Genomic DNA, 57671 nt, shown 5'->3' on the forward strand with positions numbered 1-57671 from the left:
GATGATTTTGCCCATTTGTCCTAATTCGTCATTGCTATGGATTTCTATAGTTTGAACATCTTTAGTTTCATGATTTAAGAAGCGGAAGAAATTTTGTAAATAATGCAAAGTCATACTGATTTTACTGCTTATTATTTTTCTAACGCAAATATAAATAACGCCTAAAACTATCACTAAAAAGATAATAGCAATTATAATAATAGAAAATTGTAATTTATATACGGGAGCTAAAACCGATGAACGCGGTGTCGTTACTAATATACTCCAGTGACTTGAATCATTAAGTGTGCTAAAGGATACCACAGAAGCATAGCTTAAAAATCCTGTGGAAGTAAGAAAATCATTCATAAGTAAATCTTTATGCCCCTTAATCGCTTCTACGATAGGTTTAACAGAAGGAGAATGATTATAATCACTTATTTTTTCTAAAAGTGCTTTAGGATTTTCATGTATAATAAATCTTGCATCATCCGAGAAAAGGATTCTTTGATCGCCTTCATGAAAATTTAATTTTGGATCCAATAAAGTTTTAGACATTTCTGAAAATTCTAGAGAAAAACCTAAAGATCCGATATATTTTCCACTTTTATTGAAAAGCGGTACAGCAAAATTTATTCCTAGGAATTCGCCATGCCCATAGTTTAATTTCATAGGTTTTCCGAATTCAACATGAGGATTATTAAAATCGGCATTTTTTTCAAGTTTTTGCAAAACAAGAGCACTTTGATAAAGATTTTCATAAGGAGTTATTTTTATTCCACCGGCACTTCCTAGAGTTGAATCGTAAAAAATCATTGATAAGGTGCCGTCTTTATTTAAGAATTTGTCTTTATCGCCGCCAACAAGTATTGAAGGATCTTTTAAATATAAAAAAGCATAAGTGGTATGAATGCTACCATCTAAAGTATTTTTAATTAAATTCTGTACTATGTTAGTATTAACTTGTCCATCATCTTTTATTATATCTTGAATCGCCATATCTGTAGTATTTGAAAGCACTATAGGCTCGTTAAGTGCAGATTGCATATAGTTTATATATCTTTTTGAAGCTATTGTAATGGCTTCTTCAGCTTGTTTTTCCATATTTGAAGAGACTTGTAAAGATATGAAAAAAATCATTATTGCTAATCCTATGATGATGCTTATGGCAGCACATAAAATCAGTTTTGTGCCAATATTTAAAGATTTAAACATCTTTTAATCCTTTCGTAAAAATAATTTAAATTTTGCAAATGGATATAATATCTATATTTATTTTAAAAAAAAATAATTAAAAGGTAATAATAAATACTTAATAGTAAATTTTATTTTAAAAACATTTAAAAGTATGATAAAATTCTACATCATTAAAGCTTGGTGGAAATGGCACTGAAGCTGAAAAATTTTTGTAAGTATTTCCAGGAAGATTATCTATAATTTCTATAGTGTAAGAAACACTCATATTTTTCATTTTAGCATTTCGGATATTTTTATCGTCAAAAATATCTCCACTTACATGTTGTTTATTGAATATATTAAGCATTAAATAGCATTTTTTAATATTGAATCGAGTTAAATTTTCTACTTTTCCATTAATGATAACGCTTTCATTTCTTAAATCTCTAGTATAGGATAAATTATCAAGTTTAGCTTGAACGGTAAATTGATTGATGGTTAAAAAAATAGAGTAAATTAATAATGCGGAAAAAATAGTATTGATAGTATAAGCCATTAAAGCTATTTCTTTTTGTTTTATCTTTAAAAAAATTAAAACACAAATTAAAACAAAACAAACAATTATAACAATAAAAGCGAATAAGTGATAAATTGTAAGTTGCATTAAAAACACTCTGAAGCTAGATGTATGGTGAAGTTATTTTCATATTGAAAATTCTCAAAGGCAACTCTTTGAAATTGAGTTGTATTTTTCTTTAAGTTTTTTACTTCAGCACTTTTTTGTCTATAAGGTATAAATTTATTTTTATATCGATTGATAAAATTATCTTTTGGCGAGACATTTTTAAAAATTTTTGTTGTAATTTTACATTCTTTAAAATCATGTTTTGAGGTATTGCTTATATTAAAATCAACAATTAAATCTCCAGAGGTATGTAGCATTCTTTGAGATATAATTTCAAGAGTTCTACTTCTTGCCTCGTGATCTATTATTTTAAATCCAAAAATAAAGACTATGAAGCAAAAAATTAAATTTAAAGCAATGATAAAAAGCGCTATAACTGGTCTATGGCGTAAAAAAACACATAAAAGCGAAACTCCGGTGAAAAGAAAAAAAATAAACAAAATGAGCATATAATCTACCAAATATAAATGAGTGGTATAAAAAAGCACTATTTCTCTTATTTTTTCTATCACCGTTTTTTCCTAAAAATTATTGAAAGGAGCTTTGTTTTTTAGCATCTTTGGTATCAACCCAAATATTAGGCACAGCTCCGCCAGGTGTTAAGAAAATTTTAGCATCATTATTGATTTTTAAAGCCTCGTTAAATTCCTTTTGTGTTTCTATTTGTTTTAAAGTCAATAAAGAATTATTTAAACTATTGGCGATTTCTTTATTAGAATAAGCTTGTGCATCGGCTTGAATTTTAACAGCTGTGGCCTTACCCTTAGCACTGATAATAGTTGCATTTGCTTCACCCTCTGCTAAAGCCGCTTTTTTCAATGCTTCTTGATTAGCTCTTTCAACTTCATATTTTGCTCTTTCTGCTTCTTGCTTGGCAATTTGAACACGTTCTATTTGTTCTTTTACTTTAGAAGGCAAGATGATTTCTCTTAATTGAACTGCACGAAGTTCAACAGGTTTGTTTGGTTGAGCAGATATGGTTTTTCCTATTCCTTCTTCAATTTGTGCTGCTATGGTATTACGATTAGTAGGCAATTCTTCGGCTGTATATTTTCCTACGACACTTCTTACAACATCACGCACTACAGGATCAATAATTTTATTTTCCCAGTTTAATCCCCAAGTGGCAATGGTTTGTGGTACTTGAGAAGGGTTTAAGCGGTATTGCACTGTTACATCTATAAATACAGGAAGTCCTCTTGAGTCTAAAACAGAAATACTGTTTTTATTGATAACGCCTGATCCAGAACTTAAATTTTCATTAGCACCTTCAAAAGATGCATAATTGATTTGTCGTATTCTTGTATCAATAATAGTGATTTTTTGAATAAAAGGTAAGAAAAAATGAAGTCCTGGAGCGATAGGTTCGGGATCGTATTTACCTGTATTTGATTTGATTCCCATTTCTCCAGAGTTAATCACCACAAAAGGTTTGATGAGTATAATAAATATGATTAGTATTGCTATTGTATAGACAAAGGGTGAAATTTTTCCAAAAAATTTAAAATCAGACATTTTGAAATTAAAGTTTTTTTGATTATTTTCATTGGAATTTTTATTTTTCTTATTAAAATAATCATTTAAATCAGCTGGCATTTTTTTCCTTAATTTTGATTTTTAAAAATTTAGGACTCAATTCTATCAAAAATAAACTAACAATAAACTTTTAATAATATTTTAAATTCGGTTGCATTAAATGCAAATAATTAAGAATTAAGCTTGATTTAATTTAGTAAAGCTTGAAATTTTTATAAAAATAACTACAGATTTTACAATGATTAGTATTGTTTTATTTTATTAAATTTGAAATAATTACAAAAATTAAAAGGAGAAAAAATGCCAATTGTAAATATAAAATTAGCTAAACCCGCATTAAGCAAGGAGAAAAAAGCTGAACTTATAGCTGATATTACTCATCTTTTAAGCACAAAATATAATAAAAATAAAGAAAGAGTAGTTGTAATGATAGAAGATGTAGAAAATTATGATATAGGATTTGGTGGAGAGAGTGTAGAGCAAATTAAAGCAAAGGCTGCAAAATGAGTGATTTAAAAATAGGAGACAAAGCTCCCGAATTTGAGCTTTTAAATCAAGATGGAATTAAAATAGCACTCAAAGATTTTATCGGAAAAAAAGTGATTTTGTATTTTTATCCAAAAGATAATACCCCAGGTTGCACAACAGAAGCGTGTGATTTTAGTCAAAATTATGATCGTTTTGGCGATAAAAATGCTGTGATTTTAGGAGTAAGTCCAGATAGCACCTCTACTCATGAAAAATTTATCTCTAAATTTGATTTAAAACATATTTTATTGAGTGATAGTGAAAAAGAAGTGGCAAAACTTTATGGAGTTTGGGGGCTTAAAAAAAATTACGGCAAAGAATACGAAGGCATTATACGTTCGACTTTTGTGATTGATGAAAATGGAAAAATTATGCAAATTTATAGCAATGTTCGCGTAAAAGATCATGCTTTAAAAGTGCTTGAAAGTCTTTAATGCTTGTACATATTTGTTGTAGCGTAGATAGTCACTATTTTATAGAAGAGCTAAGAAAGGCTTATCCTAAGGAAGAAATTATAGGTTATTTTTATGATCCTAATATCCATCCTTTAAGTGAATATGAATTGCGATTTTTAGATGTTAAAAGAAGTTGCGAGAAGCTAAAAATCAAGCTTTATAAAGGTGAATATGAGTATGAGAAATGGCTCAATGCTGTGCGTGGATTTGAAGATGAGCCAGAGAAGGGTGCAAGATGTAAGATTTGTTTTGATTTAAGAATGAGGTCTTGTGTAGAATTTGCCGCTAAATTAGGACAAAAAAAACTTACCACTACGCTTTTAACAAGCCCAAAAAAAGATTTAGAACAATTAAAAAACGCTTTACAAAAAGAATGTGAACCTTACGGTATAGAATTTTTAGCTCCAGATTTTCGTAAAAATGGAGGAACACAAAGACAATTTGCTTTAGCTAAAGAACAAAAACTTTATCATCAAAATTATTGCGGGTGTATTTATGGACTGAAAAAACAAAAGCAGGATAAAAGTTTTATTGATGAATTGATGTCTCCGATTAATGGACAAATTTTGCCCGCAAGTATAGAATCTAGAATAGCTTTTTATAAAAAAATTAAAACTCTTGAAAAAAAAGGAAAAAAATTTGAAATCAAAAGAGATAAATTTTTAAATTACCGACTTTTAAACGCTTTAGTAAAATTGGATAAAAAACCAATTAAATCATATATTTTATTTTATTCTCATTTTAAAAATTCTTATACAAAATTGAGCGTAGAAAAAGATAAAGTCGATTTTTATGTCAGTTTTAAAGATGAAATTAATTTTTGGAGTTTTAAATATTTTAATTCTTTATTAAAAAATAAATTTAAGACTTTTGAAGAGTTTTTAAATAAGCCTTTAAAAATCAATCAAGAAATCAATTTACGCCACAAATTATTTAATTCTTATAATCTCTCTCCCGTGATTATCTTAGATCAAATTCATCAAGGTCGTTATGAAATTTGTGCCAAAAGTGAAATTTATTTTGATACAGAGGAAAAAATTCTTTTAATTTAAAAATAATTTTTATGCTTTTGTTAGTATTTTTTTTGTAAAATTTTAATTTTCATAGAAGAAAACACATGAGGGCTTTAAATGATAAATGTATCGCAAATTCAAGAAATTTTACCACACCGATATCCTTTTTTATTGGTCGATAGAATTGTTGATTTAAAGAAAAATGAGATAGTTAAAGGATACAAAAATATCAGCATTAGTGATCCTGTTTTTTTAGGTCATTTTCCAGATCATCCTATTTATCCAGGTGTTTTAATCTTAGAAGGAATGGCACAAACGGGTGGAGTGTTGGCTTTTGAAAGTATGGATGATAAGGTAGATCCTAAAAGTAAAGTTGTATATTTTACCGGCATTGATGGAGCAAAATTTAGAAATCCAGTGCGTCCAGGAGATCGACTTGATTATGAAATGAAAGTAGTGAAAAATCGTGGTAATATGTGGGTTTTTAAAGGTCAAGCTTTTGTGGATGAAAATTTAGTTGCAGAAGCTGAACTTAAAGCGATGATTGTGGATAAGTAATGACAAAAATTCATCCTAGTGCAGTGGTAGAAGAAGGTGCAATTCTTGGTGAAGATGTTACAATTGAAGCCTATGCATATGTAAGTAAAGAAGCAAAAATAGGAAATAATGTTACCATAAAACAGGGAGCTAGAATTCTTTCGGATACAACAATAGGAGATCATTCTAGAATTTTTTCTTATGCTATTGTGGGCGATATTCCTCAAGATATTTCTTATAAAGATGAGCAAAAAAGTGGTGTTATTATAGGTAAAAATGCAACCATAAGAGAATTTGTAACTATTAATTCGGGCACAATAAAAGGAGATGGCTTTACACGTATAGGCGATAATGCTTTTATCATGGCTTATTGTCATATTGCACATGATTGCATTTTGGGCCATAATATAATTTTAGCCAATAACGCAACTCTAGCAGGTCATGTGGAACTTGGAGATTTTTGCGTCGTTGGAGGTTTAACACCTATTCATCAATTTGTAAAAGTAGGAGAAAGTTGTATGATCGCAGGTGCGAGTGCTTTATCTCAAGATATCGTTCCTTTTTGTTTGGCTGAAGGAAATCGTGCTAGCATTAGAAGTTTAAATTTAGTAGGCATACGCCGCCGTTTTGATAAAGATGAAGTGGATGTTTTAAATAAAGCTTTTAAATCTCTATTTAGAAAAGGGAATTTAAAAGATAATGCCCAAGAGCTTCTTGAAAACACACAAAGTGAGAATGTTAAAAAAATGTGTGATTTTATTTTGACAACAAAGCGTGGAATTCCAGTATATAAAGGTAAAAAATAATGCCTAGAAAATGTAGTTTTTGTAATGAATTTGAAAATTCTCAAAGAAGAATTTTGGAAAATGGTGATCATAATTCTTTTATTTGCGAGTGTTGTGTTGAGGCAGCTTATAATATTATTTTTGGAGAAGAAAAAGAGACTAAAGAAAGTGAGCAAGGGCACAATATTAATTTTAATGATATGACGCCAAAAATTTTAAAAGAGTATCTTGATCGTTATGTGATCGGGCAAGAAAGAGCTAAAAAAGTTTTTAGCGTGGGTGTTTATAATCACTATAAAAGATTATTTAGATCAAAACTCGACGGAGATGATACAGAGCTTTTTAAATCAAATATTTTACTGGTCGGTCCAACTGGAAGCGGTAAAACTTTGCTTGCACAAACTTTGGCCAAATTTTTAGATGTGCCTATAGCAATTTGTGATGCAACGTCTTTAACTGAAGCGGGTTATGTTGGTGAAGATGTTGAAAATATACTTACACGTCTTTTACAGGCTGCTGATGGAGATGTTGAACGTGCTCAAAAAGGTATTGTTTTTATTGATGAGATTGATAAAATTGCAAGAATGAGTGAGAATCGATCTATAACTAGAGATGTAAGCGGAGAAGGGGTGCAACAAGCCTTACTTAAAATCATAGAAGGTAGCCTTGTAAATATTCCTCCAAAAGGTGGGAGAAAGCATCCTAATCAAGATTTTATCCAAATAGATACATCAAATATTTTATTTGTTTGCGGTGGAGCTTTTGATGGCTTAGATCTTATATTAAAACGCAAGTTAGGTGATAAAGTTGTAGGTTTTTTTGATGATAATACTCAAGAAAATAAAGCCTTACTTGATAAAATCGAACCGGATGATTTAGTTCATTTTGGCCTTATACCTGAATTAATCGGGCGTTTGCATGTTATAGCATCTTTAAATGAACTTGATGAAGATGATATGGTAAGAATTTTAACAGAGCCAAAAAATGCTATTGTTAAGCAATATCAAAAACTTTTTGCAATTGACAATGTGAATTTAAAATTTGAAGATGAAGCCTTAAAAGAAATTGCTAAGTTGGCTTTAGAAAGAAAAACTGGTGCTAGAGGACTTAGGAGTATTATAGAGGAAATGATGGTGGATTTAATGTTTGAATTACCAGAATATAAAAACTATGATATTATTATTACAAAAGAAGTTGTAAGAGATAATGCTAAAGCATTATTGATTAAAAAGAAAATAAGCTAAAATAAAGGAATATAATGATTTTAGATCAACTTATAGGATTTTTTTCGAGCGATATGGGTATAGATCTTGGAACGGCTAATACTCTTATTTTGGTTAAAGATAAAGGCATTGTTATCAATGAGCCTTCTGTTGTTGCGGTTGAGCGTGAAAAATACAGCGCTAAAGCCAAAATTTTAGCCGTAGGAAAAGAAGCTAAAGATATGGTGGGCAAAACTCCTGGCAATATAGAAGCAATTCGTCCAATGAAGGATGGAGTGATTGCTGATTTTGACATTACTGAAAAGATGATCCGATATTTTATTGAAAAAACACACAGAAGAAAGTCTTTTTTACGCCCTAGAATTATTATTTCAGTTCCTTATGGTTTAACTCAAGTTGAAAGAAAAGCGGTTAGAGAAAGTGCTTTAAGTGCTGGAGCTAGAGAGGTATTTTTAATAGAAGAACCTATGGCAGCAGCTATAGGAGCGAATTTACCCATTGATGAACCTAAGGGAAGTTTGGTTGTAGATATTGGTGGTGGAACGACAGAAATAGGGGTCATTTCTTTAGGCGGACTTGTGATTTCAAAGTCAATCAGAACAGCCGGTGATAAATTGGATATGAGTATTGTAAATTATGTTAAAGAAAAATATAATTTAATTATTGGAGAAAGAACAGGTGAAGAGATAAAAATCACAATAGGTTCAGCTATTCAACTTCCAAAAGAGCTTTCTATGGTAGTTAAAGGTCGAGATCAAGTGAGTGGGCTTTTAAGTCGTATAGAGCTTACTAGTGAAGATATAAGAGAGGCAATGAGAGAGCAGCTTAAAGAAATAGCAGATGCCTTAAAAATGGTTCTTGAAATGATGCCACCTGATTTAGCAAGTGATATTGTAGAAAATGGAGTTGTTTTAACTGGCGGCGGAGCCTTAATCCGTGGTCTTGATAAATATCTTTCAGAAATTGTTCGTTTGCCAGTATATATTGCCGATGAACCACTTTTAGCTGTTGCTAAGGGAACAGGTAAAGCATTAGAAGAAATTTCAATTTTGCAACAGCTAACTAATGAAGAATAAACTTATTTTTATTCTTATTTTATTTTTTTTAATCTTTATATCTTTTTATTATGGAGGGTTAATTAAAAAAAATGTTCTTTTTGTAAATGATGTAGTTATAGAAAAATTTTATGGAATTAAGGATTTTATTTCCGAAGAGTTTTCTAAGCATTTTAATCAAGCAGAACAAATCGAAAAACTAAAAGCTAGAAATCAAGAGTTAGAGTATATGGCAGTTTTAACTACAAGCTTTGCCAATCAACTCAACCGAATTTTAGAAGATAAAAATTCAACCAAATATTTACCTCAAGTTTCTTTAACAAGAGCTATTTCTTATGTAAGCTTAAATGATTATAAGAGATTATGGCTTGATTTTGCTAGAGTTCCACCTGATAAAAATAAAGGTTTAATCTATCAAGGATATACAGCGGGTATTGCTATCAATAAAAATGATAGAGCTATGGCAATTTTGCAAGGTGATGAAAAATGTGTTTTTGCAGTTTATATAGGAAAAGATAAAATTCCAGGACTTCTTCAAGGTGAAAATGGTAAGGTTGTGGTTAATTTTATTGCAAAATCTGCCAAAATACATATAGGAGATGAAATTTTAACCAGTGGGCTTGATAATATATTTTTTTCAGATGTTCCAGTGGGCAAAGTAGTGGCAATTAGCAATGGAGAAATTTATAAAAGCGTTGTGGTAAAACCTTATGTTAAAATCAATATCCCTGCTTATCTTTATATTGTCGATAGTGTATGATTAAAGATATTTTTTCTTCTAGAAATTTAAAAAAAATATATTAAAACTCAATGTAAAATTTGTTATAATTAGGGCTAAATTACGCTACTTAGGAAGGATTTATGCCAAAAAGAACCGATATAAAAAATATTTTACTTATAGGAAGTGGTCCTATTGTGATAGGTCAAGCTTGCGAGTTTGATTATTCTGGGACTCAAGCAGCTAAAACCTTGAAAGAATTAGGTTACCGTATAGTGCTTATTAATTCTAATCCTGCGACGATTATGACAGATCCAGAATTTGCAGATGCAACTTATATAGAACCTATTACAAAAGAAAATATTTTAAATATTATTAAAAAAGAAAAAATTGATGCTATTTTACCTACTATGGGTGGGCAAGTAGCACTTAACGTCGCTATGGAAGTTTATGAAAGCGGACTTTTAGGAGATGTGAAATTTTTAGGGGCAAATCCTGAAGCGATTAAAAAAGGCGAAGATCGTCAAGTTTTCAAAGAGTGCATGAAAAAAATTGGTATGGATTTGCCAAAATCGATGTATGCGTATAATTATGATGAGGCCTTAAAAGCTGTTGATGAAATTGGTTTTCCTTTAATGATCCGCGCTTCTTATACTTTAGGTGGTGCTGGAAGTGGCGTTGTTTATAATATGGATGAATTTAAAGAACTTGCTAATATGGCCTTAGCTTTATCTCCTATACATGAAATTCTTATAGAAGAAAGTTTGCTTGGATGGAAAGAATATGAGATGGAGGTTATACGCGATAAAAATGATAATTGTATTATTGTTTGCAGTATAGAAAATGTCGATCCTATGGGGGTGCATACGGGCGATAGTATTACCGTGGCACCTGCTCTTACTTTAACTGATAAAGAATATCAAGTTATGCGAAATGCTTCCTTTGCTATTTTACGTGAAATCGGAGTGGATACTGGCGGTTCAAATGTGCAATTTGCTGTCAATCCAAAAAATGGCAGAATGATAGTGATAGAAATGAATCCAAGAGTTTCAAGATCGAGTGCTTTAGCAAGTAAGGCAACGGGATATCCTATAGCAAAAGTAGCGACTCTTTTAGCGGTTGGTTTTACCTTAGATGAAATAAAAAATGATATCACAGGAACTCCGGCTAGTTTTGAACCTGTGCTTGATTATATTGTTACAAAAATTCCTCGTTTTACTTTTGAAAAATTTCCAAACGCAGATACAACTTTAGGCACAGCAATGAAGAGTGTAGGTGAGGTGATGGCCATAGGTCGCACTTTTAAAGAGAGTATTCAAAAAGCACTTTGTTCTTTAGAGCGATCTTTAAGTGGATTTGATGAGATTAAATTTGAAGATAAGAATGATCTTATATTTAAAATTCGCAATCCTAATGAAAAAAGATTGCTTTATGTTGCACAAGCTTTTAGAGAAGGATTTGATATAGAAGAGCTTTATGAGTTAAGCAGTATAGATCCTTGGTTTTTAGCTCAAATTAAAGAAATTGTAGATTTTGAAAAACAAATCGATATGGATATTTTAAATGATAAATTTCTTTTAAGAAAAGCAAAAACTATGGGCTTTTCTGATAAGATGATCGCCTTGCAAGTTAATTTAAAAGATAATTTAGAACTCAGTCAAAATGATATTTATTATGCAAGAATGAAACATAAAATCATAGCAGAATTTAGCGAAGTGGATACTTGTGCAGGTGAATTTAAAGCCTTAACTCCTTATTTTTATTCTAGTATCAATGTGAGTGAATTAACTCAAAGTAAGCAAGAATCAAGAGATAAAAAAGAAAAAAAAGTTATGATTATAGGGGGTGGGCCAAATCGTATAGGACAAGGGATAGAATTTGATTATGCTTGTGTGCACGCTTCTTTTGCCTTAAAAGATATGGGCATAAAAACCATTATGTATAATTGTAATCCAGAAACTGTTTCAACTGATTATGATACGAGTGATATTTTATATTTTGAACCTATTGATTTTGAACATTTAAGAGCTGTGATTGAGCGAGAAAAACCTGATGGAATTATTGTGCATTTTGGCGGTCAAACTCCATTAAAATTCGCTAAGCGTCTTAGTGCTTTTGGTGCAAAAATTATAGGCACAAATGCAAGAGTGATTGATATGGCTGAAGATAGGAAAAAATTTGCTGAATTTATTGAAAGAATAGGCATTAATCAGCCTAAAAATTCGACAGCAATTACCGTAGAAGAAGCAGTGCTAAAAGCGAGTGAAATTGGTTATCCGGTTTTAGTTCGTCCAAGTTATGTTTTGGGTGGTAGAGCCATGCGTGTAGTGAGCAATGAATCCGAACTTCGAATTTATATGCAAGAAGCGGTAAGTGTAAGTGATAAAAGTCCGGTTTTAATTGATCAATATTTAGACAATGCTACAGAAATTGATGTGGATGCAATTTGCGATGGAAGAGATGTTTATATTGCTGGAATTATGGAGCATATTCAAGAAGCAGGAGTTCATTCTGGTGATAGTGCTTGTTCTTTGCCGCCTTGCAATATAGATGAAAAAATGCAAAATTTAATTGCAGAAAAAACAGCAGATATAGCTTTAAATTTGGGTGTTGTTGGACTTTTAAATATCCAATTTGCTATTTACAATAATGAACTTTATATCATAGAAGTTAATCCTAGAGCGAGTCGAACTGTGCCTTTTGTCAGTAAAGCTACAGGTCTTCCTTTAGCTAAAGTAGCAACACGTGTGATGTGGCAAGGTGATCTAAAAGAAGCTTTAAAATTTTACGATCGTTTTAAAATTATTGATTTTACACGAAAAATTTTACAACCTAAAGCTTTAAAATATGTTAGCGTAAAAGAAGCGGTTTTTCCGTTTGCAAAACTAAGCGGTAGTGATTTAGAACTTGGACCTGAAATGCGTTCTACTGGTGAAGTAATGGGAATTAGTAAAGATTTTGCTAATTCTTTTGCAAAAAGTCAAATTGCATCGTTTAATCATTTGCCAGAAAACGGAGTTGTATTTATTTCTTTAAAAGAAAAAGATAAAAAGTATGCTAAAAAAATGGCTGCAGAATATACTAAATTAGGCTTTAAGTTAATGGCAACGAGTGGAACTTGTAAAGAAATACAAGCGAATGGCTTTGACTGTGAGCTTGTACATAAAATTTCTGAAGGTCGCCCAAATGTTGAGGATAAATTAAAAAATGGTGAAATTAATCTAGTGATTAATACAAGCGATAGTCATAGTTTTCAAGGAGATACTAAAAAAATCCGTGAAAATATCATACGCTTTAAAATTCCATATTTTACTAATTTACGTTCTGCTTTAGCGGGTGCTAAGTCGATCAAAGCTATACAAGGAAAAACTTATTTGGAAATAAAAAGCTTACAAGAGCACTTAAAAGTTTAAAATATTTTATGATCTATTTAGCGCAAACAGATACAACAGCTGGTTTTTTAAGTAAAAATTTAGAAGAAATAAATGCCTTAAAAGGCAGGGCTAAAAATAAGCCTTGTCTTATCACTTCAGCAAAATTTAGCGAGTTGCAAAATCTCACAAGGGTGCCAAAAGGTTTTAAAAATTTGGTGCGTCGTGCTAAGAAAACTACTTTTATTTATCCTAATAATCAAGCCATCCGTATTGTTAAAGATTGTAAGCATGCTGAATTTTTATTTCAAAATGGTTTTTTTTACTCGAGTTCTGCCAATAAACATGGAAAGAAATTTGATGAAATTTGGGCTAAAAGTGTAGCTGATGTGATTTTAGATAAAGTTTTTTTTGAAAGCACTCCCTCTAAAATATTAAAAATCAGAGGGAGTAAAAAGTTAAAAATCCGATAAAGCTTTTAAAATTTCCTCAAAAGCTATGCAAAATTGTTCTAAACCTTCTTTCAATAAAACATCATAAGATTGTTTCAATTCATCCTCTGCGATTATTTGATCAAGTTGTGTTTTAATTTCTGTATTATCCAGTGGATTTTTAAAATCAAATTTCCAATCAAAAGCTTTAATGGCATCAAGTGGAGCAGTATTTACGCTATTTTCAAAAAGAAGTTCTTTAATATAATAATCTTTTGATAGATCATCTCCTTTTACTCCAGTGCTAGCAAAAAGTGCGCGGATATTAGGTTCATTTTGACTTACAATGTGATTATAGGCTAAATTTGCATTTAAGATGCCTATGCGATTTTGTTCTTTTGCTTTTGCATTTAAGAGTCTATCAAAACGACTCACAAAGATACTGATTATAGCTTTTGGAGTGTTTAGATTTCCTTTTAAGTGGGCTTGAGATTTTCTAAAATCTATCAAGCCTTGGTTAAGAGCTTCAAAGCATTGTTTATTTTGTTCTTGTGAAAAAATCAGCGTCGCATTGACATTGATACCATTTTTCATGAGTTCATACATGACTTCATAAGAAGCTTTGGTTGCTGGGATTTTAATCATAACATTTTCTTTAGCAATGGCTGTATAAAGTTTTTTTGCTTCTCCTAAGCTTAAAGTAGTGTTATCATAAAGCCTTGGATCTATTTCTATACTGATAAAACCATCATTTTTTTGATAAAATAAAGGAGCGAGTTTATCAGCGGCTTTTTTGATATCATAAATGGCAAGTTCTTCGTAAATTTCTTTTACTTTTTTGCCTTTTAAAACAGCGATTTTATTTTGATAAACTGGAGAATTTAAAATAGCATTTTTAAAAATTGCTGGATTAGAAGTCGCACCATTAATCCCAAAAGATAATAGGTTTAAAAAATCATGATCTAAAAAACTATTTTCAATAAAATCACACCACAAAGAAAATTTTTTCATTATATAGCCTTTATTATTTCTTTTAAATCTTTTTTGTTTATGCAAATATCGGCCTTAGATTGCAAAAGTTCATTAGCACAAAATGCAATTTTTAAGCCACTTTCTTCAAACATAGCGATATCATTAAAGCCATCTCCAACACACATAACTTCTTCATTTTTTAAACAAAGCATTTTTTTGAGTTTTTGAAGCATCAGTCCTTTAGAATTTAAAAACATCATTTCTCCACCTACACATCCAGTGAGAATATCGTTTTTATGATGTAAATGATTGGCAAAACCTACATCAATATTTAACTTTTGCATTGCCGGATTAATTCCTTCGTAAAAACCACCACTAAAAATAGCTAAAAATATGTTTTTGGATTTTAAAAATTCGCAGAGTTCATAGGCTCCATTCATCAATGGAAGTTTTTGTCCTATTTTTAAAACTTCTGTATAAGACATGCCTTTAAGATAAGATGCTTTTTTAATAAGAATTTCAAAAAAATCAAGTTGTTCGTTAGAATTTGTGTAAGTGATATTTTTTACTTTATCACCTACACCATAAGAATCAGCTAAGATATCTATAGTTTCGCCATCCATTAAAGTGGAATCAAAATCAAAAATACAAAGCTTTATCATCAAAATTCACGTTTAAGTAAGGCTTCAACCTTTAAAATGGTTAAGATATTCTCATCTCTTTTACCTATACCGTATATCATACCTTTTTCTTTAAGTAAAGTTTCAGGTGGCGGATCAATACGGTTTCTATGAATTTTAATAGCCTCTGTTAATCTATCTATGACAAAACCCGCATTTCCAGAAGCATTGCTACCTGCATCAGTTGAACCTCTTAAAACAATATAGCGAGTTTGAGGAGTCATTTTTGAGCTACCCAAATGAAAACGCTGTGCTAAGTCAATAAGTGGCATAACATTACCACGCATATTAAACACACCTAGAACATAATCAGGCACACTTGGAACCCTTGTATATTCTATAGGTTTAATGATTTCTTGAATATTGAGGATTGGAATAGCGTATTCTTCATCTCCAACCACAAATCCAACAAGTTGAATAATATCATCTTCTTTTTGATCGATATCAGGACCAGCTATCTGAGTTTGCTGTTTTTGCAATATTTGCTCTAATTTTTCATTACTCATATTCTTATCCTAGTTTTAAATTTTTTCTCACCACATTTTCCAAATATTCTGGAGAATAAGGCTTCGTAATATATTCAGTCATACCTACTTCCACTCCTCTTAAGCGGTCTGTTTTGCTTGTCCTAGAGGTTACAGCTATAAGTGGTAAATTGCGATATTTAGAATATTTTCTAATTTCAGCTGCTAAGGTATAACCATCCATTCTTGGCATTTCAATATCTATAAGCATAGCATCAATATCGTGCTCACCAGATTTTACAATATTAAGTGCTTCAGCTCCATTTGTTGCTTCGATCAAGCTTACTCCAAGTGGTTCTAATGCTTTTTGCATTAAAGTTCTATCCATTTTAGAATCATCTACGATTAAAACTTTATAATCACTTGGTTGTTCTTTCACTTTTTTAGAACTGGCTTCAAGTTGGGCTTTAATATCAACTTTAATTTCTTTAGCCATATCCATCATAGCACCCACGTCGATGATCAATGTTACTCTACCATCGCCACGTATTGTAGCTCCAGCTATACCTTGGATATTTTGTAAGTATTCTCCCATAGATTTGATAACAATTTCTTCTTGTCCTACGAGTGTATCTACTATAATACCAAGCTTACTTTCAGCCACACCGATGACTACAACATAGGTTTGATCACCACTTTCAAGTACTTGTTTAACACCAAATACATCAGAAAGTCTCACAAGAGATAAAACTTCATCTCTTAAGCGTAATACATTTTTACCTTCAATAGTATAAATATCATCAACCGGCACTCTAACAGTTTCAAGAACACTTGCCAATGGAATAGCATAAAATTCTTCTTGAGTTCCAACAAGTAAAGATTGGATAATAGCCAAAGTAAGAGGAATTTTAAGTTTAAAGGTACTTCCTTTACCTAATTCGCTATCAATTTCAATCACACCATTGAGTTTTTCAATATTGGTTTTAACAACATCCATTCCAACGCCACGTCCAGAAACATTGGTAACCTTAGCTGCAGTTGAAAAACCTGGTTTGAAAATAAGTGCAAAGGCTTCTTTGTCGGTCATTTGATCTGCTTCTCTTTCTGTGATCAAATTTTTCTCCATAGCTTTTGCTTTTAAGCCATTTGGATCAAGCCCTTTACCATCATCGGTAATTTCAACAACTATATGATTTCCTTCGTTGTAAGCTTTAAGTTGAACGATACCTTTTTCAGGTTTGCCATTAGCTACACGAGTTGCTGGATCTTCTACTCCATGATCGCAAGAATTTCTAATCATGTGCATGATTGGATCGCCGATTTCTTCAACAATAGATTTGTCAAGCTCTGTTTCTTCACCAGAAATTTCAAGTTCTATTTGTTTGCCAAGCTCACGACTTAAATCACGAACAACTCTTGGGAATTTATTGAAAACTTTCGCAATAGGTTGCATCCTAGTTTTCATAACCGCTAATTGAACATCGGTTGTGATAATGCTAAGCTGACTTACAACTTGATTGAGTTCTTCAAGGAATTTTTCACCTTCATAACGCTCTTCAACATCATCATAAATTTTAAGTAAGCGGTTTTTACCAAGAACAAGTTCTCCAATTAAATTCATCAAATGATCTAATCTTTTAACTTCAACACGAATGGTTTGATCCATACCTCCACCGCTACTTGATGCTGGAACTTTCTTTTCACCACTTTCTGTTTTTTGTGGAGCTTGTGTTGTTGGATTTTTCTTTTTTTGCGCACGACGTGCTTGATCTTCCGCTTTTCTTACTTTTAGCAATCTTTCAATTTCAGCTTCTACTTCAGAATCGCTTAATTGATTAACATCTACTTCTGGTTCTTGCACAGGTTCTTCTTGAGGAGTTTCTACTGGTTTTTCTTCTACTGGTGCTGAATTTCCAGCTGGAGATTCTCCTTCAGAAATAGCAGTCAATCTTGTGCAAATCGGCTCTATATCCATACCTATAGCTGTATCATTTCCATTATCACGGATAGAGTTAAGTAGAGTTTTCATCCTATCGATGGATTCTAAAACTACATCCATAATATCTGGAGTGATTTTTAATTCCCCATGTCTTGCTTTATTTAAAACATCTTCCATGTGATGAGTTAATTTTGTCAAAACATCAAAATTTAAAAAGCTTGAAGAGCCTTTTACTGTGTGTGCAACACGGAAAATTCTATTAAGTAATTCTAAATCTTCTGGATTTGATTCAAGTTCTACCAAATCATGGTCGATTTGCTCAACTAGCTCAAAAGCCTCAACTAAAAAGTCTTCAAGTATTTCTTGCATATCTTCCATATTTTACCCCTGTTCTTGTGATTGGTGTCTTTTTAAAACTTTAGTTACTTCACTAAAGAAATCACTAGCATTAAATTTAACCAAATAGCCTTCTCCACCAGCTTCTTGGACATCTTTTTCATTCATAAATTCATTAGACAATGATGAGTTAAAGACAATAGGAATATCTTTAAATCTTACATCATCTTTAAGACGTGCTGCAAAATGGAAACCATCCATTTGAGGCATTTCAACATCACTGATTATAATTTTTAAAATATTACACAAATCTTCGCCATAAACTTGACTGAGTTCTTCAAGTTTGTTTAAGCCTTCAACTCCGTCTTTAGCTTCAATAACTTGCAAGCCAAGTTGTTGCATCATATCTTTTACACGTTTTCTAGCTGTTAAGCTATCATCTAAGATAAGTGCTGTTCCGCTAAATTTTTCTAATTTGTAATCAACATCAGTTTTAGGTGCGTAAATTCCTAGTTCTTCTATAACGCTTTCTAGATCAAGTATCAGTAATACTTCGTCATTTTCTATACGTGTAACTCCGGTAATTTTACCTTTATCTAAAGCACCAGAACCTGCTGAAAAACTTGCTGGTTCTATATCTCTCCAATTGATACGACGAATTCTTTTAGCTTCATGCACAATAAAACCTATAAGAATATTGCTAAATTCGGTAATAATTACCCTAGGTTTTAGCAAAGTACTTTCTGGCTCGGTGATTTGCATCCATTTAGCAAGATTAACTACAGGAATAACGATACCACGAAGATCAAAGATCCCTTCGATGTATTCAGGTACTCCTGGGAGTTCTGTAAGGGTTGGAATTTTGATAATTTCTCTAACCTTAGAGACATTTACTCCATAAATTCCTTCATAAATCTTATCTTGTCCTTGCTTAAAGATACGGAAATCGACAAGCTCCATTTCATTTGAACCCGTTTTCACGATATTTTCATCAAACATTTTGACCCCTCAATTTCTGTTCTCGAAATTCAATTTCTTGTTTGTATTCTACTAAAAAAAAACTTTCCTTGTGTGCAAAACTATCAGGATTAAAATATTTAATGTCTTTTTTATTGATAATAAAATTTTGATGATAATGCCCTTCACACACCCAAGAGCCTAAATTCCTATATTTTAGATATCTTTCATTGGCTAAATTTTCAAAATTTTTTATCTTATAAAATAGATTTTTTCGATTTTGATTTTTTAAGATTTTTTTTGATATAGCGTGAAAACTGATTTGATTTATCCAGTTTAAAAATACAAGTAAATAATGATTTCTAAGGCTTTTGAGTGCAAATTGTAGGCAAGGAGATAAAAAAATATCGCCATGTGCTAAAAAAATATAGGAATTTTCATTTTTAACTTTACTTGTGTGCAATTTAAGTTTTAAAGGTTGTTTTTTTAGGGAAAAAATTTTTACCTTTTCAAAAAAGCAAGAAAGATTAAAATCATGATTTCCTTCAAGGTAGATTATTTCTATTTTTTGTGCTAATTCTTCAAGTAAATAAATATAAGGTTTTGCAAATTCATGAGTAGCAGAAATTTCTCCGATGAGCAGATCAAAAATATCGCCCATTAAGATGAGTTGAGGTGTGGAAATTTCATCATTTTTCAAAGCTTGTAAAAATTTCCAAAAACCTCTTCGTTGAGTATTTTCATGTGCATCGGCAATTAAAATTGCCTTATTTTGTAAGATTAGCTCTTGCATCCTTAGAATTTCAAAGGTTCATAGCTAATAGAAACGATCTCAAATTCGCTTTCACCTTTAGGTAAGCGAACTTTAAATTCATCGCCTTCTTTTTTTCCAAGCATAGCTTTTGCTATAGGTGAAGCAATGGAAATATAACCTTTATCCAAATTTCCTTCACAAATTCCAACGAGGGTGTATTTACTTTCTTTTTCAGTGTCCAAATCCATAATCACAACACTAGATCCAAATTTTACGCTATCGTGTTCATAACTTGCAGGATCTATAACTTGCGCACGAGCTAGCAAATCACTAAGTTCTGCTATGCGACTTTCGATTAAGGCCTGTTTTTCTCTTGCTGCGTGGTATTCTGCATTTTCTTTTAAATCCCCATGACTTCTTGCAGTGTCGATTTCTATGACGACTGCTGGGCGTTGATTGTCTTTTAAGTCTTTTAATTCAGCAACTAATTTATCATATCCAAATTGACTCATTGGTTCTTTTTGCATAATTTATCCTTTTAATTTTCATCAAGTATTTTAGCTAAATTTTTTGCACTTCCAAATTTTAAATACTGTTTTAAAAAATTAACTTTAGCAAAAAAACTCTTATAATCGTATTTAAGATAAGCTTGATATAAATTTTCTACATTGACTTCATTTTGTAAGAATTCAGGGTTTAGCTCTTCTTTTCCTGCAAAATCGCAAAAAATATTTGCAAGGCCGATGTATTTTAACTTTACAAAAAGCCTTGCTATAAAAATATCAATAGCCTTTGCTTTGTAAGCAAGAACAAAAGGAGTTCCAACCAAAGCTGCCTCCAAAGTTGCTGTGCCACTGCAAATAAAGGCAAAATCTGATTTTTTTAAAACTTTAGGTGTATTACTCTCTATTTTAAATTCGCTAATATCGCCATAAAGATCGAGTTTGTTAAGATTAAAAGGAGGGATACAAAGGATCTTTTCACCTTGAAAATTTTTAGAAAGCTCTTTAAAAATAGGCATTAAGCGTTTGATTTCACTTCTTCTTGATCCAGGTAAAAAAGCAACGATTTTTTCATGTTCTTTTTTTGAAAGTAGAACTTGTGTATCTTTTTCATCTTTAAATTCTTTGATTTCGTCCAAAAGTGGGTGCCCAACGTAAATACTTTTGCTAAAAAACTGATCATCAAAAGGCAAAATAGAGGCTAAAACATCAAAATGACTTTCTATGATAGGAATTCTTCCTTTTTTCCATGCCCAAACTTGAGGTAAGATATAATAAATTCTTTTTATCTTAGAATCGGCTTTTTTTAAAGCTTTCGCAAAAGGGATGTTAAAAGCGGGAGAATCTATACATAAAATCGCATTTATTTTTTGCGTAAAGCTTAAATGGACTAATTCTTTTATCGCGCATTTTGCTTTAAAGATAAGAGGCAAGATCTCTACAAAACCCATAGCGCTAAATTCGTGTGAGCTATAGAGGGGTTTTGAGTTTAGATTAAATTCATCGCATAAACTCTCATCATAAATTCCCACTAAATCAAATTCTTTATACTCATCTTTATAGGCTTTTAAAACTTCTTTGAGGTGCAAATTTGCTGAAGGTTCTAAGGCACAAACGAGAAAGGTTTTCATTTTTACTCTTTTTAAAATTTTTAGGAAAAAATCATAACCAATTTTCACTTAATATTTTGCTAGTTTTAAAAATTAAAATCAAGTGTTATTGATAATATTGGTTTTATTTTTAAAAATTTTTTATAATTTTGAAAACATTCTAATTTATCCTCAATACACCACTTTTAAGCGTTCTTTTAAAAAGCTTTCTAGGTTTAAATAAATTTCTAAATTTATATCATCAAAACCGTTAATATATACATTTTCATTTTGAGTATTTTTTAAGAAATTGAAAACCTCATCGTCAAATTCTATCACATAAAAGCTTTGTTCGCATTGGTAAATTTTATTTTTTAAAATTTCTTTTAGATCACTATCTAAGGTTTTGCAATCTTGCAAAGCCAAATTTAACGCTTTTTCATAAGGACTTAGATTTGCATGATTTTTTAAAGCTAAAGCGTTTGTATCATTGCTTACGAGTTCGGGTTTTTCCGCAAGAGAAAATACTTTAAAACCTAAATCCAAATTTTTATTTTCGCTTGATATTTTTTCACTGGCTCTTTTAACTCTTTCTATGGTTATACCGCTGATGACTGGATTTTTACTTTTTAACTCATTTTTACAAAAATCATAAGCTACTTTATTTTTTTTATCGTCTATCTCTTCATCAAGTTGGACTAGGATAAATTTACGATTTCCTCCATCTTCTGCATTTAGCTCCATAACTGCTTGTGCTGTTGTGCCACTTCCTGCAAAAAAATCTAGGATAATATCGTTTTGATTTGAATTTGTAGAAATTTCACAGATTCTTTTAATCAAGTTAGTAGGCTTCGGAGTATCAAAAATGGTATCTCTTCCTTCTTTTATATTAAAAAGTTTTTTTATTTCTAATTTTGCATCTGCATTATAAGCTAAATCATAAATAATGCTTTCTTGTAAAATACCTTCCATATCGTTTTCGTAAAATTTTTTATAAATATTATATTTCCCATTCTTTAAAAGTTTAAAAACAATCCTTTCTTCTTTTTTTAACTTTTGAAATGTTTCTTTGGAGCAAATCCATTGTGTTTCAATAAAAGTTCCATCTGGGCATTGGATTGGATAAATCAAAGTTTCTCTTTTATCCAAACCAGACTTTAATGGACGTATGTAATATTTGCCTCTTTCTTTTATAAAATTATCCTCTAACTTAAAAATTTCCAATTGTTTATTGGTTCTTTTTAAAGGATTAAAAGATAAAAACATTTTATCTTTTGCATAAATTAAAATATACTCGTGAGTATCCACAACAAAATTGGCTCCTTTGCCACCACCATATTTTTTTCTCCAAACTATACATGCTACAAAATTCTCTTCTCCAAAAATTTCATCACAAAGTATTTTTAAATTCGCTTGTTCATTATCGTCTATGCTTATAAATATCACTCCATCTTCACGAAGTAAATCCCTAGCAAGTTTAAGACGCGGTAGCATAAAAGAAAGCCATCCACTATGGGTTTTGCTTGATTTTATACTGTTGAAAAATCTTAAAGTTTCGCTTTCTATCTCTTGTCCATCTTCATCTATTTCTAAAAGTCCAGTTTCTAACAAAAGTTTTTTATAATCTTGCCTAAAATCATCTTTGTAAATAAAATCATCATTTTTGGTATTGTAAGGCGGATCGATATAAATCATTTTTATTTTTTCATAATAACTTTGCTTTAGAAGTTTTAAAGCGTCAAGATTGTCCCCTTTTATGATGATATTTTTAGTATTTTCGTAATTTAAGCTTTGATTTTTTTCAAATTTTAATTCTTTAGTGTTTGGAGTGTTATAAAGTGCATTTGCTAATGCTTTTCCGGTAAAAGTTAGCTCATAACCTTGGGCTTTAGTGTTTAAGCCTAGAAGTTGCATGATGGCATTTAAATTTGGCACATTATCGCTTATGGTTTGTGGATGATTATGCTTTAGATACTCTAAGAATTCGTTTTTACTTTCTTCTGTGTTGATTAAATTCTCTTTTTTTATATCGTTGATATCTATCATTGTAAAATTTCCTTTATGCACTCTATGAGTTTTTGTTTATTTATCCTTGTGTTGAAAATAATATCTATGTTTTCATTTTTTAAAGTATCATTTAAATTTTTAAAAAATACTTTTGCATAATCTATCTTTTTTCTTTCATCTTGTGGAATTTCACTTTCATTGTTATAGCCTTTGCTTTCGCATATAAAAAAGATTTTTTTGCCTTTATTATCCTCTAAAAAATAAGCAAAATCAGGCTCATAATTTTTATACGGAGTAGGGATGCTTAATTTTGGTAATTTTGCAAAGACTTTTATGGTTTTTTTGTTTATATTTTCATTGTTTTCTTTGATGATTTCTTTTTCTATATTAGAATCATAAACTACGCTTTCATAAAGATAATTTTTAGCCGGTTTTTCATCATCTATATAGCGTCCTAATTTTTGCATATCTATGCTTTCTCTGAATTTGCCATTTTCTACTAAATTTTCATAAGAACTTGAGAAAATATTTAAAGAAAATTCATAACTTAAGCATTGTAATAAGCTATGGTGAAGTTTGTTTTTGATTATATTTTTTAAATTATCAAAAGCTTTTTTAGGTGAATTTTCGAATTTGGTTTTGTCTAATTTTTCATAAATTTTCAGTAAAAATTGTAAGGGAAATTTTTCATTTTTACAAAAATTTAAAAATAAATTATGGATGTCTTTATATAAACTAGCCTTATAATCGATCTCTTTTAAGATATTGAATTCTTCTGTGATTATAGTATTTTCTTGTGCATTAAAAACTTTTTTTTCAAAATATAAAACTTCTTTTTCTATTTTTAAAGCATTAAATTCTTTTGCTATTTTTTCTATAAGTTCTTTTTCTTTTATATTTTTATAGACTATGCTTGCTTTTTTATTTATGCTTTCCCAAAGTTCTTTAAAATCTTTGGCTAGATCGGGTTTTATTTTTATTTTGTTATTTTCTTTATTTGCATTGATAATTTGCTTGTATTTGTTTTGAGAATTTTCATTAAGAGCTTTTAATAAAGTTTCAAATTTATCGCCCAAAATTTGTTTAGCCTTTTCATCATCTTTTATGCTATCGTATAAAGGTTTTAATATAATATAATTATTTTCTTCTTCTGAAAATTGTATTATTTTTTTGTCTTCTAAAAGAACTAAAATTCTATGAATTTGGTGTTCGTTTAAATTGATACTTTTGAAAGATAGAGAATTTAAACTATTTTCGTTGAAAGCAAAGCTAGAATTTGAAATTTCTTTTTGTAAATTTTCTATATAATTAAATTCTCTTGCGCTCACTAAAATATCAAGATAATTAATATCATAAAATTTGGCATCATCAAAATTTAAATAACTATGGGTAATTCTTTTGCCTTTATCATTGACACAAAGTCTTAATCCACGTCCGACTTGTTGGTGTATGCTGATTTGCGAAGAAGAATTTGAAAGTTTGGCGAGGGTAAAAATATTTGGATTATCCCAGCCTTCTTGTAGAGCCCAAACGCTAAAAATAAAACGTAAAGAAGTATCAAAAGAAAGTAACTTTTCTTTATCTTCTAAAATCAGTTTTACCCCATAAGCTTCTTTTTCATCCGCGTTTCCTTTGTCGCCGCTAAAATAGCCTTGATGGACTTTTAAATTTCCATTTTCATCAAAGTCTTTTTCTAAGTATTGTCTATAAGATTTGTCTAGTTCGGTTTTAAGTATTTGTTTTCTCTTTGTTTTATACAACTCTTCAAATTTATTTTTTATAAAAGGATTATCGCCTCTAAAGTCTAAAATACTTGGTATAAAAAATAAACTTAATGCTTTAATGTTTTGCTTAAATAATTCTTCTTCTTTTTTAAAATGCAAATCTATGGCTTGTTCTAAAAGTTCTGTAATTTCATCTTCATTTAAAACATAATTTTCTTTTTTTTCTATGATGATTTCATTATCAAAATATGCTTTATTATCTTTAACATTTTTTAAAATAGCATTATTTAAGATTTTACAGCTATCACCTTTTTTTATTTTTATCTCTTGTTCCATGCCATTTGAAAAATAAGTAAAGGTGGCTAAGTCTTTTTTGTATTCTTTTAAAAAAATATTTTTATTTTGAGTTCCTAAAGTATTTACTTTAATTTGTTTTACGAGATATTCTTTAAAAGCAGATATAGAATCAAGACAATAAATTATATTGCTAAGTTCATACTCTTTTTCTTGAGGAAAAGTAGCACCAAAACGAAAGTATAAAGAATTTAATCTAGAAAAATACTCATTAAAAGCCTTACCCTTAAGTAAATGTGGCTCATCTATAATGCTAATTGGTTTTAAGTCTATGATATTTTCAAAAACACTTTTTGAATTAAATAAACTTTCGTTATTTTTATTTAAAATATTCCCTTTTTTATCTATAGCGCTATTTGTTAAAACTAAAACTGAAAGTTCATCTTGATTTTTAATATAATTATTTATGATCGCACTTTGACTTTTTGTATCTGTATAAAAATAAGCTTTTATATATTTTTGATATTGTGTTTTAAAATACTCTTTAGTGAGTTCCAAATTTTGTTTAACGGATTCTAAAATAGCTTTTCTTGGAACAAAAATTATGAATTTATTTTGCTTATAGACTTTGTTAAGTTCAAAAATTAAATTTATATAAGTAAAGGTTTTTCCAGTACCAGTTTCCATTAAGATATCTAAATTTAATTTGTCTTTTATATTTTGTATTGGTAAATGGGTGGTTTTGTAAAAATTTTGCAGACATTGTTTTAAATTATCTTGTTTTTTAAAGTCAAAATCTTTTAAAAGTTCTATTATGTTATTGATGCATTTTTCTTGATATTCTTGTTTTTCAAAAATCATTTAATTCCCCGAAGATTATAAAATTATAGTAGCGAAATTTGACTTAAATTATCAAGAAATGCAGAGAAAATCTCTGCGTAAATTATTTTCTATATCCGTATTTTTTAAATACTTTATAAGCATCATCACTTTTAAGATAAGTGATAAAATCTTGAATTTGTTTATCTGCATTATTTTTTGCGACTATGTTGAAAGTTCTATATACGACTAATTTTTTTTCGATATTAACAACATCGCCATAGTCTGGATTTGCCTTAGCCCAATCGATCCAAGTGATCCACGCATCCGCTTTTTTTTCTAAAAATAATTTTTTAGCAGCACCGCTGTTAGGGGTGAAAGCAACGATATTGTTTCTAAAATCTTGAATCATTTTTATATTTTGAGTTCTTCCTATCATATCTTCCCAAACGCCTGTTCCTGAAGTATTGCTTTTTCCTGCACCTTCTGGGACAACGATTTTCACTCCTTTTTTAGAAAGATCTTCTAAGCCTTTGATTTTTAGAGGGTTGCCTTTTTGAGTAAGAATGATCGCTTTTCTAAAATACAATGGTTCGATTTTTTTAACATCAAATTTTTTATCAAAATCTGTTGTAATGGCTAAAGCTGATTGATCTGAAGCACCAAATAATATATCCGCATCTTTTTTTGCTTTTTCGATCCAACTAGCTTGAGGACCAAAGGTAAGATTGACTTTTACGCCGGTTTTTTTCTCGTATTTTTTTGCTATTTCTTGTAAAGCAAAGTGAGGGCCACCTGGACCATACATATTAACATCTGCAAAAGCTAAACTTGCAAAAACCGCACAAGCACCAAATAAATTTAATATTTTTTTCATTTTTCATCCTAAAAATTTAATGAAATGCGATTATAATACAAGATGATTAATTCTTTTTCCTAAGCGTAAAATTTAAGGAGTTTTTATGGATATCGCCCAAAGATTTATAAATTATACTAAGATCAATACCACAACCAATAAAGAAAATGGTTTGGCAGGTATCATGCCTTCAAATCCTAATGAAATGCAACTAGCTAGTTTGCTAGAAAAGGAACTTCAAGAGCTTGGATTGAGTCAGATTGTTAAAAGATCAAATTCTATCACAACAGCACTTTTACCTGCAAATGTTTCCAATGCACCCCGTATAGCTTTTTTTGCACATTTAGATACTAGTAGTGAGCAAAAAAATGACACCAAAGCACAAATCACGCATTATGAAGGTGGGGATATTTGTCTTAATAAAGAATTAGATCTTTATCTAAGAGAAAGTGAATTTGAAGAGCTTAAAAATTACAAAGGCGATGATATTATCCATACTGATGGAACGAGTTTGCTAGGTGCGGATGATAAAGCCGCCATCGCTGCGATTATGGATATGCTTGAATTTTTTGTTAAAAATCCTTCTTTAAAACATGGGGATATCATTGTGGGCTTTTTGCCTGATGAAGAGCAGGGGTTAAGAGGGGCTAAGGCTTTTGATGTGAAAGAAATTAACGCTGATTTTGGGTATTGTTTGGATTGTTGTGGTATAGGTGAGTTTATCTATGAAAATTGGAATGCTGGAGATGCTATAGTAACTTTTCAAGGAGTTTCAGCACACCCTATGAGTGCAAAAGGCAAACTTGTAAATTCGCTGATTTTAGCCCATCAATTTATCTCTATGCTGCCAAGGGGTGAGGTGCCTGAATACACGGAAAGCAAGGAAGGGTATTTTTGGGTGAAAGAAATAAATGGAAATAGTGCAAAAACGATTTTAAAAATAGACATTAGAGAATTTGATGAGGAAAAATATAAGCAAAGGATGCAATTCTTGCAAGATTTATGCGATTCTTGTAAAAAAATGTGGGGTGAGCAAAGGATACAAATTCATTTATCAAATCGTTATAAAAATGTTTTTAATGCCTTAAAAACTACGGATTGTCTCCCTGTAAAACTGGCTTTAAAAGCTTATGAAAATTTAGATATAAAGGCAAAGATCATTCCTATGCGTGGCGGTTATGATGGGGCTGTGCTATCTGAAAAAGGGCTTATGTGTCCAAATATCTTTACTGGAGCACATAATTTTCATTCTATTTATGAATACTTGCCACTTAAATCTTTAAAAGCAGCAAGTAAAGTTTTGCAAGAAATCATTCTTTTAGCTAGTGAAATTAAAGCATAATAAAAGCGATCACCAAAAGAGAAATGATCGAGCCTAGCGCAGTTCTTTTTACAATTTCTATGGTATTTATCCCTGCAATACCCGCTACAATAATACTTGCTGCCATGATAGGTGAAACAACCCTTCCAAGCACTCCAGCGACTGTGGCTACCATCCCTAATGCTACCTGATCAAAGCCTAAATCTTTAGCGTGTATGGTGATTGACTGATTAAAAGCCATAGTTGGCGCATCGCCTGAACCTGTTACCATAGCCATTAAAAAAGGTATAAAGGTTCCTCCAAATCGGACATAATGCTGCTCATTTTTTAAAAATTCAATCACAGCCTTAGTAGCCCCACAAGCTTCCAATCCTGCAGCAAAAACACTTGCAGCAACGATAATACCTACAACATTAGCATAAGAATTTCCCATACCATTGAAAAATTCTTGACAAATTTTAGTAGGACTACTCATAGTTGCAACCATAGCTAAAATAGCACCTAAAAGCATAGCTTCTGCCACTTGAATTTTAGTTGTCCAGTTTAAAATAGGATTTAAAATTTCAATTTTTGGTAAATCACTCGCACCGACGATCAAAATAACAATAGGAACTAAAGGCATCAAAGCATATAAGAAATTTGCTTTTTTAATTCCTTCTTCGGTTTGTGTTTTGCTTTCATAAACTGCTCCTTTTTGATAATCTTTAAAAATAAGAGCCATAATGATTAAACAAATACAAGTGATGATTCCAGAAACAAAAGTAAAATTAAATTGAACACTTAAAACTTGAGGGATGCTTAGGCCACTCATATCAGCGATGATGCCATTATGAGAAGTGCCAGGGCTTAAAGCACTTCCTAAAGTTCCACTTACAACCGCAGTCGCTGCCATAGCAGGTTTGATCCCAGAAGCCATCAATAAAGGGATTAAAGTTGCCCCAACAGCCGCAGAACAACCGGCCGCAGAAGGTATGGCAATGGAAATAAAAAAAGTTATGATAAAAGCAATAGGGATTAAGAAAAAGCCTAAATTTTTTAAAGGAGCGGTGAGCAACCGAACTAAATGAGCGTCACATCGAGTGAATTTCATCACAAAGGCAAAACCCATACTCGCACAAATGGCTTTAAGCAAAGAGGCTTGAGTCATTGAAGAAGTAAAGGCATTTAAGGCATCAATTGGCTTTAAAGAAACCAAACAAAGGATAAAACCAACACCAAATAAAGTTGTTTTTGTCTCTGCTTTTTTAATGAGTAAAATAACAGTTGCTAAAGTTCCTAAAGCTGCTAATATCAAATAAAAATTATGCATTTTAATTCCTTTTAATAAGGGTATTCTTGATTAAGTTCTAAAATTGTGCTTTTCATAGGGTATTCAAATTTAAGCACTGGATTATGTCCTATAATTTTAACTTTATCATCTTTTATTCTAAGAGCTGATCCTTCAGGTATGGCGTAAATTTTTTCTTGAGGATTGGCGATTAAAAATTCTTCTAAGCGTTCTTCTCGACTTTCTCCATTGTGCCCTTGAATTTTGCCGCTGATAAAATGAGGATTGATTTGATGAGGAAAAAGATTGAGTGCGTTAAAACTTTGAGGCATGATAATTGGCATATCGTTGGTTGTTTTTATGCTTTTTCCTGCTATATTTGATCCAGCACTCCAGCCGATATAACAAGCCCCTTCTTTGACGCGTTGAGCTAGACAATCTAAAAGATCGTATTCATAAAGTTTAGATAAAAGCATAAAAGTATTGCCTCCACCGACTAAAATGACTTTAGCTTTTAAAATAGCTTCTTTAGAGTGATTATAACGATGTATAGAGATGATATTTTCTTGATTTAAACTTTCTTTTACTTTTTTCTCATATTCATCATTATTTCTTCTTACCCCTGCATAAGGGATAAAAATTATTTCTTCATTTAAAGAATCACATTCTTTTAAAAAATCTTGTATATAGGTTTTAGCATGGGTTAAATAACCAGTATTTTGATAACTTGAACTGCTTAAAAGCAAAAGATTTAACATAAAAATTTCCTTTTTAAAATAATTTTTTAGCAATTATAGCAAATAAAGCTTGATTTTTTAAAAAATATTTTTTAAGTGTTTTTAGTTTATTTATAAAAGTTAATAATTAATTTACCTAAAAAGGTAAATTAATTAAGCGGAGTTGCTTCAACGATAGCAGGAGTGAAAAACAATAACTGAAAAGGCGCGATAAATTGATGAGGTCCTCTAAAGCATTCTTGTATGCCTATACGAGTTTCTAAAGGAATTTGAGGGTTGCGAAAGGTAGATATACATTCCACTCCACCCAAAACTAAAGATCTAATTTGCACCGCAGAACTTGTTGTTGGCATGATAGAAAAAACAGTTTCTAATTTTTCATCTTCTAAATCTCCTTTACAAGATTTAACCCCAAAAAAACCACTTTCTAAAATAGCTAAACATATATCATCATCATTTGGATTGACAAATTGAACATAACCAAAAGGAAATTTATCAGCGAGTGTATCTTTAGCTTTTAATTTATCACTTAAAGTGATTTCTCTTAATACCCAATTTTGATCGGTTAGATCTTGTGAGCTTTCTCTAAAAATACTGATTGAAATTCCAGTTTGAAGAGATCTGATTGCAAACATAGGCGTATAATCAGGCAAATCCCCTTTAGGTTCAATGCCAAAAGCTAAACTCATCAATACAGCACATAAAACTAAAATTTTTTTCATTTAAAACCTCCTAAAATTAACTGGAAAATGATCCGATGCTAAAAAAGTTCTAATACCCGCTAAGGCTAAAACAGCTGTGATCAATGGTGGTCTATAGGCTGCTGCTTGATTAGAATTTCCAGTGATAGCATAATCAATCGTATTGCCTGAAGTTTGCGTAAAAGAAGGTGGATAGACAATGTTAATGCGTCTTCTTAAATCAGCATCAAGTAATGGGAGGAGTTGATTAGGGTTGCGATTAAAATCTCCCATGATCATCCAGCTAATATCGGGTAAATTTCTAAAGTGCATATCTACAGCTGTTACTAAAGCACCCGCATCATTTCCGCCCCTAGCTAAAGCATGGACATTTAAAAATACATCATTACAAATTCGAATCCCTATAATAGGTCTTGAGGCCACGGTTGGAGGAGGCAATACTATAACCTCATCAGCCCTTGTTCTACTTACTATCGCCATATTAACGCGATTAGCTCCAACGTCTATTCTTGAGTAATAAATATAAACTACATTTGGACGCGATGAAGTTCCTAAATTCCATTCATACTCATGTATAGGAATTCCAACGCCCACAGGTTGTACTTGTCTTGTAGTCATTGTAGCAGTTGAGGGTAGAACTCCTGCTTCTTGTATGGCAACTATATCTAAAGGATTATCCCCAGTTATAAGCTGTCTAACGCTAACATTCCATTTGCTTTCAGTTGAAGCTGAAGACCCTTGCATATTCCAAGTTCCGCTAGAATAATTTTCCAAAGCTCCAAAAACAAAACTAATATTAAAAAATAAAAATAAAATTACTTTTCTCATTGTTTATTCCTTTAATAAGGTGAAATAGCCCCATAAGTAGGCGCTGTGATATACCATTGTCTGTCCAAAGTTTTTTCACCTGGTTTGACACACTCTGTTAAATAAATCTTATAAGAGCTAAGATTAAATTCATGCATGACATCATTTACAGGGGTTTGGATACATTGTTGTGTGGCAACATTTCTAATCTGATACGCTCCATTACTCATAGGAATGAGTTTCCAAAATTGTGCGTGATTGCTTTGATCACAAGGATAATGCACTATACCATTACCATAAGCATTAAGACAAGTATTGGTTTGGGCATTTTTAAACATAACAATATTGCTTGCAAATTCAACCAAACGCCAAGTTCTTGCATCTTCAAAACCTTTACTTGCGTATAGATTATATCCCCATATCCAATTTCCTGGATTGGTGTTTGATATAGTCAATGCTGCTCCATTTGGATTCATAACGGTTACATAATCACTTGTATAGCTGATCCCTCCAACGGCGGAGACGTCATTAAATTCACCATTTGATTTTAATCTCGGTCTTGGAATTTCTGTAGAATTAGCATCAGCAGAATCAAAATGCAAAACAGGTGGTACTAAAGGGATGGCTGGAAATTTTTGTCCTTCAGCTAAACCAGTTTGCTTTTGTGGTGCTGTTGGTTCTTGACCGATTTTTAAAGGATCACTATCATACATTTCCCCATAAGAGCGTCCTAAAGGATTGAGTTCTTTAGTCGAACAAGCTGAAAACATCATAGTAAAAACTAGAAAAAATAAGCCATATTTGATTTTTTTCATGGGCAATATCCTTAATTTTGATATTTAGTATCATAACATAATTTACAAAAATTTAATTTGAATTTAAATTACAGATTAAAAAGTAATAAAAATTATTATTTTTTGTATATAATTTTAATTTACTTTTTTTGAAAATAATTTCTTTATTTAAATTATAACAAGGCTGAAAATGAAAGAAATTCTTATTACTAATGATGATGGCTATGAAAGCAAAGGCTTGAGAAAACTTGTTGAGATGCTGAAAAAAGAATTTAAAGCAAAAATAACAGTAGTTGCACCTTCAAATGAAAAATCAGCTTGTTCTCATTCTATTACTTTGGTAAGACCTCTTCAGTTTGTTAAGGTTAAAAAAAGATTTTATAAGCTAGATGATGGAACTCCTGCGGATTGTATTTATCTGGCTTTACATGCTTTTTATAAGAAAAAATTACCTGATCTTGTTATAAGTGGGATCAATAAAGGCGCAAATGTAGGTGAGGATATTACATATTCTGGTACTTGTGCGGGAGCTATGGAGGCTGTTTTACAAGGAGTTCCGGCTATTGCTTTTTCACAATTTTATAAAAATAATGAAAAAATAGATTATAAAATCGCTTTAAAAATTATAAAAAAACTTGTGAAAAAAATTTTTAATCAAGGATTTCCTTTAGATAAAAAAGAATTTTTAAATGTGAATTTTCCATCTTCAAAAACTAAATTTAAAGGGATTAAAATCGCTAAAGTTGGAAAAAGAATTTACAATTATAAAGCCCATTGTAATGTCAATCCAAGAGGAAAGAAGTATTTTTGGCTTGCAAGTGCTAATTTGGATTTTGAAGAAGAAAAAAAATCCGATATCGCTCTTTTAAAGAAAGGTTATGCGACTATTACGCCTATAATGCTTGATTTAACGGCTTATAAAAAATTAAAACAAACAAAAAAATGGATTAAGGAAAAATAATGAATGATAGATTTACGCGTATAAAATGGTTGATTGGAGAAGAAAATTTAGAGAAAATTTCTCAAACTAAAGTTTTAGTTTGTGGGCTTGGTGGAGTCGGTGGAATTTGCGTTGATGCGCTTTTTAGAAGTGGTTTTACAAATCTTACTTTAATCGATGGGGATTGCTTTGAAAGCACAAATCAAAATCGCCAAATTCATAGTGAGCACATAGGTGAAGAAAAAGCGAAAGTTTTTGAAAGAATTTATCAAGCTCGAGGTATTGTAGCTAGAATTGATCAAGATTTTCTTGATCAATTTGATTTGAGTTCTTTTGATCTTATTATCGACGCGATTGATGATATTCCTGCTAAAGTAGCTTTGGCTAATAGGATTGATTTTAAAAAGCAAATTTTTATTTCTTCTACAGGTGGAGCAAGAAAACTTGATCCTACGCGTATTAAAACGACAAGTATTTTTAAAACTTACGGTGACGCTTTGGCAAAAAAATTTCGTTATGAACTTAGAAAATCGGGTTTTAATCAAGATTTTGACGTGATTTTTTCAGATGAAGTGCCTTGCTGTAAGGATCTTGGTTCTTTTATGGGGGTTACGGCTTCTTTTGGTTTGGCTTTAGCTTCTTTGGCTTTTAAAAAGGTTATGGATAAAAAATGATAAGAATATTTATTTTATTTTTACTTTTTCAAAATTTTATTTTTGCTAAAAATTTGCCAGATTTTTTCAAAGAGCAAAATCTTAGCGGAGTAATGATTGTTTATGATGGTAAAGAGTTTTTGAGTAATGATTTTTTAAAAGCTAAAGAGCGTTTTTCTCCAGCTTCCACTTTTAAAATTTTTAATGCTTTAATCGCTTTAAATTCTCATGTACTCAAAGATACAAGTGAAGTTTTTTATCATTATAAAGGCGAAAAAGTCTTTTTACCTTCTTGGGCACAGGATGCGAATTTAACTTCAGCTATAAAAAGATCTCAAGTGCCTGCTTTTAAAGAACTTGCTAGAAAAATAGGCAAAGTAAGAATGCAAGAAAATTTAAACAAGCTTGATTATGGCAATAAAAAAATTTCTAAAATTGATGCTTTTTGGCTTGATAATACTTTACAAATTTCAGCCAAAGAACAAGCCGCTTTACTTTTTAAACTTGCCAATTTAAAACTTCCTTATTCTAAAAAAATTCAAGAAGAAGTCATTAAAACGATCGAGTTAAGACAAAATGATGATTTTATTCTTTATGGTAAAACGGGCTTTAATGATAGTATTGCTTGGATTGTAGGATTTGTTTATTTGAAAAAATTTCATTCTTATCAATCTTTTGCACTCAATGTTAAAATTTCAAATTTTAAAGATTTATATAAAAGAGAAGAAATTTTAAATCAATATTTAAATTATTTATTTAAGGATTTTAAAAATAAGATAAAATATTAACAAATTAAAGGTTTGTTATGTATGAAATCGTTTATTATAATAATAAAATCACGAAATTTATAAATAACCTTGAGTCTAGTTATAAAGAAAAAGCTTATAAAATGATACAAGAATTAGCCATAAACGGCAACAAGCTTGATGAGCAACACAGCAAAACAAGATGTGATGATATTTTTAAGATAAGATTAAAAACTCCAAGACATTCGATCAGAATTTTTTATGCTTTTGAAACGAAATTATTTATTTTGCACGCCTATGCTAAAAAAGACAATGCAACCAAAAATAAAGATCTTGAAATTTGCGTTAAGAGATTAAAAGATATTAAAAGAATGCTTGCTTAGCTATTCTTTTAAAAATCCATACTCATAAATTTTTGGCTCTATTTTTTTAGCTAGGGTGTTTAAAGATTCGTTGAGTTGACCAAGTAAAAATTTATAGTGTTCATCTTTTGCTTTAGCAGGAGTATTCATCTTGCCTTTTTCATCCCTACCTTGAAAAAATTCTTTGATATCGTAAAATGAAGCATTGACTAGATAATTTTTATCCTCGCTGTGCGTGTGATAGTATTTAAAAAGTTCTTTTCCTGCTTTTAAAAGTTCTTTGGCTTCAGGGCTAAATTCTATCTTTGCTAACTCATCACCAAATAAAGAATTCTCATCTTTGATCTTGCCATTTATAAATTTATACATAAAATCACTTTCAAAGGCTTCTTTTGTGATGTTTAATTCTTTTTCGCTAAAAGGGATGAAGTGATTTGTCCCTTCTTTTGAGCTTATACGATTTTGCCCATGAAAAAGCATAAAAGCTAAACAATCACTTTTAAATTCATCATCTTTATCGTATAGTTTATTTGGATACAAAAACTGATCTCTATCGTTTATCCACGTAGCTGCTATAGCGTGACGGACTGAAAAAAATACGGCACTAACAATTAAATTATTATAAGTTAAAATTATAGAATGTCCAATATCTCTTGTAGTGCACATAACATGAACAAGGTTTTGATTTTGAAAGTCCATTCTGCCAGTATTCATCATTCCTAATTTTAATATTATGTTTTTATTTTTAAATTCAGATATCCACTTTCCTATATGCAAACTATGATTACTATAAAAATTTTTCTTACCTAAAAAATTTCCATTTTCATTAAATACATCAAGTTTTATTTTTTTAATTTCTTCTTTTTTGCTTGTATCCCATATCAAAAACCCTATAGGAAAATTTCCTTTTACATTATCAAAAGTATAAGAAGGTGTTATAAAACCTTTTAAAAACTTAGCCTTAAAACTCTCTCTAAATTTTATAAAATTTGCAGAATTGACATATTTTAATTTAGAAAAGCTAGCCAGTATAGCTCCTTCGATCTCACAATAAATTCTTATAAAAAATTGTGCAAAAAGTTCATTATTGGCTTTTCCTAAAATATCTTTATATTTTTCACAAATTCTATTTTCTCTAGCCACTTTTTCTTTATTTTTACCCGTATTATTTCTTGTAGCAGTAGTTCCAGCTTCCGCATAAGGTGGGTTGATAAAGATTATTAATTTTCTACGTTTGTTTTCATCTTTTAAAATTTCTTGCAAATTTAAAGGTAGTTTTGATTTTTGTTTGATATTTCCTTTATCATCTTTTTCATCAAAAAATTCATCATTTAAAAAGTCAAATTGAAAAACATGATTTTCAAATAAATTCGCTCCATTTTTTATACGCTCATGTATCACATCGATATCGGCTTTATCAAGAGTGGAGCAAAAAATATTTTTTTTATTTGTAAAATTGGCGAGTAAATTTCCAGTTCCGCCAGCTAAATCCCATATATAATACTCATCTTCATAATCTTCCCCAAAAGTTTTTGATAGATATTCACAAGCCTTATCCACCCAAATTCTAGGAGTAAAAAACGCTCCTTTTCGCTCTCTTATATCTTGATCGACAAGCAAATCTCTACGTTTTATAATATAATCCCAAAATTCTTCTCTTGGCGGACGCTCATAAATAGCCCAAAATTCTTTATGGGCTTTTTGATGGTCTTTAAATCCTGTTTTTTCGGCGATGATAGAGCCTAATTCTGTCTTTTTTTCATTAAATTCATAATAATCTTTTTTCAAAACAGCAAAAAGCTTTTCAACTATGCTAACATTATCTTTTGATAACAAATCAGCCAAATAAAAATCAGCATCGATTATCCCGCTTTTTTTAGCCAAATCCCAGTCTATACTGATACTATCTTTTACGCTTTTGCTCCATTTATAATATATACTTACAAAATTGTTTTTATCGATTTTAAATTTACTTATATTTTCGCTTGTGAGATTTTCTTTGATAAAGGCTTTTAATTCTTCATCATTTTTTTCATAGTAAAAAATTTGTGCTTCATCTAAAATGGTGTTAAGTTGCTTTAAAAGTTTTAAAAATTGTTCGCTTTTGTGATTACTTGGTGTAACGCTAAAATCTATATCATTTTGATAAAAAACTTCTTGAATTTTTATAAAAGGCAAAAAAGCCATTTTAATACCATCAAAGGCACAAAGTAAATTTGGAGTTTGTTCTGTGTAAAATTTATATTTTCCTATGGTGAGTATAAGCTGTATGAAGGATTTTTTTATATCGCTTTCTCCTTTTTTGGCTTCAGCCCAAAGTAGATTAATCTCGCCTAAATTTTTATGTTTGTAAGTTATAGTAAAATCGATTTTGGAGCCAGAATAACTAAATTTTGTAAAATAGGTATCTTTGATTTTGCTTTTTAAAGGTTCTTCGCTTAAATGGATAAAATTCATTGTTTTTCTCTCTAAAATATTTATGAAATTATATTAACAATACTTAAAAAAATTATTTAATTTTCCCTACGATGATAGGATTAAAAGCTTTTATAGAAAGTAAAAGCGTATCGCCGATTTTTACATCTTGATAATCTTTTAAAAATTCTTCCTCGCTGAGTGTGATTTTAACGATGTTTTGATTTAGAAGTAGGGTGAAAATGATCAAAATATCGCTTTTTTTAATCCCAAGTAAAGTCGTGCTAAAGCGTAATTTTGCGCTTAAATTTGCTTGTGTAAAAAATTCATTTTTGGGTAAATTTTTAATGATCTTGCCATTTTGAATTTCTATAATTTTATGGCTTAGTTTGTAAATTTCAGCTATATCGTGGCTTACAAATAAAGTTGTGATTTTAAAATGATGTAAAATTTTTGCAAGTTCATCTTGTAAATTCATACGCATTTTAAAATCTAAAGCACTTAAAGGTTCATCTAAAAGCAAAATTTTAGGCTCTCTTATTAAGGCTCTTGCTAGAGCAACTCTTTGGGCTTGTCCGCCTGAAAGTTCTTTAGGATATGCTTTGGCTAATTCTTTTAAATTCATAAGCTCTAAAAATTCATTGATTTTTTTTTCATTTTTATTTGCGTAGCTTAAATTTTCTTTGACATTCATATTAGGAAATAAAGCATAATCTTGAAACATAAAACCTATTTTTCTTTTTTGTATATTTAGATTGATATTTTTTTTATGATCAAACCAAATTTCATTATCTACTTCTAAGTAACCGCAATTTGGTTTGATTAACCCCGCTATGATTTTAAGCAAAGTTGTCTTTCCAGCTCCGCTTTCTCCAAAAATAGCTGTGATTTCACCTTGATCAATGTGAGTTTTAAATTCAAAATTTTTAGTATTGACTTGATATTTTAGATCTATTTTTAGCATTTAATTTCCTAAAAATTTAACTTTTTATTGACAAAATATAGGCTTAAAAGTATGGCAAAAGAAAGGATAAAAAGCGTAAAAGCGTATTGGTGTGCTAGGGTGTAATTTAAGGTTTCAAGTTCGTCATAAATTGCGATACTAGCGACTAAAGTTTCGCCTTGTTTGTGTCCGCCTATCATCATAACAACTCCAAATTCGCCCATAGTATGGGCAAAACTCATGGCACAAGCTGAAAAAATACCCGCTTTGCAATTAGGTAAGATGACTTTAAAAAGCGTGGTTATTTTGCTTTTGCCTAAAGTATAAGAAGCATCTAAGAGATTTTGATTGATCGATGAAAAAGCACTTTGCAAAGGATTAATCATAAAGGGTAGAGAAAAAATGATAGAAGCAAAAACGAGTCCTTCAAAGGTAAAAACCAAAGAAAGGTGAAAATATTTTTGCAAAAAATTCCCTAAAAAAGTATTGGCTGAAAAACTGATCAAAAGATAAAAACCTAAAACACTAGGAGGCAAAACCAAAGGTAAATTGATACAAGTTTGTAATAAAGCTTTAAAAGGAAAATGAGTAAAACTTAAAATATAGGCTAAAAAAACACCTATAAAAAAAAGTATAAAAGTGGTGATAAAAGCTAGTTTAAGAGTTAGAAAGAGAGTTTGCAAAAAGACAGGATCAAGCATTGTTTGTCCTTAAAATAATATCATTTGCTTTGATAAAGCAAAGCCATTCTTGATTTTGACAAAGTTTCAATTCCAAAGCTTTTTCCTTGGTGATCAAGCTAGAAAGTTCTTGATCGTGGAATTTGAAAAATACATGATATAAGAGTTTTCCTTCTTTGATTTTTGAAATTTTTGCCTTAAAGGAATTTTCTACGCTTAAATTAGAATTTAGCGAGGCAAAACAAAGTTCATGTTCTTTAAAAAGCATTTGAAGTTCTTGATCTAATTTAAGTTCTTTAAATGGAGCAAGCATTAAAACCTTAAAAATTTCATTTTCGCAATTTATTTTTACGAGTATCAAATCATCTTGATAATTAACTTCGCAAACTTTGCCTTTTAAAATATTCATGGGGTATTAAATCCATATTTTTTTAAAATCTCTTTTGCTTTGGCTGAACCTATAAAATCGCTAAATTCAAAGGCTAATTTTTTATTTTTGGCGTATTTTGTGATCACAAAGCTTTGCTTTAAAGGGGTAAAATATTTTGGATCGATAATACTTGCGTATCCTTTGGGGTGATTAATAGGAGAAACTAAAGAATAAGCCACGATGCCAAGCTTGGATGCTTTAGAATCAACATATAAAACCGGTTGTGCGATATTATCACCTAGGATAATTTTATTTTTTAAACTTTCACCTAAATCAAATTTTTCTAAAATTTCTTTAGCGGCAACTCCATAAGGAGCGATTTTTGGATTTGCTATGCCTAGATGATTGATTTTTGTTAAATTTTCTTTGAGATTTTCAAGATGGATTAAATTTGGGTCTAAGCTATATAAGGCTAAAACACCCAAAGCATAAATTTTTGGTTTTTCTAAGGCGTTTTGATCTTTAAAAATTGCTTCAGCGTATTTTTCATCGGCTGAAAAAAATAAATCAAATTTTCGCCCTTGCTTTAAAAGTTGGTAATATTTTCCAGAGGCGCCAAAAATCATTTCTATATTATCATTTGGATGAGTTTTTAAAAATTCATCTTTAATCGCACTCATAGCTTTTGAAGCTGAAGAAGCGACAAAAATGCTAAGATTTTCTGCTTTAAGACATAAAAATAAAAACATACAAAAAAATAATATTTTTTTCATTTGTGATAGTTCCTAAGGAAATTTGCCCAGATTATAACAAAATAATTTTATATTTTTTTTACATAAATAAAAATAGGATGATAGGTGAGTTTGTTTTGAAATCTTTTTTCATAGTCTTTTAAAAAAGTTTTTGATAAAGCGTGATAACCTAAAGAATTTACCCCGCTTAATTTTAAGTGTCTAAAAACCTCCAAAGGGCTTTCAAATTCTAAAGTGATAAAATCTTCTTCTATAAAAATTTCAAAAAAATACTCTTGTAGGATTTTTTTTATTTCAAAAAGAGAAAGATAGTTTAAAGAAAATCCTGTGCTTTGTGCGATTTGTTCTAAATTTTTTTCACCAAAAGTAGATAAAAGTAAAATACCTTTTTTGTTAAGCATGTTTTTAAGGGTTGGCAGTATTTTTTTTAGATCAAGCCATTGTAAGGTTGCATTAGAAGCAATAAGATCAAATTTTTGAGTGCTTAAAGGGTGATGAGCAATATCATTCATATCAAAAATTTCAACTTTATCTTGAATTTTGTAATCTAAAATGTCGTTTAAAATGTATTTTTCAAAGATGATTTTCTTTTTTAATTTTTGTGTGAATTCACCTTGTGCGCAACCAAATTCAAAGACTTGATCAAAAATTTCATTTGTAGGGATTTTTTCACAAAGCTTATCTCCCATCCAATCTTGCACTTTTGCAGCTTTTTGATAGCTCGATTTGGCTTTTAAAAAATTCAAAGTTCATCCCAAGAATGAAAATGAAAAAAAGCAAAATGAGGCTCATTTAGAAAAATTAAATTTTCAAAGCTTTTTTTTAAAGCATTTTGTGGAAAGATCTCATCTTGATTGCTTGAGTAAATTTTATCCCAAATTAAATTTTCTTTTTGCTCTTTTAAAGCAAAATCAAAAAGCACATTAAGTTCATTTTTTAAAGCATTTTCATCTTTAAAAATAAAATTTTTAGTTTTATCTTTATGATTTTTAAATAAAGAATTTTTAAAATTTTCTAAATTAAATTTTTTTATAGTTTTACTAAAAAGCGTAGGATGGATACCTTTTTCTTTATCTATACCTAAATTTGTGCCATTGAGAGCAATTTTTTGATTAAAGTTGTATTCTTTTAAAAGATAATTAGCAAGGCAAACTCCCATGGAAAAAGCTATTAATTTGATTTTTGAAAAAGCTTTAAAATTAAATTCAAAATCTAAATTTTCAAAATCATAAAACAATACAACATTTTTTTCACTTTTTAAATGCAAAAAATGACTTGGATGGCTTGCAAATCCTCCAAAAACAACAATCAATTCATCACAATTGGGATTTTTGTATAAAAAAGTATTTTTCATAATAACTCCAAAATCGGATTAAGATCGTTTTGATTAAGTCCTGCGTGCAAAGAAAAGCGAATTCTAGCTGTATTTTTAGGCACGGTAGGTTCTTTAATTGCCGGAGCAAATAAGCCGCCTTTTTCAAGTATTTTAGATATTTCTAAGGCTTTTTTATTATCCCCTAAGATCAAAGAAATGATATAACAATCCCCTAAAATTTGATATTTTTTTTCTTTGAGTTTGTTTTTAAAATTTTGGCTTAGATGATATAAATTTTCTCTTTTATTTTGAAATTTTGTCATATTTTTAAAAATAAAAAGCGTGAAGGCAACGTTGATAGGAGGTAAAGCCGTAGAATAGATAAAAGCACGTGCTTTATTGATGAAAAAATCTTTATATTTTTTAGCACAAATCATACAAGCACCCATTGAAGCAATAGCTTTTCCAAAGGTAAAAACCAAAAAATCAATTTCATTTTCTAGACCAAGGGATTTTGCAAATCCTAAGCCCTTTTTATCAAAACATCCAACGCTATGGGCTTCATCAATATAGAGTTTTATTTTTGGATAAGTTTTTTTAAGTTCAACAAGGGCTTTTAGATCGCTAAAATCTCCATCCATGCTAAATAAGGCTTCGCTAAGTATGATGATATTTTCATATTTTTCATAGTGTTTTTGGATCAAAGATACTAAATGATCTAAATCATTGTGTTTATAGCGAAAAAAATTAGCTCCATTGAGTCTTAATCCATCAATCATACTCGCATGGATAAATTTATCAGCCAAAAAAAGAGTTTTATCTAAGCTTGAAAGTGCGGCTATACAGGATAAATTCAAATGATATCCGCTGTTAAAATGAAGTATTTCTTTATTTTTAAAATCAGCTTTTAAATAATCTTCTAATTCTTCATAAATTTCAAAATTCCCACTCAAGCTTCTTGAACTTGAGCTTGAAAAAAATAGATTTTCATCTTTTAAAGTGCTTAGAAATTCTTCTTTTAATTCTTTATCATAAGAGAGCGCTAGATAATCATTTGAGGCTAAATTTAAAAGCCTTTTGCCTTCTTTATAGACAAATTTTCCTTTATGTTTTAGATGAGGTAGGGATCTAAGATTGTGATTATTTTTTAAATCTTGTAAGATTTTTTCAACGGGCATTTTGTTCCTAAAAATTTAGAATTTTAAAGTATTATTTTGCCACATTATTTTTAAAAAAGAAGTTATATGAATGAATTTTTAAAACAGCTTGATTTAAAACACATTTGGCATCCTTGTACTCAAATGAAAGATCATGAGAATGTGCCTTTAATCCCTATAAAAAAAGCTAAGGGGGTTTGGCTTTATGATTTTGACGATAAAAGATATTTAGATTGTATCAGTTCTTGGTGGGTGAATCTTTTTGGGCATTGTAATGAAAAAATCGCAAATGCCATTAAAAAGCAAGTTGATGAGCTTGAACATGTGATTTTGGCTGGTTTTACGCATGAGCCTATTATCAAACTTTCAGCTAGACTTTGTGAAAAAGTTGGGAGAGATTTTAATAAATGTTTTTACGCAGATAATGGATCAAGTGCGGTAGAAATAGCACTTAAAATGAGTTTTCATTATCATTTAAATCAGGGTTTGAAAAAAAATAAATTTTTATCTCTAAGTAATTCTTATCATGGCGAAACTTTAGGGGCTTTAAGCGTGGGAGATGTTGCACTTTATAAAGATACTTACAATCCTTTGCTTTTAGAATGTCTTAATACCCCTGTCCCAAAAAATAAAGACTATCAAGAAGAACTTTTTGTTTTAAAAGGGATTTTAGAAAAGCATTCTAGTGAAATTTGTGCTTTTATCTTAGAACCTTTAGTGCAGTGTGCTGGAAATATGCATATGTATGAGGCAGGATTTATTGATGAAGCCATAAAGCTTTGTCATGAATTTAATGTGCAAGTTATTTTTGATGAAATTGCCGTGGGATTTGGACGCACGGGGACGCTTTTTGCTTTACATCAATGTAAACAAAGCCCTGATTTTATCTGTCTTTCAAAAGGGATTACAGGTGGGTTTATGCCTCTTTCTGTGGTGCTTACTAAGGATGAAATTTATCAAGCTTTTTACGCACCTTACAAAGACTATAAAGCTTTTTTGCATTCTCATAGTTATACGGGAAATGCTTTAGCGTGTGCTGCAGCAAATGCAGTTTTAGATATATTTGAAAATGAAAATATTTTAGAAAAAAATAAAATTTTAAGCACCTTTATACAGCAAGAGTTTTCAAGACTTAAAAAATTTGATTTTCTTGGTAATTTTAGAACTTGCGGGATGATCAGTGCTTTTGATATTTTAAATGCAAAATACGAAAGAGCTGGGCTTGAGGTTTTTAAAAGAGCTTTAAAAAAAGATTTGCTTTTGAGGCCGCTTGCAAATACAATTTATTTTATACCCCCTTATGTGATTACAAAGGAGCAAATTTCTTATGTAGTGGATAGTTTAGAGCAAATTTTCAATGATTTTTGAAATTAGTGATATACGATAAAAGAAGCTTAGAAAATTGCTTACTTGATAAAAATTTTAAAGATTTTTTAAAATTAGATTTTATGTGAAGCTAAAATGTGAAATCCTAACTTTATAATGTAAAAGTTAGGATTAAAATAATTTTTAAAAATTGCTTTTTAATTGATGATATTTTTCGCAATAATCTTGTTTAGCGCTATCATTACTTTCAGCTTCATCACAAGCTTTTTTATAGTATTGTAAGGCCTTAGAGCTATCTTTTTTGATTGATATTTCTTTATCTTCTATTCCTAGTTTATATTTTATTACCCCTTGTTCATATATTTTTGCAAGATCATTGCAAGTTTTTGCATCTTTTGAATCACAAGCTTTGTTAAGATATTCTAAAAATTTAGAAGCATTATTTTCTTCTATGTATAAATTTGCAAGTTCAACACAGCTTTGTGATATTTCTAAATCACAAGCTTTTTTATAATAGTTTAAAGCTTTATCAGGATTTATAATACGGTATGTATCTGCACTTGCAAAACAAGCAAGTCCTAAATTTAAATCACAAGCTTTTTCATAATATTCCGAAGATTTGCGTGTATCGCCCACAATATTGCGATAAAAATTTCCAACTTGATAACAAGAAAATCCTGATCTTAATCCCGAATTTAAATTACAGGCTTGTTTTAAATACTCTATAGCCTTATCTCGATCACCACTTTTTAACGCCTCCTGACCTTTTTTAAACAAGTCGTTTACGGATGAACCATCCTGTGAACATGCACAAACTACAAATAAAAAATTCAAAATCAAAAATTTAAATAATATTTGTTTCATTTTTCACTCCTTTATTGATAAACAAATAATACATTAAAATTTTTCAATGATTTTTGAAAGTTTCTCGCAAACTTTATCATCAAATTCTATAATAGGAATTTGTGTATATTTTTGTATAAAATCTTTACTAAAAGGATCTTCACTTTTTAAAACTAAGGCAAGGATGGGTATATCTTTTTGTTTTAAGGCTTCTATGCTTAAAAGCGTATGATTGATACTTCCTAGATAATCTTTTGCGACTAAGATAGTAGGGCGTTTAAATTTTTGCATAAAATCAATCATGGTTTTTTCATCATCAATAGGTGAAAAAAGGCCACCTGCAAGCTCTATAATGAGTTTATCACTTTGGGGCAAAGCAATATCAAAAGCTTTATAATTTAACCCTTCTAAAGTTCTTGCCTTGTGAGGCGATACGGGAGTTTGTAAAAATATACCTTCTTTAAAAATTTTAGTTTTTGGGCTAAATTGAGCTATGATATCACTATCTTTTGGAGTACCTGCTTGAATGAGTTTAAAATAATTAAAGCCCAATTCTTTACAAATCCTAGCGCTTAAATATGTTTTTCCAATATCGGTATGAATTCCACTAATATAAATTTGCATTTTCATCCTTTTTTAAGAAAGTAATTTTAAAGCTATAGTAGAAATTAAAATCACTAAAATGAAAAAGAATTTTAAGAAATTTTTACTCTCTTTAAATAAAACCACGCCCACTACAACGCTGCCCACAGCACCAATACCCGTCCAAATAGCATAAGCAATACTCATAGTAATGCTTTGCATACTTAAGCTCAAACTCATAAAAGAACACATAAAGCATAATATGAGAGATAAAAGATATTTTTTTGCGTGTGTATCGACGTATTTTTTCATGATGATAACACCTATAATTTCACAAATTCCAGCAATGATTAAAAATATCCAAGCCATTAATTCTCTTTAGAACTGAATTTTAAACCTATCACACCGAGTAATAAAAGCAGTATGAAAAAGATTTTTAAAATAGAAAATTTTTCATGAAAAATGGCAATTTCAGCTATCACAATGCCAGCGGTTCCAATGCCTACAAAAACACTATAAGCTACGCTGATTTCTATTTTTTTACATGCTTTTAAAAAACAATTAAAAGAGATAAAAATACCTATAGTGGTTAAGCAATAATGCCAAATTTCATTGGAGTATTTTAAACCACTCACCCAAAAACACTCTATCAAGGCTCCAAAAATAACCCATAGCCAAGCAGTATTTAATTCTTTTTTCAAAAAAAATATCCCAAATACAGTTTTAAATCGTAATTATATACTTTTTTACTTTTAACTAAGCCAATATTTGCTAAAATTAAAGCTTATTTTTTTGAAAGGATAAAAAGATGTTAGAAGGTATCGTTAGAGAGAGTATCGGTAGAAAAGCAGCTAAAGCTTTAAAAAGAGATGGTTATCTAATAGCAAACATCTATGGTAAAGGATTGGAAAATATCCACGCTGCTTTTAAAGTCAATGAATTCATTAAAGAAGTTCGTAAAAAAACAACTTTAGCTTTTGATGTTAAAGTGGGTTCTCAAACTTTAAATGTTGTGGTTGTGGATTATCAAAAAGATCCAGTTACAAGTGATTTAAAACACGTAGATTTAAAAGTAGCACAAAAAGGCGTGATTTCTAAATATATGGTTCCAGTTAAAATCACAGGAACAGCTATCGGTCTTAAAAATAAAGGTGTTTTAATCCAATCTAAGAGAAGATTAAAAGTTAAGTGTAAAGCTGAAAATTTACCAAATTTCTTTGAACTTGATGTTAGCAAACTTGATGTAGGTGATGCTTTACTTGTTCGTGATGTAGTAGTTCCTGAGGGTGTTACTATTTTAGACGCTGATAGGATAGCGGTTGTTGGCGTAGAAAAAGCTAGATGATCTTAGTCGTAGGGCTTGGCAATATAGGTGAGGAATACAAAAATACTCGCCATAATGTAGGCTTTATGCTCATTGATTTGATTTTAAAAGATCAAAATTTTACAAATCTTAGCAATTCAAAATTCAAAGGAGAGCTATTTAAGATAGGCTCTTCTTTGCTTCTTCTTAAACCTAGCACTTATATGAATAATTCAGGCATTAGCGTTAAAGCGGTTAAAGATTTTTATAAATGTGAAAGACTTATAGTTATACATGATGATATCGATATAAATTTAGGGGCTTTGCGTTTTAAAAAAGGCGGTTCAAGCGGCGGACATAATGGGCTAAAAAGTATCGATTCTTTATGTGGCAATGATTATGAAAGAGTGCGTATAGGCGTAGGCAAGGGAGAAAATGTCATCTCTCATGTTTTAGGACAATTTAAAGACGAGGAAAAAATAATTTTAGATAAAATCTTAGAACACTCTAAAAAAGCATTATTTGAACTGATTGAAAAAGATTTATCAAGTGTTTCATCTTTGTATAGTTTAAGAGCTTAAAATGTGGATTTTTTTTCGTTTCATTTCAGAAATTTATCTTAAGAATTTTTTCATAATATTTTTATCTTTAATTGGTTTTTATTGTGGTATTGATTTGCTTTTAAATTTTAAAGATTTGCCACAAAGTGTCAATCTTCAGCTACTTTATGTGGTTTTTTTAGCTTGTTCTGCTGTGCCTTATATTTTGCCACTTTCTATAGTTTTTGCATTTATATTGTCACTCATTTCAATGATTAGAACTAATGAATTTGTAAGTTTTTACGCTTTAGGAATCAGTAAAAATTTAGTCGTTATCTTCCCTTTTTTATGGGCTTTGTTTTTTTGCTGTGTTTATATTGGTTTAAATTTTACTTCTTTTGCCTATGCAAATGATTATAAAAAAAATATTTTAAAAAATGGAGTTTTAAATAAACAAGGTGGAGAAGTTTTTTTAAAATTTAATAATGATTTTGTTTATATTTCTAAAATAAACAATGGACAAAACAGCGTCCAAAATATCAAAATTTTTGATCTTAATAACTCTACCTTAAATTCTTTTGTTGAAGCTAAAAAAGCATCCTTTAAAGAGGGAAATTGGATCTTAAAAGATGGAAATTTAACCATTCTTCCTAAAGAATATATACTGGGTGCTAAAGGCATTGATGTGCAAGATTTTAAAGAATTAAGTGCTTTAGAGGGCTTTAAGCCGAAAATCATTGAAAGTGTTGCGAGCAATAGTAATTATTCTATTTTGGATGCTTGGGAGAGTCTAAGGCTTTTCAAGGATCAAAACATTAGCATAGAAATGCTAAAGATTAATCTTTATAAACTTATATTTATGCCATTTTTTGCTCCTTTTTTAATGCTTATTATGTATTATTATTTTCCTGTTATTTCTAGATTTTTTAATCTTGCTTTTGTGGCTTTTGTTGCTTTTGTGGTGACATTATTATCTTGGGGATTTTTATATTTGTTTTCAAGATTAAGTGAAAATGGTGTTATAATCAGTGAAATTGGTATCGTTTTGCCTATTGTATTGCTAGGCTTTTTTGGCCTAATGAAGTTTTATAAAAATCGTTGATTTGATATTAAAATTTAAAGAAGGAAAGTATGGATTATAAAAAACTTAAAGATGAATTTCAAACCCCTTTTTATATCTATAATTTTGATGCGATTAAAGAAAAATTTTTAGAATTAAAAAATGCCTTTAAAGCTAGAAAATCACAAATTTTTTATGCCGTAAAAGCCAATTCAAATTTAAGCCTTTTACAAATGCTTGTTAAATTAGATAGCGGATTTGATTGTGTGAGTATAGGTGAGGTTAAACGTGCTTTAAAAGTGGGCGCAAAGCCTTATAAAATCATTTTTAGTGGAGTAGGTAAAACCAAAGAAGAACTCAAACTTGCTTTAAAATATAACATTTTATATATCAATCTTGAAAGTGAAGCTGAAATGATACTTTTGGAGCAAGTGGCTAAAGAATTAAACACTAAGGCAAGAATTAGCATAAGGGTTAATCCTAATGTAGATGCAAAAACTCATCCTTATATTTCTACAGGATTAAATGAAAATAAATTTGGGGTTGAAATTGAGAGTGCTAAGAAAATGTATATTTATGCAAAGAATTCTTCTTTTTTAGAACCTGTTGGGATACATTTTCATATTGGATCACAACTTTTAGATTTAAGCCCTATATATGAAGCAGCTAGTATTGTTGCAAAACTCGTTAAAGAATTAAAAGCTTTAAAGATTGATCTTAAATTTTTTGATATTGGTGGAGGGCTTGGCGTAGCTTATGAAAAAACAGATCTAGAACCTAATCTTTATGAGTACGCACAAGCAATTTTAGCTAGTCTTAATAGACTTGATGTAACTATAGGAATGGAACCAGGGCGATTTTTGGTAGCCTCAAATGGGGAATTTGTTTGTTCAGTTCTTTATGAAAAACACAATAAAACAAAGCGTTTTATTATCGTTGATGGTGCTATGAATGATTTGATACGTCCAAGTTTATATGAAGCTTATCATGAAATTGATATGCCTTATAATCAAGGAGAAGAAAGCCTATGTGACGTTGTAGGTGGGGTTTGTGAAAGCGGTGATTTTTTTGCTAGGGAAAGATTATTACCTCATACGCAAAATGGTGATATAATGGTGATTAAAAATGCTGGAGCATACGGCTTTAGTATGAGTAGTAATTACAATACTAGAAATAAAGTTTGCGAATTAGCTTTAGAAAATGGGATGATAAGACTGATTCGCCAAAGAGAAAGCTTTGAAGATCAAATTGCTTTAGAGGAGAAGTTTATAAAGGTTTAAAATGTTTTTTTTAGATGTTCAAGGAACGCTTATTTCAGATGCTGATAAATCTTTAATTTTTGGAGCCAAAGAATTAATCGATTTTTTAAATACAAATAATCTTGCTTATGTGATTATTACAAACAATACCAAAAAACTTGATTTTTTAGAAATTTTAAGACAAAAGGGCTTAAATATAAAAGATAATGCTTATTTAGATCCTTTTTGTATTTTAAAAACTCTTTTTAAGCCTTGTAAAGTTGCTGCTTTTGGTGCTAATGAGTTTTTGCAAAGTCTTGAAATGCTTGGCTTTAAGTTGGATTTTAAAAATCCAGAATTAGTTCTTATTGCTAGTTTTGATGATTTTAAATTTAATGATTTTGCTAGTATTATAGAAATGATTAAAAATGGAGTTAAAGTTGTGGCTATGCATGAAAGTAGCATTTATAAAAAGGACAATAAATCTTACCCAGGGGTAGGAAGTATAATGGCTATGCTTAAAAACGCAATTCATTTTGAATATGATGTTGTGGGTAAGCCAAGTGCGATTTTTTATAATGAGGCTTTAAAATTGTTAAAAATGCAAAATCACAATGCACGATTTGAAGATATAAAAATAATCAGTGACGATTTTAAAGGGGATTTGCTTAAAGCAAAAGAATTAAATATGAAAACTTATTTAGTTTTAAGTGGAAAACTAAATAATACTAAAGGCATTGATACAAGCGTTCTTAATGGAGTTTATCCGAGTGTTTTTGAAATTTTAAAGGAAGAGCAATGCTTGATTTAAAAGAACTAAGAGATAAAATTGATATAGTGGATGATAAAATTTTAGAGCTTTTAAATGAAAGAATGGCTTATGTTAAAATTATAGGAGAAATTAAAAAAAACCATAATAAAGAAATTTATTATCCCAAAAGAGAAAAAGAGATTCTTGATCGTTTAAAAAATAAAAATTTAAAAAATTTAGATCATGATGCCATAGAATTGATTTATGACAAAATTTTTGCCGTTGCAAGAACTTTGGAAAGATTTTAAAATAAACTTTATATTTTTTATAACAAAATATAAAATTAAATGTAAATTTTTAAAAATTATAAAGTGCTTTTTGCTAAAATGTTTGATAATATAAAAATAATTTATGAGTTTAATAAATAAATTTGGTAAAATTATATTAAAATTGATAAAATTTGCTGATTTTATTGAAATTTAAAGAATTGAAAATATAAAAATCATTAAGCTGGGGACTGGAAATTAATGGATTTTAAAGAAATGCTACACCAAATCGGACAACTTTTTCAAAAATTAACTCGTAAGCAATTGATTGTTATTGCTGCATCTATAGTGGTTGTTGTAGGTTTTTTAGTGTTTTTAGCATTATTTCGCGGAGGTGGAAGTGGTTCCAGTGATGGATATGCAGTTTTAGTAGAAAATGTTAGTCCTAGCTCTTCAGCTGCTATTGTAGCTAAGCTTGAGCAAAACAATATCCCTTACAAACTTGCTAGTGAAAATAAAATTTTAGTTCCTAAAGATCAGGTTTATCGCCAAAGAATGTTCATTGCAAGCGAAGGACTTATTAAGGATAGTCGTATAGGTTTTGAAGCTTTTGATCAACAGCAATTTGGTGCAACCGATCAAGATATCGCTATAAAGTATAGAAGAGCCCTCGAAGGGGAACTATCAAGAACGATTGAAACTTTAGAGCCTATTCGTAGTGCAGTCGTGCATATAGCTATTCCAAAAGATTCTGTTTTTACAGAAAGACAAATTCCGCCAACCGCTTCAGTAGTAGTTAATGTTAAAGAAGGTCTAAGGCTTACGACAAAGCAAATTGATGGGATTAAAAATATCGTTTCGGCTGCAGTTGCAAATCTTAAAAAAGACAATATTAAAATCAGTGATCAAAGAGGTATTCCTTTAGATGATAAAGATAACAGTGATGATTTAGTTCGAGAGCAGATCAAATATAAAAGCGATCAAGAAAAAGCCTTAGAGGATAAAATTATAGAGAATTTAGCTCCTTTTGCAGGAGGGACAGATAAGGTAAAGGTAAGTGTAAATATAGATTTTGATTTTTCTAAACAAGAATCTCAAAGTGAAATTTATGATCCAAATACTGTTGTAAGAAGTGAGCAAACTTTAAATGAAGAAAGAACTGGAAGAAAAGATCGTGAAGTTCAAGGTGTTCCAGGTGCGGTTTCAAATACAGGTCCTGTTGAAGGGCTTGATAATAAGGGAGAAATTGATACTTATAAGAAAAATCAAGTTACAACCAATAATGAAATTTCAAAAACAATTACCAATACAAAAAAACAATTTGCAACCATTATTAGAACTTCAGCTGCGGTTACGATTGATGGAAAATATCAAGATGTTGTTGATGCAAATGGAGATGTTAAAAGTGAATATGTTCCTCTCACAAAACAAGAACTAGCTAGTATAGAAAGTATCGTTAAAAGCACTATTAATTACAATCAAGCTAGAGGTGATAGTGTTGTGGTGCAAAATTTACCATTCCATCGCGAGACTGTTAGGGTTGAAAGCAAGGTTAAAACCTTTTACAATCGTTTTGTTGAGCCTTTCATTCCGCCTGTTAAGTATTTTATTGCAGCGATTTTGCTTTTTATTTTTTACAAAAAAGTCATTACGCCATTTACACAAAAAATGCTTGAGGATATGGCCGCTCAAGAGGAAGCTCAAGAGGGTGGGGTTAATGCAATTATAGATGAGGCTGAAGATGCATTGGAAAAATTCAATATGGCTAGGAAAAAGGTTGAAGAACAACTTGGTTTTGGAGATAGCTTTAATGAAGATACTATCCAATATGAGGTTTTACTTGAAAAATTAAGAGGTTTGGTAAGTGATAAGGGTGAAGAAATTGCTGTGCTTTTACAGAATTTAATTCAAAATGATAGTGAATTTGGTGATAAGGATATATAGATGATCAAGCTTAGTGAAGAACAAAAAATGGTTTATGATGATTTATCGATGCCTGAAAAGGTAGCGATTTTTCTTATACAGCTTGGTGAAGATGCTACAACTTCTGTTTTTTCGCATATGGAAATTGATGTTATTACAGAAATTTCACGATATATTGCTATGGCAAAAAATGTTGATAGATCTGTAGCAACAGCTGTTTTGGAAGAATTTTATACCTTACTTCAATCTAATCAATACATTAAAAGTGGCGGTTTAGAATACGCTAAAGAAATATTATTTCGTACTTTTGGTCCTGAAATTGCTAATAAAATTCTTGAAAAACTTACAAAAAGTATGGAAAATAATCAGAATTTTGCTTATTTGGCACAAATTAAACCTCAGCAACTTGCTGATTTTATTGTAAAAGAACACCCGCAAACTATTGCTCTTATTTTAGCACACATGGATTCAATTCATGCTGCGGAAACTTTAGAGTATTTTAGTGATGAATTAAGAGCTGAAGTTGTGATCAGAATGGCAAATCTTGGGGATATTTCTCCAAGCATTATTAAAAGGGTTTCTGCTGTATTGGAAAGCAAGCTTGAAAGTCTTACTTCTTATAAAGTTGAAGTGGGTGGTCCAAGAGCCGTGGCTGAAGTACTTAATCGCTTGGGTCAAAAGGCTTCTAAATCTACAATTACTTATATCGAACAAAGTGATGAGAGATTGGCTGAAACTATTAAAGAACTTATGTTTACTTTTGATGATATACAAAAACTCAGCACTCAAGCAATAAGAGAAATTTTAAAAGTAGCAGATAAAAAAGATCTTATGATAGGTCTTAAAGGAGCTAGTGAAGAATTAAAACAAAAATTCTTAGCAAATATGTCTACACGTGCGAGTGAAGCTTTTCTTGAAGAAATGGGATTTTTGGGAGCTGTGCGTGTGAAAGATGTTGAAGATGCGCAAAGAAAAGTGGTTGAAGTGGTTCAAAAATTAGCAGAGCAAGGCCTAGTTCAAACAGGCGATGCTGATGAAATGATAGAGTAGGTAGAAAATGGCTAGTCGTAGTAATGTTATTTCGGGTGCAACTTCAGAACAGCATGTTGTTGAAGGTTATCATTTTAAGGTTATTTCAGAATTTGATAATAAAGTAGAGAAAAATACTCAAGAAAATGAGAAAGCAATTCCCACTCCTACAACGCCAGAATTAAAACAAGAAGAAGTGTCCAATTTAGAACCTATACAAAATGAATCCAATACAATACCTGCTTTTCAACCAAGTTTTGTAGAGGATTTACTTAAAAAAACTGATGAAATGTCAAGCAATATTATAAAACTTCAAATGCAAATTGAAAGTCAAGAAAATGAATTTAACAATCGCTTAAATTCTGAACTTGAAAATGCTAAAGAAAAATTTTCAAAAGAAGGATACGAAAAAGCTAAGATAGAATTCCAAAAAGAATTAGATGAATTAAAAGATAAATATTTAAAAAGCATTGCCAAGCTTGATGAAGCTTGTATAAAATTAGATTCTTTTATAGAAAAAAATGAAAAAGAATTAGCTGATACAGCTATAGATATAGCTAAGGAAGTTATTATTAAAGAACTTGAAAATAATTCTAGCAAAATCGCGTATGCTTTAGCTCAAAATTTAGTGAGTGAATTAAAAGGGGCTAGTGCGATTGAAATTAAGGTTAATTCTAATGATTATGATTATCTAAAAGAGCATTTTAGTGAATTTAAACACATAAAAATAAATCTTGATGATGCTATTAGTAAAGGAAGTGTGATTATCTTAAGTGATGCTGGAAATATAGAGTCTAATTTAAATTCTCGTTTGACTAAAATTAAAAAGATGATCAATAATGAATAAAATTTTTACTCATACTCAAGAAAAATTACAATCTTTAAGTATTAATGAACTTGAAAATTTAGCTCAAAAAATTAGGGAAGAAATTATAAAAGTTGTCTCTAAAAATGGGGGGCATTTAAGTTCTAATTTGGGAGCGGTGGAATTAACAATAGCTATGCATACGGTTTTTGATGCAAAAACCGATCCTTTTATTTTTGATGTTTCTCATCAATCTTACACCCATAAACTTTTAAGCGGAAAAGAAGAAATTTTTCATACTCTAAGACAAGTTGATGGATTAAGCGGTTATACAAAGCCTAGCGAGGGAGACTATTTTATTGCGGGACATTCTAGCACATCTCTTTCTTTAGCGGTTGGGGCTTGTAAAGCTATAGCCTTAAAGGGTGAAAAACGTATCCCTGTGGCACTCATAGGCGATGGAGCTTTAAGTGCAGGAATGGCTTATGAGGCTTTAAATGAGTTAGGGGATTCTAAATTTCCTTGCGTTGTAATTTTAAATGATAATGAGATGAGTATCTCAAAACCAATAGGTGCGATTTCAAAATATCTTTCTCAAGCAATGGCGACACAGTTTTATCAAAATTTTAAAAAACGAGTTGCAAAAATGTTGGGTGTTTTACCAGATTCTGCAACCTATATGGCTAAGCGTTTTGAGGAAAGTTTTAGATTGATCACTCCTGGGCTTTTGTTTGAAGAATTAGGACTTGAATACATAGGGCCTATTAATGGGCATAATTTAGCAGAGATTATTTCTGCTTTAAAGCAAGCAAAGGCAATGCAAAAACCTTGTGTAATTCACGCTCAAACTTTAAAAGGTAAGGGTTATGCTTTAGCAGAGGGTCAGCATTCTAAATGGCATGGGGTGGGAGCTTTTGATATTGATAGCGGCGAGGCTTTGAAAAAAAGTTCTACTAAAAGTGCAACTGAAATTTTTTCTCAAAAATTATTAGAATTAGCTTCAAAATATGAAAATATCGTAGGTGTTACAGCTGCTATGCCTAGTGGAACAGGGCTTGATAAATTAATTGAGAAATATCCACAAAGATTTTGGGATGTTGCCATTGCTGAACAGCATGCAGTAACTTCTATGGCAGCTATGGCAAGAGAAGGATTTAAACCTTTTATAGCTATATACAGTACTTTTTTACAGCGCGCTTATGATCAAGTGATTCATGATTGTGCTATTATGAATTTAAATGTTGTTTTTGCTATGGATAGAGCTGGTATAGTGGGTGAAGATGGAGAAACTCACCAAGGCGTTTTTGATGTGAGTTTTTTAGCGCCTTTGCCTCATTTAACCCTTATTGCTCCTAGAGATGAGTTGATGATGAAAAATATTATGGAATATGCTTATCATCATCAAGGACCTTTAGCTTTTCGTTATCCTAGGGGTAGTTTTATCTTAAATCAAGAATTTTCTCCTTCTAAGATAGAGTTAGGTAAAGCACAATGGTTGATAAAAAATGAACAAAGTAAAATCGCTTTTATAGGTTATGGGCAAGGCGTGGGCAAAGCTTGGCAAGTTTTAAATGAAATGCAAGAAAGAATTAATTTAATTGATTTGATTTTTGCTAAACCTTTGGATGAGATGCTTTTAAAAGATTTGGCACAAAAAAGTAAAATTTGGTTTGTATTTAGTGAAAATGCTAAAATTGGCGGAGTAGCAAGTTTATTGCAAAGCTTTATTCAAAAATACAATTTAGACATTAAAATCATTTCTTTTGAATATGAAGATGAATTTATTGAACACGGAAAGACAAGCGAAGTAGAGAAAAAGTTAAAACTCGATGTTAAAAGCATAGTGGAAAAAATAAAGATTTATTTGTAATGATAAATAAATTTTATTTTATTAATTGATAAAAAATATTATTTGATATAAACTTCTTTTAATGAAAATTTTATTATCATTCCTTTCATCATAAATTTTTAAGGATTGTTGATAATGGAAATATTACAAATGCTTAAAAAGCATGATTTAAAAGCTACTCCACAAAGATTATGTATCTTAAAGATTTTAAAAAGACATGAACATCCAAATATTGAAGAGCTTTATGAGGAAATCAAGCAAGAATATCCTTCCATATCGCTTGCTACAGTTTATAAGAATTTAAATACTTTAAGAGAGCAAGGTTTAGTTGTTGAAATCAATGCTTTAAATCAAAAAACTTGTTATGATATTTATGAAGAAGAACATATGCACATTGTTTGTTCTAAATGTGGGAATATAGAAGATCTTAGTTTTAAGGATGTAAAACTTAAAGAGTATCAAGAATTTTTAGAAAAGAAAATAGGAAGCTTGATCAACTATTTAGCGGTTTGCACCTATATTGATAGTTGCAAAAAGTGTCATTAAGGAAAATAAAGTTAAAATAACCTATTAATTTAAAGGTTATTTTAATGGTATATGAAATTCAAAAAAATTTTTTACTTCCTGATGCCACACTTTTAAAAAATCTTCAAGGAGATGGTGTTTTGTTTAAAATTCACGAACTTGAGATTTTTTATACTAAAATAACTTATTCTCAAAGTATCAAATTTAAGAGTGTTGATGGTTTTTATTACAAAATTATAGAAACCAATGATAAAATTTTAGAACAAAATCAAGAAGAACAAATATCAAAAAAAGAATTTGAAAAAGCTCGTAAAAAAATTATAGGAAAGAGTATCAAAAAGAAACGTTACGAGTTTAAATTTTGTTCTTTAAAAAGCTTTATTGAAGTTTATAATAAATCTAAAATTTATATTTTGAAAATTTTTTTCCCAACCTTAGATGAAGCAAATCGTTTTACTTTGCCTTATGAGTTTAAAATTCAAAAGGAATTTGATTATATTTTGGATTCTAAATTTATAACTCTTTATGGTTGTGATTTTGAACAAATTAATATAGAAAAATATTTTAAGAGTATCGAAAAAAATCAGACTTTTGATTTAAAATTTTCAAGCTTAATCAATGCTTTTGAGGGTTATAGAATTTTCCTATTTTATCTTTTTAAAAAGTTAAAATTTTATTGGAATTTGGCTTTAGATAAGAAAAAAGAAGAATATTTTTACGAGTTTATTTCTTATGCTGATAAAATTAATATAGTTTTATTAGACACAGAAGAAATTTTTGATAAGAA

At 30.2% G+C, this 57671-nt stretch carries 58 protein-coding genes and 2 pseudogenes (1 of these 60 running past the window's edge); 28 read left to right on the plus strand and 32 right to left on the minus strand.

The window, feature by feature from the left end; genetic code table 11:
- From H2279_RS00005 to H2279_RS00020, 4 genes and pseudogenes are all read right to left on the minus strand, one after another.
- A pseudogene (locus H2279_RS00005) lies at nt 1-1194 on the minus strand (methyl-accepting chemotaxis protein); the annotation flags it as partial.
- A gap of 115 nt (nt 1195-1309) precedes the next feature.
- The gene (locus H2279_RS00010; RefSeq protein WP_137623343.1) at nt 1310-1819 is read right to left on the minus strand and encodes a DUF2393 family protein; all 510 of its coding nucleotides are present in this window, start codon (nt 1817-1819) and stop codon (nt 1310-1312) included.
- A complete protein-coding gene (locus H2279_RS00015) occupies nt 1819-2349 on the minus strand; it encodes a DUF2393 family protein (protein WP_137623347.1) in 531 nt (176 codons plus the stop codon). Before H2279_RS00015 ends, H2279_RS00010 begins: the two co-directional genes overlap by 1 nt.
- A 19-nt stretch (nt 2350-2368) precedes the next feature.
- Entirely contained in the window at nt 2369-3436 is a 1068-nt protein-coding gene (locus H2279_RS00020; protein ID WP_137623342.1) for a prohibitin family protein, read from the minus strand.
- A 240-nt stretch (nt 3437-3676) separates the two neighbouring features.
- On the opposite strand from H2279_RS00020, the gene H2279_RS00025 reads away from it, so the two are divergent.
- The 10 genes from H2279_RS00025 to H2279_RS00070 all read left to right on the plus strand — a co-directional run bounded on the left by H2279_RS00025 (nt 3677) and on the right by H2279_RS00070 (nt 13534).
- Entirely contained in the window at nt 3677-3883 is a 207-nt protein-coding gene (locus H2279_RS00025; RefSeq protein WP_137623341.1) for a tautomerase family protein, read from the plus strand.
- Nucleotides 3880-4338, plus strand: a complete 459-nt coding sequence (bcp, locus tag H2279_RS00030) for a thioredoxin-dependent thiol peroxidase (RefSeq protein ID WP_337195177.1) — start codon at nt 3880-3882, stop codon at nt 4336-4338. Before H2279_RS00025 ends, bcp begins: the two co-directional genes overlap by 4 nt.
- On the plus strand, nt 4338-5411 hold the full coding sequence (locus tag H2279_RS00035; protein WP_337195178.1) for an epoxyqueuosine reductase QueH: 1074 nt from the start codon (nt 4338-4340) through the stop codon (nt 5409-5411). Before bcp ends, H2279_RS00035 begins: the two co-directional genes overlap by 1 nt.
- 78 nt (nt 5412-5489) lie before the next feature.
- Nucleotides 5490-5930 carry a 3-hydroxyacyl-ACP dehydratase FabZ gene (gene fabZ, locus H2279_RS00040; protein WP_137623338.1) on the plus strand — a complete coding sequence of 147 codons (441 nt, stop codon included), beginning with the start codon at nt 5490-5492 and terminating at the stop codon, nt 5928-5930.
- A complete protein-coding gene (gene lpxA / locus H2279_RS00045) occupies nt 5930-6715 on the plus strand; it encodes an acyl-ACP--UDP-N-acetylglucosamine O-acyltransferase (protein ID WP_337195179.1) in 786 nt (261 codons plus the stop codon). The genes fabZ and lpxA overlap by 1 nt, the downstream gene beginning before the upstream one ends.
- A complete protein-coding gene (clpX, locus tag H2279_RS00050) occupies nt 6715-7938 on the plus strand; it encodes an ATP-dependent Clp protease ATP-binding subunit ClpX (protein WP_171000066.1) in 1224 nt (407 codons plus the stop codon). The genes lpxA and clpX overlap by 1 nt, the downstream gene beginning before the upstream one ends.
- A 14-nt stretch (nt 7939-7952) precedes the next feature.
- Nucleotides 7953-8993 carry a rod shape-determining protein gene (locus tag H2279_RS00055; protein WP_337195180.1) on the plus strand — a complete coding sequence of 347 codons (1041 nt, stop codon included), beginning with the start codon at nt 7953-7955 and terminating at the stop codon, nt 8991-8993.
- Nucleotides 8983-9732, plus strand: coding sequence for a rod shape-determining protein MreC (gene mreC / locus H2279_RS00060; RefSeq protein ID WP_337195181.1), 750 nt, complete (start codon nt 8983-8985; stop codon nt 9730-9732). The genes H2279_RS00055 and mreC overlap by 11 nt, the downstream gene beginning before the upstream one ends.
- Before the next feature lie 101 nt (nt 9733-9833).
- Nucleotides 9834-13103, plus strand: coding sequence for a carbamoyl-phosphate synthase large subunit (gene carB / locus H2279_RS00065; protein ID WP_337195182.1), 3270 nt, complete (start codon nt 9834-9836; stop codon nt 13101-13103).
- An 8-nt stretch (nt 13104-13111) separates the two neighbouring features.
- Nucleotides 13112-13534 (plus strand): Sua5 YciO YrdC YwlC family protein, encoded by a 423-nt coding sequence (locus H2279_RS00070; protein ID WP_137623332.1) that lies wholly within the window; start codon nt 13112-13114, stop codon nt 13532-13534.
- Here H2279_RS00070 and H2279_RS00075 read toward each other — a convergent pair.
- The 11 genes from H2279_RS00075 to H2279_RS00125 form a co-directional block, all read right to left on the minus strand.
- Complete coding sequence (locus H2279_RS00075) at nt 13520-14503, minus strand: transaldolase (RefSeq protein ID WP_337195183.1); 984 nt, start codon at nt 14501-14503, stop codon at nt 13520-13522. The genes H2279_RS00070 and H2279_RS00075 overlap by 15 nt on opposite strands.
- Complete coding sequence (serB, locus tag H2279_RS00080; protein WP_337195184.1) at nt 14503-15126, minus strand: phosphoserine phosphatase SerB; 624 nt, start codon at nt 15124-15126, stop codon at nt 14503-14505. The genes H2279_RS00075 and serB overlap by 1 nt, the downstream gene beginning before the upstream one ends.
- Nucleotides 15126-15650 carry a chemotaxis protein CheW gene (locus tag H2279_RS00085; protein WP_137621902.1) on the minus strand — a complete coding sequence of 175 codons (525 nt, stop codon included), beginning with the start codon at nt 15648-15650 and terminating at the stop codon, nt 15126-15128. Before H2279_RS00085 ends, serB begins: the two co-directional genes overlap by 1 nt.
- 4 nt (nt 15651-15654) lie before the next feature.
- Nucleotides 15655-17925: a hybrid sensor histidine kinase/response regulator gene (locus H2279_RS00090; RefSeq protein ID WP_137623329.1), complete on the minus strand. Its 2271-nt coding sequence runs from the start codon at nt 17923-17925 to the stop codon at nt 15655-15657.
- Between the two features lie 3 nt (nt 17926-17928).
- On the minus strand, nt 17929-18882 hold the full coding sequence (locus tag H2279_RS00095; protein ID WP_337195185.1) for a chemotaxis protein: 954 nt from the start codon (nt 18880-18882) through the stop codon (nt 17929-17931).
- Nucleotides 18875-19633 (minus strand): metallophosphoesterase, encoded by a 759-nt coding sequence (locus H2279_RS00100; protein WP_337195186.1) that lies wholly within the window; start codon nt 19631-19633, stop codon nt 18875-18877. Before H2279_RS00100 ends, H2279_RS00095 begins: the two co-directional genes overlap by 8 nt.
- A 2-nt stretch (nt 19634-19635) precedes the next feature.
- Nucleotides 19636-20121: a transcription elongation factor GreA gene (greA, locus tag H2279_RS00105; RefSeq protein WP_137621905.1), complete on the minus strand. Its 486-nt coding sequence runs from the start codon at nt 20119-20121 to the stop codon at nt 19636-19638.
- Nucleotides 20122-20132: 11 nt separating this feature from the next.
- Entirely contained in the window at nt 20133-21227 is a 1095-nt protein-coding gene (gene lpxB / locus H2279_RS00110) for a lipid-A-disaccharide synthase (RefSeq protein WP_337195187.1), read from the minus strand.
- A 150-nt stretch (nt 21228-21377) separates the two neighbouring features.
- A complete protein-coding gene (locus H2279_RS00115) occupies nt 21378-23231 on the minus strand; it encodes a site-specific DNA-methyltransferase (protein ID WP_337195188.1) in 1854 nt (617 codons plus the stop codon).
- On the minus strand, nt 23228-26071 hold the full coding sequence (locus tag H2279_RS00120; RefSeq protein ID WP_337195189.1) for a restriction endonuclease: 2844 nt from the start codon (nt 26069-26071) through the stop codon (nt 23228-23230). Before H2279_RS00120 ends, H2279_RS00115 begins: the two co-directional genes overlap by 4 nt.
- Nucleotides 26072-26153: 82 nt before the next feature.
- Nucleotides 26154-26906 (minus strand): extracellular solute-binding protein, encoded by a 753-nt coding sequence (locus tag H2279_RS00125; RefSeq protein WP_337195190.1) that lies wholly within the window; start codon nt 26904-26906, stop codon nt 26154-26156.
- An 85-nt stretch (nt 26907-26991) separates the two neighbouring features.
- Here H2279_RS00125 and pepT point away from each other — a divergent pair, with 85 nt between their 5' ends.
- Nucleotides 26992-28227, plus strand: a complete 1236-nt coding sequence (gene pepT, locus H2279_RS00130; RefSeq protein WP_337195191.1) for a peptidase T — start codon at nt 26992-26994, stop codon at nt 28225-28227.
- Here the strand turns inward: pepT and dcuC are convergent.
- The 5 genes from dcuC to H2279_RS00155 form a co-directional block, all read right to left on the minus strand.
- The gene (dcuC, locus tag H2279_RS00135; RefSeq protein WP_337195192.1) at nt 28217-29515 is read right to left on the minus strand and encodes a C4-dicarboxylate transporter DcuC; all 1299 of its coding nucleotides are present in this window, start codon (nt 29513-29515) and stop codon (nt 28217-28219) included. The genes pepT and dcuC overlap by 11 nt on opposite strands.
- Nucleotides 29516-29526: 11 nt before the next feature.
- Entirely contained in the window at nt 29527-30231 is a 705-nt protein-coding gene (gene pepE / locus H2279_RS00140; protein WP_337195193.1) for a dipeptidase PepE, read from the minus strand.
- A gap of 128 nt (nt 30232-30359) precedes the next feature.
- Complete coding sequence (locus H2279_RS00145) at nt 30360-30932, minus strand: cytolethal distending toxin subunit A (RefSeq protein ID WP_137623320.1); 573 nt, start codon at nt 30930-30932, stop codon at nt 30360-30362.
- Nucleotides 30933-31739, minus strand: coding sequence for a cytolethal distending toxin subunit B family protein (locus H2279_RS00150; RefSeq protein WP_137623319.1), 807 nt, complete (start codon nt 31737-31739; stop codon nt 30933-30935).
- Between the two features lie 11 nt (nt 31740-31750).
- Nucleotides 31751-32533 (minus strand): RICIN domain-containing protein, encoded by a 783-nt coding sequence (locus H2279_RS00155; RefSeq protein WP_137623318.1) that lies wholly within the window; start codon nt 32531-32533, stop codon nt 31751-31753.
- 169 nt (nt 32534-32702) lie between these two features.
- Between H2279_RS00155 and surE the strand changes: the two genes are divergently transcribed.
- The 4 genes from surE to H2279_RS00175 are packed head-to-tail and all read left to right on the plus strand — an operon-like array spanning nt 32703 to nt 35234.
- Nucleotides 32703-33473, plus strand: coding sequence for a 5'/3'-nucleotidase SurE (gene surE / locus H2279_RS00160; protein ID WP_337195194.1), 771 nt, complete (start codon nt 32703-32705; stop codon nt 33471-33473).
- Complete coding sequence (locus H2279_RS00165; RefSeq protein WP_337195268.1) at nt 33470-34126, plus strand: ThiF family adenylyltransferase; 657 nt, start codon at nt 33470-33472, stop codon at nt 34124-34126. Before surE ends, H2279_RS00165 begins: the two co-directional genes overlap by 4 nt.
- On the plus strand, nt 34123-34893 hold the full coding sequence (gene blaOXA, locus H2279_RS00170) for a class D beta-lactamase (RefSeq protein WP_337195195.1): 771 nt from the start codon (nt 34123-34125) through the stop codon (nt 34891-34893). Before H2279_RS00165 ends, blaOXA begins: the two co-directional genes overlap by 4 nt.
- 17 nt (nt 34894-34910) lie before the next feature.
- Entirely contained in the window at nt 34911-35234 is a 324-nt protein-coding gene (locus H2279_RS00175) for a type II toxin-antitoxin system RelE/ParE family toxin (protein ID WP_137621917.1), read from the plus strand.
- Here the strand turns inward: H2279_RS00175 and H2279_RS00180 are convergent, their stop codons facing one another.
- From H2279_RS00180 to H2279_RS00215, 8 genes are read right to left on the minus strand one after another with little or no spacing between them, the layout of a single operon-like run.
- Nucleotides 35235-37670, minus strand: a complete 2436-nt coding sequence (locus H2279_RS00180; RefSeq protein ID WP_337195196.1) for a hypothetical protein — start codon at nt 37668-37670, stop codon at nt 35235-35237. It lies immediately after the preceding gene.
- Between the two features lie 52 nt (nt 37671-37722).
- Entirely contained in the window at nt 37723-38592 is an 870-nt protein-coding gene (locus tag H2279_RS00185; protein ID WP_337195197.1) for a sulfate/molybdate ABC transporter ATP-binding protein, read from the minus strand.
- Nucleotides 38593-38600: 8 nt separating this feature from the next.
- Complete coding sequence (gene modB, locus H2279_RS00190; RefSeq protein ID WP_137623312.1) at nt 38601-39272, minus strand: molybdate ABC transporter permease subunit; 672 nt, start codon at nt 39270-39272, stop codon at nt 38601-38603.
- Nucleotides 39265-39660 (minus strand): TOBE domain-containing protein, encoded by a 396-nt coding sequence (locus tag H2279_RS00195; RefSeq protein ID WP_337195198.1) that lies wholly within the window; start codon nt 39658-39660, stop codon nt 39265-39267. Before H2279_RS00195 ends, modB begins: the two co-directional genes overlap by 8 nt.
- Nucleotides 39657-40394, minus strand: a complete 738-nt coding sequence (modA, locus tag H2279_RS00200) for a molybdate ABC transporter substrate-binding protein (RefSeq protein ID WP_337195199.1) — start codon at nt 40392-40394, stop codon at nt 39657-39659. The genes H2279_RS00195 and modA overlap by 4 nt, the downstream gene beginning before the upstream one ends.
- Before the next feature lie 47 nt (nt 40395-40441).
- Nucleotides 40442-41119: a malonyl-ACP O-methyltransferase BioC gene (gene bioC / locus H2279_RS00205; protein ID WP_137623309.1), complete on the minus strand. Its 678-nt coding sequence runs from the start codon at nt 41117-41119 to the stop codon at nt 40442-40444.
- The gene (locus H2279_RS00210; protein WP_337195200.1) at nt 41116-41727 is read right to left on the minus strand and encodes a pimeloyl-ACP methyl esterase BioG family protein; all 612 of its coding nucleotides are present in this window, start codon (nt 41725-41727) and stop codon (nt 41116-41118) included. Before H2279_RS00210 ends, bioC begins: the two co-directional genes overlap by 4 nt.
- Complete coding sequence (locus H2279_RS00215; RefSeq protein WP_337195201.1) at nt 41724-42866, minus strand: aminotransferase class I/II-fold pyridoxal phosphate-dependent enzyme; 1143 nt, start codon at nt 42864-42866, stop codon at nt 41724-41726. The genes H2279_RS00210 and H2279_RS00215 overlap by 4 nt, the downstream gene beginning before the upstream one ends.
- Nucleotides 42867-42932: 66 nt before the next feature.
- Between H2279_RS00215 and H2279_RS00220 the strand changes: the two genes are divergently transcribed.
- Nucleotides 42933-44213 carry an adenosylmethionine--8-amino-7-oxononanoate transaminase gene (locus H2279_RS00220; RefSeq protein WP_337195202.1) on the plus strand — a complete coding sequence of 427 codons (1281 nt, stop codon included), beginning with the start codon at nt 42933-42935 and terminating at the stop codon, nt 44211-44213.
- Between the two features lie 141 nt (nt 44214-44354).
- On the opposite strand, the gene H2279_RS00225 is transcribed toward H2279_RS00220, so the two are convergent.
- The 4 genes from H2279_RS00225 to H2279_RS00240 are packed head-to-tail and all read right to left on the minus strand — an operon-like array spanning nt 44355 to nt 46297.
- Nucleotides 44355-45035, minus strand: coding sequence for a tetratricopeptide repeat protein (locus H2279_RS00225; protein ID WP_337195203.1), 681 nt, complete (start codon nt 45033-45035; stop codon nt 44355-44357).
- A 33-nt stretch (nt 45036-45068) separates the two neighbouring features.
- Nucleotides 45069-45638 carry a dethiobiotin synthase gene (gene bioD, locus H2279_RS00230; RefSeq protein ID WP_337195204.1) on the minus strand — a complete coding sequence of 190 codons (570 nt, stop codon included), beginning with the start codon at nt 45636-45638 and terminating at the stop codon, nt 45069-45071.
- A gap of 12 nt (nt 45639-45650) precedes the next feature.
- Nucleotides 45651-45965 carry a DMT family transporter gene (locus H2279_RS00235; RefSeq protein WP_337195205.1) on the minus strand — a complete coding sequence of 105 codons (315 nt, stop codon included), beginning with the start codon at nt 45963-45965 and terminating at the stop codon, nt 45651-45653.
- Nucleotides 45965-46297: a DMT family transporter gene (locus H2279_RS00240; protein WP_337195206.1), complete on the minus strand. Its 333-nt coding sequence runs from the start codon at nt 46295-46297 to the stop codon at nt 45965-45967. The genes H2279_RS00235 and H2279_RS00240 overlap by 1 nt, the downstream gene beginning before the upstream one ends.
- Nucleotides 46298-46404: 107 nt before the next feature.
- Here H2279_RS00240 and H2279_RS00245 point away from each other — a divergent pair, with 107 nt between their 5' ends.
- The 12 genes and pseudogenes from H2279_RS00245 to H2279_RS00300 all read left to right on the plus strand — a co-directional run.
- The gene (locus H2279_RS00245) at nt 46405-46941 is read left to right on the plus strand and encodes a 50S ribosomal protein L25/general stress protein Ctc (protein WP_137623301.1); all 537 of its coding nucleotides are present in this window, start codon (nt 46405-46407) and stop codon (nt 46939-46941) included.
- Nucleotides 46938-47480 carry an aminoacyl-tRNA hydrolase gene (pth, locus tag H2279_RS00250; protein ID WP_337195207.1) on the plus strand — a complete coding sequence of 181 codons (543 nt, stop codon included), beginning with the start codon at nt 46938-46940 and terminating at the stop codon, nt 47478-47480. Before H2279_RS00245 ends, pth begins: the two co-directional genes overlap by 4 nt.
- 1 nt (nt 47481) lies before the next feature.
- Entirely contained in the window at nt 47482-48540 is a 1059-nt protein-coding gene (locus tag H2279_RS00255) for an LptF/LptG family permease (protein WP_337195208.1), read from the plus strand.
- 29 nt (nt 48541-48569) lie between these two features.
- The gene (gene lysA, locus H2279_RS00260; protein ID WP_337195209.1) at nt 48570-49778 is read left to right on the plus strand and encodes a diaminopimelate decarboxylase; all 1209 of its coding nucleotides are present in this window, start codon (nt 48570-48572) and stop codon (nt 49776-49778) included.
- Nucleotide 49779: 1 nt separating this feature from the next.
- Nucleotides 49780-50547, plus strand: coding sequence for an HAD-IIA family hydrolase (locus tag H2279_RS00265; protein ID WP_337195210.1), 768 nt, complete (start codon nt 49780-49782; stop codon nt 50545-50547).
- Nucleotides 50535-50786 (plus strand): annotated as a pseudogene (pheA, locus tag H2279_RS00270) (chorismate mutase); the annotation flags it as partial. The gene H2279_RS00265 and the pseudogene pheA, both read left to right, overlap by 13 nt.
- Before the next feature lie 228 nt (nt 50787-51014).
- Nucleotides 51015-52697 carry a flagellar basal-body MS-ring/collar protein FliF gene (fliF, locus tag H2279_RS00275; RefSeq protein WP_337195211.1) on the plus strand — a complete coding sequence of 561 codons (1683 nt, stop codon included), beginning with the start codon at nt 51015-51017 and terminating at the stop codon, nt 52695-52697.
- Nucleotides 52698-53726, plus strand: coding sequence for a flagellar motor switch protein FliG (gene fliG, locus H2279_RS00280; RefSeq protein ID WP_200281438.1), 1029 nt, complete (start codon nt 52698-52700; stop codon nt 53724-53726).
- 7 nt (nt 53727-53733) lie between these two features.
- A complete protein-coding gene (gene fliH, locus H2279_RS00285; RefSeq protein ID WP_337195212.1) occupies nt 53734-54552 on the plus strand; it encodes a flagellar assembly protein FliH in 819 nt (272 codons plus the stop codon).
- Nucleotides 54545-56380 carry a 1-deoxy-D-xylulose-5-phosphate synthase gene (dxs, locus tag H2279_RS00290; protein WP_337195213.1) on the plus strand — a complete coding sequence of 612 codons (1836 nt, stop codon included), beginning with the start codon at nt 54545-54547 and terminating at the stop codon, nt 56378-56380. The genes fliH and dxs overlap by 8 nt, the downstream gene beginning before the upstream one ends.
- A 114-nt stretch (nt 56381-56494) precedes the next feature.
- Complete coding sequence (perR, locus tag H2279_RS00295; RefSeq protein ID WP_137623291.1) at nt 56495-56905, plus strand: peroxide-responsive transcriptional repressor PerR; 411 nt, start codon at nt 56495-56497, stop codon at nt 56903-56905.
- Between the two features lie 44 nt (nt 56906-56949).
- Nucleotides 56950-57671: the 5' portion of a hypothetical protein gene (locus tag H2279_RS00300; protein ID WP_337195214.1), read on the plus strand. Its footprint extends 481 nt past the window's final position; 722 of the gene's 1203 nt are visible here — the first part of the coding sequence; the start codon lies at nt 56950-56952; the stop codon falls past the right edge of the window.

It is taken from the genome of Campylobacter sp. B0100352/1 (genome assembly GCF_020135855.1).
Lineage (GTDB): Bacteria > Campylobacterota > Campylobacteria > Campylobacterales > Campylobacteraceae > Campylobacter_D > Campylobacter_D taeniopygiae.

Bases quoted from the DNA above. Each gene is read 5' to 3' on its own strand.
- H2279_RS00035 (WP_337195178.1), top strand. From the start codon at position 4,338: ATGCTTGTACATATTTGTTGTAGCGTAGATAGTCACTATTTTATAGAA.
- H2279_RS00055 (WP_337195180.1), top strand. From the start codon at position 7,953: ATGATTTTAGATCAACTTATAGGATTTTTTTCGAGCGATATGGGTATA.
- H2279_RS00245 (WP_137623301.1), top strand. From the start codon at position 46,405: ATGTTAGAAGGTATCGTTAGAGAGAGTATCGGTAGAAAAGCAGCTAAA.
- H2279_RS00185 (WP_337195197.1), bottom strand. From the start codon at position 38,592: ATGCTAAAAATAGATCTAAAATATCAAGTCAATACTAAAAATTTTGAA.
- H2279_RS00265 (WP_337195210.1), top strand. From the start codon at position 49,780: ATGTTTTTTTTAGATGTTCAAGGAACGCTTATTTCAGATGCTGATAAA.
- blaOXA (WP_337195195.1), top strand. From the start codon at position 34,123: ATGATAAGAATATTTATTTTATTTTTACTTTTTCAAAATTTTATTTTT.
- bioD (WP_337195204.1), bottom strand. From the start codon at position 45,638: ATGCAAATTTATATTAGTGGAATTCATACCGATATTGGAAAAACATAT.
- pepT (WP_337195191.1), top strand. From the start codon at position 26,992: ATGGATATCGCCCAAAGATTTATAAATTATACTAAGATCAATACCACA.
- H2279_RS00085 (WP_137621902.1), bottom strand. From the start codon at position 15,650: ATGAGTAATGAAAAATTAGAGCAAATATTGCAAAAACAGCAAACTCAG.
- H2279_RS00150 (WP_137623319.1), bottom strand. From the start codon at position 31,739: ATGAGAAAAGTAATTTTATTTTTATTTTTTAATATTAGTTTTGTTTTT.
- H2279_RS00210 (WP_337195200.1), bottom strand. From the start codon at position 41,727: ATGAAAAATACTTTTTTATACAAAAATCCCAATTGTGATGAATTGATT.
- surE (WP_337195194.1), top strand. From the start codon at position 32,703: ATGAAAGAAATTCTTATTACTAATGATGATGGCTATGAAAGCAAAGGC.
- clpX (WP_171000066.1), top strand. From the start codon at position 6,715: ATGCCTAGAAAATGTAGTTTTTGTAATGAATTTGAAAATTCTCAAAGA.
- H2279_RS00220 (WP_337195202.1), top strand. From the start codon at position 42,933: ATGAATGAATTTTTAAAACAGCTTGATTTAAAACACATTTGGCATCCT.
- H2279_RS00090 (WP_137623329.1), bottom strand. From the start codon at position 17,925: ATGGAAGATATGCAAGAAATACTTGAAGACTTTTTAGTTGAGGCTTTT.
- fabZ (WP_137623338.1), top strand. From the start codon at position 5,490: ATGATAAATGTATCGCAAATTCAAGAAATTTTACCACACCGATATCCT.
- mreC (WP_337195181.1), top strand. From the start codon at position 8,983: ATGAAGAATAAACTTATTTTTATTCTTATTTTATTTTTTTTAATCTTT.
- modB (WP_137623312.1), bottom strand. From the start codon at position 39,272: ATGCTTGATCCTGTCTTTTTGCAAACTCTCTTTCTAACTCTTAAACTA.
- H2279_RS00120 (WP_337195189.1), bottom strand. From the start codon at position 26,071: ATGATTTTTGAAAAACAAGAATATCAAGAAAAATGCATCAATAACATA.
- H2279_RS00025 (WP_137623341.1), top strand. From the start codon at position 3,677: ATGCCAATTGTAAATATAAAATTAGCTAAACCCGCATTAAGCAAGGAG.
- fliH (WP_337195212.1), top strand. From the start codon at position 53,734: ATGGCTAGTCGTAGTAATGTTATTTCGGGTGCAACTTCAGAACAGCAT.
- pth (WP_337195207.1), top strand. From the start codon at position 46,938: ATGATCTTAGTCGTAGGGCTTGGCAATATAGGTGAGGAATACAAAAAT.
- pepE (WP_337195193.1), bottom strand. From the start codon at position 30,231: ATGTTAAATCTTTTGCTTTTAAGCAGTTCAAGTTATCAAAATACTGGT.
- H2279_RS00155 (WP_137623318.1), bottom strand. From the start codon at position 32,533: ATGAAAAAAATCAAATATGGCTTATTTTTTCTAGTTTTTACTATGATG.
- H2279_RS00010 (WP_137623343.1), bottom strand. From the start codon at position 1,819: ATGCAACTTACAATTTATCACTTATTCGCTTTTATTGTTATAATTGTT.
- H2279_RS00095 (WP_337195185.1), bottom strand. From the start codon at position 18,882: ATGTTTGATGAAAATATCGTGAAAACGGGTTCAAATGAAATGGAGCTT.
- H2279_RS00125 (WP_337195190.1), bottom strand. From the start codon at position 26,906: ATGAAAAAAATATTAAATTTATTTGGTGCTTGTGCGGTTTTTGCAAGT.
- bcp (WP_337195177.1), top strand. From the start codon at position 3,880: ATGAGTGATTTAAAAATAGGAGACAAAGCTCCCGAATTTGAGCTTTTA.
- dxs (WP_337195213.1), top strand. From the start codon at position 54,545: ATGAATAAAATTTTTACTCATACTCAAGAAAAATTACAATCTTTAAGT.
- fliF (WP_337195211.1), top strand. From the start codon at position 51,015: ATGGATTTTAAAGAAATGCTACACCAAATCGGACAACTTTTTCAAAAA.
- H2279_RS00255 (WP_337195208.1), top strand. From the start codon at position 47,482: ATGTGGATTTTTTTTCGTTTCATTTCAGAAATTTATCTTAAGAATTTT.
- H2279_RS00175 (WP_137621917.1), top strand. From the start codon at position 34,911: ATGTATGAAATCGTTTATTATAATAATAAAATCACGAAATTTATAAAT.
- serB (WP_337195184.1), bottom strand. From the start codon at position 15,126: ATGATAAAGCTTTGTATTTTTGATTTTGATTCCACTTTAATGGATGGC.
- carB (WP_337195182.1), top strand. From the start codon at position 9,834: ATGCCAAAAAGAACCGATATAAAAAATATTTTACTTATAGGAAGTGGT.
- lpxA (WP_337195179.1), top strand. From the start codon at position 5,930: ATGACAAAAATTCATCCTAGTGCAGTGGTAGAAGAAGGTGCAATTCTT.
- lpxB (WP_337195187.1), bottom strand. From the start codon at position 21,227: ATGAAAACCTTTCTCGTTTGTGCCTTAGAACCTTCAGCAAATTTGCAC.
- H2279_RS00225 (WP_337195203.1), bottom strand. From the start codon at position 45,035: ATGAAACAAATATTATTTAAATTTTTGATTTTGAATTTTTTATTTGTA.
- H2279_RS00070 (WP_137623332.1), top strand. From the start codon at position 13,112: ATGATCTATTTAGCGCAAACAGATACAACAGCTGGTTTTTTAAGTAAA.
- H2279_RS00020 (WP_137623342.1), bottom strand. From the start codon at position 3,436: ATGCCAGCTGATTTAAATGATTATTTTAATAAGAAAAATAAAAATTCC.
- H2279_RS00115 (WP_337195188.1), bottom strand. From the start codon at position 23,231: ATGATAGATATCAACGATATAAAAAAAGAGAATTTAATCAACACAGAA.
- H2279_RS00215 (WP_337195201.1), bottom strand. From the start codon at position 42,866: ATGCCCGTTGAAAAAATCTTACAAGATTTAAAAAATAATCACAATCTT.
- H2279_RS00195 (WP_337195198.1), bottom strand. From the start codon at position 39,660: ATGAATATTTTAAAAGGCAAAGTTTGCGAAGTTAATTATCAAGATGAT.
- H2279_RS00180 (WP_337195196.1), bottom strand. From the start codon at position 37,670: ATGAATTTTATCCATTTAAGCGAAGAACCTTTAAAAAGCAAAATCAAA.
- H2279_RS00145 (WP_137623320.1), bottom strand. From the start codon at position 30,932: ATGAAAAAAATTTTAGTTTTATGTGCTGTATTGATGAGTTTAGCTTTT.
- modA (WP_337195199.1), bottom strand. From the start codon at position 40,394: ATGAAAAAAATATTATTTTTTTGTATGTTTTTATTTTTATGTCTTAAA.
- fliG (WP_200281438.1), top strand. From the start codon at position 52,698: ATGATCAAGCTTAGTGAAGAACAAAAAATGGTTTATGATGATTTATCG.
- greA (WP_137621905.1), bottom strand. From the start codon at position 20,121: ATGCAAAAAGAACCAATGAGTCAATTTGGATATGATAAATTAGTTGCT.
- H2279_RS00075 (WP_337195183.1), bottom strand. From the start codon at position 14,503: ATGAAAAAATTTTCTTTGTGGTGTGATTTTATTGAAAATAGTTTTTTA.
- H2279_RS00235 (WP_337195205.1), bottom strand. From the start codon at position 45,965: ATGGCTTGGATATTTTTAATCATTGCTGGAATTTGTGAAATTATAGGT.
- perR (WP_137623291.1), top strand. From the start codon at position 56,495: ATGGAAATATTACAAATGCTTAAAAAGCATGATTTAAAAGCTACTCCA.
- H2279_RS00100 (WP_337195186.1), bottom strand. From the start codon at position 19,633: ATGCAAGAGCTAATCTTACAAAATAAGGCAATTTTAATTGCCGATGCA.
- lysA (WP_337195209.1), top strand. From the start codon at position 48,570: ATGGATTATAAAAAACTTAAAGATGAATTTCAAACCCCTTTTTATATC.
- dcuC (WP_337195192.1), bottom strand. From the start codon at position 29,515: ATGCATAATTTTTATTTGATATTAGCAGCTTTAGGAACTTTAGCAACT.